This is a genomic window from Microbulbifer maximicatervae (SeqCode) (assembly GCF_052467065.1).
Genome location: NZ_CP174299.1, coordinates 1,642,844 through 1,699,719 on the forward strand (window position 1 = coordinate 1,642,844; position 56,876 = coordinate 1,699,719).

At 52.1% G+C, this 56,876-nt stretch carries 57 protein-coding genes (1 of these 57 cut by a window edge); 25 read left to right on the forward strand and 32 right to left on the reverse strand.

The window, feature by feature from the left end:
• A protein-coding gene (locus ACJJI1_RS07275; RefSeq protein ID WP_413663807.1) for a TIGR02444 family protein crosses the window boundary here: on the reverse strand, positions 1-383 show its 5' portion. The gene continues 112 nt to the left of window position 1, outside the view; 383 of the gene's 495 nt are visible here — the first part of the coding sequence; the start codon lies at positions 381-383; the stop codon falls past the left edge of the window.
• Between the two features lie 108 nt (positions 384-491).
• On the opposite strand from ACJJI1_RS07275, the gene ACJJI1_RS07280 reads away from it, so the two are divergent.
• Entirely contained in the window at positions 492-2,411 is a 1,920-nt protein-coding gene (locus ACJJI1_RS07280) for an ABC-F family ATP-binding cassette domain-containing protein (RefSeq protein WP_444958966.1), read from the forward strand.
• 86 nt (positions 2,412-2,497) lie between these two features.
• Here the strand turns inward: ACJJI1_RS07280 and ACJJI1_RS07285 are convergent, their stop codons facing one another.
• Positions 2,498-3,436: an outer membrane beta-barrel protein gene (locus ACJJI1_RS07285; RefSeq protein ID WP_282930654.1), complete on the reverse strand. Its 939-nt coding sequence runs from the start codon at positions 3,434-3,436 to the stop codon at positions 2,498-2,500.
• Between the two features lie 203 nt (positions 3,437-3,639).
• On the opposite strand from ACJJI1_RS07285, the gene ACJJI1_RS07290 reads away from it, so the two are divergent.
• Positions 3,640-4,650: a hypothetical protein gene (locus tag ACJJI1_RS07290; RefSeq protein ID WP_413663809.1), complete on the forward strand. Its 1,011-nt coding sequence runs from the start codon at positions 3,640-3,642 to the stop codon at positions 4,648-4,650.
• Positions 4,651-4,723: 73 nt separating this feature from the next.
• Here ACJJI1_RS07290 and trmB read toward each other — a convergent pair whose 3' ends face one another.
• The 6 genes from trmB to ftsY all read right to left on the reverse strand — a co-directional run bounded on the left by trmB (position 4,724) and on the right by ftsY (position 9,869).
• Complete coding sequence (trmB, locus tag ACJJI1_RS07295) at positions 4,724-5,509, reverse strand: tRNA (guanosine(46)-N7)-methyltransferase TrmB (protein WP_444958967.1); 786 nt, start codon at positions 5,507-5,509, stop codon at positions 4,724-4,726.
• A gap of 84 nt (positions 5,510-5,593) precedes the next feature.
• Entirely contained in the window at positions 5,594-5,971 is a 378-nt protein-coding gene (locus ACJJI1_RS07300) for a DUF423 domain-containing protein (protein ID WP_444958968.1), read from the reverse strand.
• Between the two features lie 108 nt (positions 5,972-6,079).
• The gene (gene rpoH / locus ACJJI1_RS07305; RefSeq protein WP_282930650.1) at positions 6,080-6,934 is read right to left on the reverse strand and encodes an RNA polymerase sigma factor RpoH; all 855 of its coding nucleotides are present in this window, start codon (positions 6,932-6,934) and stop codon (positions 6,080-6,082) included.
• Between the two features lie 222 nt (positions 6,935-7,156).
• Positions 7,157-8,173 carry a permease-like cell division protein FtsX gene (gene ftsX / locus ACJJI1_RS07310; protein WP_444915170.1) on the reverse strand — a complete coding sequence of 339 codons (1,017 nt, stop codon included), beginning with the start codon at positions 8,171-8,173 and terminating at the stop codon, positions 7,157-7,159.
• Positions 8,154-8,840 carry a cell division ATP-binding protein FtsE gene (gene ftsE, locus ACJJI1_RS07315; protein ID WP_282930649.1) on the reverse strand — a complete coding sequence of 229 codons (687 nt, stop codon included), beginning with the start codon at positions 8,838-8,840 and terminating at the stop codon, positions 8,154-8,156. The genes ftsX and ftsE overlap by 20 nt, the downstream gene beginning before the upstream one ends.
• A 36-nt stretch (positions 8,841-8,876) precedes the next feature.
• The gene (gene ftsY, locus ACJJI1_RS07320) at positions 8,877-9,869 is read right to left on the reverse strand and encodes a signal recognition particle-docking protein FtsY (protein WP_507020346.1); all 993 of its coding nucleotides are present in this window, start codon (positions 9,867-9,869) and stop codon (positions 8,877-8,879) included.
• Positions 9,870-10,290: 421 nt separating this feature from the next.
• Between ftsY and rsmD the strand changes: the two genes are divergently transcribed.
• The 3 genes from rsmD (at position 10,291) to ggt (ending at position 13,231) form a co-directional block, all read left to right on the forward strand.
• Positions 10,291-10,881 carry a 16S rRNA (guanine(966)-N(2))-methyltransferase RsmD gene (rsmD, locus tag ACJJI1_RS07325; RefSeq protein ID WP_444895667.1) on the forward strand — a complete coding sequence of 197 codons (591 nt, stop codon included), beginning with the start codon at positions 10,291-10,293 and terminating at the stop codon, positions 10,879-10,881.
• 86 nt (positions 10,882-10,967) lie between these two features.
• Positions 10,968-11,444: a pantetheine-phosphate adenylyltransferase gene (coaD, locus tag ACJJI1_RS07330; protein ID WP_282930647.1), complete on the forward strand. Its 477-nt coding sequence runs from the start codon at positions 10,968-10,970 to the stop codon at positions 11,442-11,444.
• Positions 11,445-11,506: 62 nt separating this feature from the next.
• On the forward strand, positions 11,507-13,231 hold the full coding sequence (ggt, locus tag ACJJI1_RS07335) for a gamma-glutamyltransferase (RefSeq protein ID WP_413663814.1): 1,725 nt from the start codon (positions 11,507-11,509) through the stop codon (positions 13,229-13,231).
• Positions 13,232-13,277: 46 nt separating this feature from the next.
• Here ggt and ACJJI1_RS07340 read toward each other — a convergent pair whose 3' ends face one another.
• The 7 genes from ACJJI1_RS07340 to radC form a co-directional block, all read right to left on the reverse strand.
• Positions 13,278-14,870, reverse strand: a complete 1,593-nt coding sequence (locus ACJJI1_RS07340) for an amidohydrolase (RefSeq protein ID WP_444958969.1) — start codon at positions 14,868-14,870, stop codon at positions 13,278-13,280.
• An 83-nt stretch (positions 14,871-14,953) separates the two neighbouring features.
• On the reverse strand, positions 14,954-15,502 hold the full coding sequence (locus ACJJI1_RS07345) for a disulfide bond formation protein B (RefSeq protein ID WP_444958970.1): 549 nt from the start codon (positions 15,500-15,502) through the stop codon (positions 14,954-14,956).
• Between the two features lie 11 nt (positions 15,503-15,513).
• On the reverse strand, positions 15,514-15,666 hold the full coding sequence (locus ACJJI1_RS07350; RefSeq protein ID WP_282934619.1) for a DUF5993 family protein: 153 nt from the start codon (positions 15,664-15,666) through the stop codon (positions 15,514-15,516).
• Positions 15,667-15,737: 71 nt separating this feature from the next.
• Positions 15,738-16,553: a bifunctional DNA-formamidopyrimidine glycosylase/DNA-(apurinic or apyrimidinic site) lyase gene (gene mutM / locus ACJJI1_RS07355; protein WP_444958971.1), complete on the reverse strand. Its 816-nt coding sequence runs from the start codon at positions 16,551-16,553 to the stop codon at positions 15,738-15,740.
• A 97-nt stretch (positions 16,554-16,650) separates the two neighbouring features.
• On the reverse strand, positions 16,651-16,806 hold the full coding sequence (rpmG, locus tag ACJJI1_RS07360; protein WP_020413983.1) for a 50S ribosomal protein L33: 156 nt from the start codon (positions 16,804-16,806) through the stop codon (positions 16,651-16,653).
• 36 nt (positions 16,807-16,842) lie between these two features.
• Positions 16,843-17,079, reverse strand: coding sequence for a 50S ribosomal protein L28 (rpmB, locus tag ACJJI1_RS07365; RefSeq protein ID WP_020413982.1), 237 nt, complete (start codon positions 17,077-17,079; stop codon positions 16,843-16,845).
• A 215-nt stretch (positions 17,080-17,294) separates the two neighbouring features.
• Complete coding sequence (gene radC, locus ACJJI1_RS07370) at positions 17,295-17,969, reverse strand: RadC family protein (protein ID WP_444892377.1); 675 nt, start codon at positions 17,967-17,969, stop codon at positions 17,295-17,297.
• A gap of 148 nt (positions 17,970-18,117) precedes the next feature.
• Here radC and coaBC point away from each other — a divergent pair, with 148 nt between their 5' ends.
• From coaBC to slmA, 4 genes are all read left to right on the forward strand, one after another.
• Positions 18,118-19,323 (forward strand): bifunctional phosphopantothenoylcysteine decarboxylase/phosphopantothenate--cysteine ligase CoaBC, encoded by a 1,206-nt coding sequence (gene coaBC, locus ACJJI1_RS07375; protein ID WP_444958972.1) that lies wholly within the window; start codon positions 18,118-18,120, stop codon positions 19,321-19,323.
• A gap of 65 nt (positions 19,324-19,388) precedes the next feature.
• Positions 19,389-21,764, forward strand: a complete 2,376-nt coding sequence (locus ACJJI1_RS07380) for a phosphomannomutase/phosphoglucomutase (protein ID WP_444958973.1) — start codon at positions 19,389-19,391, stop codon at positions 21,762-21,764.
• A gap of 146 nt (positions 21,765-21,910) precedes the next feature.
• Positions 21,911-22,828 (forward strand): acetylglutamate kinase, encoded by a 918-nt coding sequence (gene argB, locus ACJJI1_RS07385; protein ID WP_444958974.1) that lies wholly within the window; start codon positions 21,911-21,913, stop codon positions 22,826-22,828.
• Between the two features lie 111 nt (positions 22,829-22,939).
• Positions 22,940-23,548, forward strand: coding sequence for a nucleoid occlusion factor SlmA (gene slmA, locus ACJJI1_RS07390; RefSeq protein WP_108735025.1), 609 nt, complete (start codon positions 22,940-22,942; stop codon positions 23,546-23,548).
• 64 nt (positions 23,549-23,612) lie between these two features.
• Here slmA and ACJJI1_RS07395 read toward each other — a convergent pair whose 3' ends face one another.
• Positions 23,613-24,209 carry a hypothetical protein gene (locus ACJJI1_RS07395; RefSeq protein ID WP_444915164.1) on the reverse strand — a complete coding sequence of 199 codons (597 nt, stop codon included), beginning with the start codon at positions 24,207-24,209 and terminating at the stop codon, positions 23,613-23,615.
• Positions 24,210-24,256: 47 nt separating this feature from the next.
• The gene (pyrE, locus tag ACJJI1_RS07400) at positions 24,257-24,910 is read right to left on the reverse strand and encodes an orotate phosphoribosyltransferase (protein ID WP_413663822.1); all 654 of its coding nucleotides are present in this window, start codon (positions 24,908-24,910) and stop codon (positions 24,257-24,259) included.
• A 114-nt stretch (positions 24,911-25,024) separates the two neighbouring features.
• Between pyrE and ACJJI1_RS07405 the strand changes: the two genes are divergently transcribed.
• A complete protein-coding gene (locus ACJJI1_RS07405; protein WP_413663823.1) occupies positions 25,025-25,792 on the forward strand; it encodes an exodeoxyribonuclease III in 768 nt (255 codons plus the stop codon).
• 66 nt (positions 25,793-25,858) lie between these two features.
• Here ACJJI1_RS07405 and rph read toward each other — a convergent pair whose 3' ends face one another.
• Complete coding sequence (gene rph / locus ACJJI1_RS07410; protein WP_413663824.1) at positions 25,859-26,578, reverse strand: ribonuclease PH; 720 nt, start codon at positions 26,576-26,578, stop codon at positions 25,859-25,861.
• Between the two features lie 109 nt (positions 26,579-26,687).
• On the opposite strand from rph, the gene ACJJI1_RS07415 reads away from it, so the two are divergent.
• The 8 genes from ACJJI1_RS07415 (at position 26,688) to ACJJI1_RS07450 (ending at position 35,992) form a co-directional block, all read left to right on the forward strand.
• Complete coding sequence (locus tag ACJJI1_RS07415) at positions 26,688-27,575, forward strand: YicC/YloC family endoribonuclease (protein ID WP_444906848.1); 888 nt, start codon at positions 26,688-26,690, stop codon at positions 27,573-27,575.
• 88 nt (positions 27,576-27,663) lie between these two features.
• Positions 27,664-28,221, forward strand: a complete 558-nt coding sequence (locus tag ACJJI1_RS07420) for a rhomboid family intramembrane serine protease (RefSeq protein ID WP_444958975.1) — start codon at positions 27,664-27,666, stop codon at positions 28,219-28,221.
• Positions 28,222-28,750: 529 nt separating this feature from the next.
• A complete protein-coding gene (locus tag ACJJI1_RS07425) occupies positions 28,751-30,499 on the forward strand; it encodes a S8 family peptidase (RefSeq protein WP_413663827.1) in 1,749 nt (582 codons plus the stop codon).
• A 334-nt stretch (positions 30,500-30,833) separates the two neighbouring features.
• The gene (locus ACJJI1_RS07430; protein WP_444918600.1) at positions 30,834-32,078 is read left to right on the forward strand and encodes a sterol desaturase family protein; all 1,245 of its coding nucleotides are present in this window, start codon (positions 30,834-30,836) and stop codon (positions 32,076-32,078) included.
• Between the two features lie 223 nt (positions 32,079-32,301).
• Positions 32,302-32,922 (forward strand): guanylate kinase, encoded by a 621-nt coding sequence (gmk, locus tag ACJJI1_RS07435; protein WP_413663829.1) that lies wholly within the window; start codon positions 32,302-32,304, stop codon positions 32,920-32,922.
• A gap of 98 nt (positions 32,923-33,020) precedes the next feature.
• Entirely contained in the window at positions 33,021-33,284 is a 264-nt protein-coding gene (rpoZ, locus tag ACJJI1_RS07440) for a DNA-directed RNA polymerase subunit omega (RefSeq protein ID WP_413663830.1), read from the forward strand.
• Between the two features lie 51 nt (positions 33,285-33,335).
• The gene (spoT, locus tag ACJJI1_RS07445) at positions 33,336-35,453 is read left to right on the forward strand and encodes a bifunctional GTP diphosphokinase/guanosine-3',5'-bis pyrophosphate 3'-pyrophosphohydrolase (RefSeq protein ID WP_282930627.1); all 2,118 of its coding nucleotides are present in this window, start codon (positions 33,336-33,338) and stop codon (positions 35,451-35,453) included.
• A 155-nt stretch (positions 35,454-35,608) separates the two neighbouring features.
• On the forward strand, positions 35,609-35,992 hold the full coding sequence (locus ACJJI1_RS07450; protein WP_282930626.1) for a Rid family detoxifying hydrolase: 384 nt from the start codon (positions 35,609-35,611) through the stop codon (positions 35,990-35,992).
• Positions 35,993-36,039: 47 nt separating this feature from the next.
• On the opposite strand, the gene ACJJI1_RS07455 is transcribed toward ACJJI1_RS07450, so the two are convergent.
• A complete protein-coding gene (locus ACJJI1_RS07455; RefSeq protein WP_444958976.1) occupies positions 36,040-36,924 on the reverse strand; it encodes a sugar nucleotide-binding protein in 885 nt (294 codons plus the stop codon).
• Positions 36,925-37,067: 143 nt separating this feature from the next.
• Positions 37,068-37,328: a GlsB/YeaQ/YmgE family stress response membrane protein gene (locus tag ACJJI1_RS07460; RefSeq protein ID WP_108735039.1), complete on the reverse strand. Its 261-nt coding sequence runs from the start codon at positions 37,326-37,328 to the stop codon at positions 37,068-37,070.
• Between the two features lie 189 nt (positions 37,329-37,517).
• Between ACJJI1_RS07460 and ACJJI1_RS07465 the strand changes: the two genes are divergently transcribed.
• On the forward strand, positions 37,518-38,441 hold the full coding sequence (locus ACJJI1_RS07465; protein WP_282930624.1) for a hydrogen peroxide-inducible genes activator: 924 nt from the start codon (positions 37,518-37,520) through the stop codon (positions 38,439-38,441).
• Positions 38,420-40,525 (forward strand): ATP-dependent DNA helicase RecG, encoded by a 2,106-nt coding sequence (recG, locus tag ACJJI1_RS07470; protein WP_444958977.1) that lies wholly within the window; start codon positions 38,420-38,422, stop codon positions 40,523-40,525. Before ACJJI1_RS07465 ends, recG begins: the two co-directional genes overlap by 22 nt.
• 10 nt (positions 40,526-40,535) lie before the next feature.
• Here recG and ACJJI1_RS07475 read toward each other — a convergent pair whose 3' ends face one another.
• Positions 40,536-41,852, reverse strand: coding sequence for a dicarboxylate/amino acid:cation symporter (locus ACJJI1_RS07475; RefSeq protein ID WP_444959367.1), 1,317 nt, complete (start codon positions 41,850-41,852; stop codon positions 40,536-40,538).
• Between the two features lie 74 nt (positions 41,853-41,926).
• On the opposite strand from ACJJI1_RS07475, the gene ACJJI1_RS07480 reads away from it, so the two are divergent.
• From ACJJI1_RS07480 to phoR, 4 genes are all read left to right on the forward strand, one after another.
• Complete coding sequence (locus ACJJI1_RS07480; protein ID WP_444958978.1) at positions 41,927-42,604, forward strand: chorismate--pyruvate lyase family protein; 678 nt, start codon at positions 41,927-41,929, stop codon at positions 42,602-42,604.
• 59 nt (positions 42,605-42,663) lie between these two features.
• On the forward strand, positions 42,664-43,482 hold the full coding sequence (ubiA, locus tag ACJJI1_RS07485; protein WP_444959368.1) for a 4-hydroxybenzoate octaprenyltransferase: 819 nt from the start codon (positions 42,664-42,666) through the stop codon (positions 43,480-43,482).
• 110 nt (positions 43,483-43,592) lie between these two features.
• A complete protein-coding gene (gene phoB, locus ACJJI1_RS07490) occupies positions 43,593-44,297 on the forward strand; it encodes a phosphate regulon transcriptional regulator PhoB (protein ID WP_108735044.1) in 705 nt (234 codons plus the stop codon).
• Between the two features lie 84 nt (positions 44,298-44,381).
• Positions 44,382-45,758 (forward strand): phosphate regulon sensor histidine kinase PhoR, encoded by a 1,377-nt coding sequence (phoR, locus tag ACJJI1_RS07495; RefSeq protein WP_444958979.1) that lies wholly within the window; start codon positions 44,382-44,384, stop codon positions 45,756-45,758.
• 12 nt (positions 45,759-45,770) lie between these two features.
• Here phoR and ACJJI1_RS07500 read toward each other — a convergent pair whose 3' ends face one another.
• The 4 genes from ACJJI1_RS07500 to ACJJI1_RS07515 form a co-directional block, all read right to left on the reverse strand.
• Positions 45,771-46,130 (reverse strand): hypothetical protein, encoded by a 360-nt coding sequence (locus ACJJI1_RS07500; RefSeq protein ID WP_444958980.1) that lies wholly within the window; start codon positions 46,128-46,130, stop codon positions 45,771-45,773.
• Between the two features lie 2 nt (positions 46,131-46,132).
• Positions 46,133-46,744 carry a DUF938 domain-containing protein gene (locus tag ACJJI1_RS07505; protein WP_444958981.1) on the reverse strand — a complete coding sequence of 204 codons (612 nt, stop codon included), beginning with the start codon at positions 46,742-46,744 and terminating at the stop codon, positions 46,133-46,135.
• Positions 46,741-47,517: a peroxide stress protein YaaA gene (yaaA, locus tag ACJJI1_RS07510; protein WP_444958982.1), complete on the reverse strand. Its 777-nt coding sequence runs from the start codon at positions 47,515-47,517 to the stop codon at positions 46,741-46,743. Before yaaA ends, ACJJI1_RS07505 begins: the two co-directional genes overlap by 4 nt.
• Before the next feature lie 79 nt (positions 47,518-47,596).
• On the reverse strand, positions 47,597-48,076 hold the full coding sequence (locus ACJJI1_RS07515; protein WP_444906838.1) for a DUF4265 domain-containing protein: 480 nt from the start codon (positions 48,074-48,076) through the stop codon (positions 47,597-47,599).
• 72 nt (positions 48,077-48,148) lie between these two features.
• On the opposite strand from ACJJI1_RS07515, the gene ACJJI1_RS07520 reads away from it, so the two are divergent.
• Positions 48,149-49,435 carry a M48 family metalloprotease gene (locus tag ACJJI1_RS07520; protein WP_444958983.1) on the forward strand — a complete coding sequence of 429 codons (1,287 nt, stop codon included), beginning with the start codon at positions 48,149-48,151 and terminating at the stop codon, positions 49,433-49,435.
• 53 nt (positions 49,436-49,488) lie between these two features.
• Here the strand turns inward: ACJJI1_RS07520 and ACJJI1_RS07525 are convergent, their stop codons facing one another.
• The 7 genes from ACJJI1_RS07525 to pstC form a co-directional block, all read right to left on the reverse strand.
• Complete coding sequence (locus tag ACJJI1_RS07525) at positions 49,489-50,436, reverse strand: putative porin (protein WP_444958984.1); 948 nt, start codon at positions 50,434-50,436, stop codon at positions 49,489-49,491.
• A gap of 580 nt (positions 50,437-51,016) precedes the next feature.
• Positions 51,017-51,859, reverse strand: coding sequence for a putative porin (locus ACJJI1_RS07530; RefSeq protein ID WP_444958985.1), 843 nt, complete (start codon positions 51,857-51,859; stop codon positions 51,017-51,019).
• A 291-nt stretch (positions 51,860-52,150) separates the two neighbouring features.
• Entirely contained in the window at positions 52,151-52,465 is a 315-nt protein-coding gene (locus ACJJI1_RS07535) for an antibiotic biosynthesis monooxygenase family protein (RefSeq protein WP_444958986.1), read from the reverse strand.
• 85 nt (positions 52,466-52,550) lie between these two features.
• Positions 52,551-53,252 (reverse strand): phosphate signaling complex protein PhoU, encoded by a 702-nt coding sequence (phoU, locus tag ACJJI1_RS07540; protein ID WP_282930610.1) that lies wholly within the window; start codon positions 53,250-53,252, stop codon positions 52,551-52,553.
• Between the two features lie 23 nt (positions 53,253-53,275).
• The gene (pstB, locus tag ACJJI1_RS07545) at positions 53,276-54,085 is read right to left on the reverse strand and encodes a phosphate ABC transporter ATP-binding protein PstB (RefSeq protein WP_282934617.1); all 810 of its coding nucleotides are present in this window, start codon (positions 54,083-54,085) and stop codon (positions 53,276-53,278) included.
• A gap of 102 nt (positions 54,086-54,187) precedes the next feature.
• Positions 54,188-55,474, reverse strand: a complete 1,287-nt coding sequence (gene pstA / locus ACJJI1_RS07550; protein ID WP_282930609.1) for a phosphate ABC transporter permease PstA — start codon at positions 55,472-55,474, stop codon at positions 54,188-54,190.
• Positions 55,467-56,846, reverse strand: coding sequence for a phosphate ABC transporter permease subunit PstC (pstC, locus tag ACJJI1_RS07555; protein WP_444892394.1), 1,380 nt, complete (start codon positions 56,844-56,846; stop codon positions 55,467-55,469). The genes pstA and pstC overlap by 8 nt, the downstream gene beginning before the upstream one ends.
• Between the last annotated feature and the right edge of the window lie 30 nt (positions 56,847-56,876).

A 56,876-nucleotide genomic window follows, 5' to 3' on the forward strand; every position in this document is an offset into this window, starting at 1 on the left:
TCCCCCGGCCAGTCCTCAGCATAAATTTTCCACAGCGCAGCCAACTGCAACTGCTCCAGCTTCAATTCATAGCGTTTACACAGTGCGTAGGCCCGCTGGGTATGGGGGCGCAAACTCCCCAACCAACGACGCAGGTGTCGCACACTGCGAATCATTCGCCTGCGAGGCGCAACGCCTCGATCTGCGACTCTCCATCCCTCTTCACTGATTTCCTTGCCACAAACGGCTGTATAGCTCGCCCACAGCAGAAGACACACGTCAGCGCCATTTCTGTCCTGGCAGTCGAGTAGGAACTTCTCAACATCCTGGTAGGCATAAAAGTCCAAGCTGAACTGCCAGAGGGGGTTTTCCTTGGGGGAAGATGGAGGTGAAGTATTTGTCACGTTAGAATCCCGACCCTTTGCTGATCGGCATAGTGCCCCAGTCTCTGTGGAGTCCGGGTCTGTTCAATAGCCTAGCATTCATCGGCCTATTCATATGAGGTTTTTCCAGTGATCAATTTACAAGGGGTTTCTCTGCACCGAGGTGAGCGCGACTTGCTTGACAGCGCAGATTGCAGAATATTCCCCGGCCACAAAGTGGGAATTATCGGTGCCAACGGCTGTGGCAAGTCAACTCTGTTCAAACTGCTGCTTGGACAACTGGAAACCGATGCAGGGCGGGTAGACCTCCCCAGCACCTGGCGTATCTCCCATATGGCTCAAGAGGTAGAAGCTAGTGAGCAGTCAGCACTGGATTACGTTTTAGACGGCGATAGCGAGTTGCGGCTATTGCAAAAGCAACTGGCAGAGGCCGAAGCAAGCGGCGATACCGACGGTCACAAACTGGCAGAACTGCACGAGCGCATGGCCAGTATTGACGGCTACAGTGGCCCGGCGCGCGCCGCGCAACTCCTCGACGGGCTCGGCTTTTCCCACGAAGAGCAACAGCGCCCCATTCGCAGCTTCTCAGGTGGCTGGCGTATTCGCCTCAACTTGGGCCGCGCCCTGATGTGCCCCGCAGATCTTATGCTGTTGGACGAGCCCACCAACCACTTGGACCTGGATGCCACCCTTTGGCTGGAACAGTGGCTGCAACGCTTCCCCGGTACCCTGCTGATTATTTCCCACGACCGCGACTTTCTCGATGCAGTGGTCGACGGCATTGTCAGTTTTGAACAGCAAAAACTGGTCTTGTACAGCGGCAATTACAGTGCCTTCGAGCGCGCTCGCGCTGAGCGTCTGGCCCAGCAGCAAATACAGTTTGAAAAACAGCAGGCCGAACGCGCACATATGGAGGACTTTGTGCGGCGCTTTCGCGCCAAGGCGAGCAAGGCCAAGCAGGCACAAAGCCGCCTGAAAGCCCTGGACCGGATGGCTCTGATTGCCCCGGCCCATGTGGATTCCCCTTTTCATTTCACCTTGCCATCCTCAGAGAAAACCTCTAATCCGTTAATCGACCTGCGCGAGGCGGATATCGGCTATGCCGAAAAAATAGTGGTGAAGAACGTTCAGCTGGGCATTCAACCGGGACGCCGTATCGGCCTGCTCGGCCCCAATGGTGCGGGCAAGTCCTCTCTAATCAAAACCCTGGCTGGCACACTCGCCCCCCTCAGCGGCGAGCGCCAATGTGGCGAACACTTGGCCATCGGCTACTTCGCCCAGCATCAGCTGGAAGCACTGGATAGCAACGGTTCCCCACTGCTGCACCTGCAAAGGCTGAGCCCCGATGCCTCGGAGCAATCGCTGCGGGATTTTCTCGGCGGCTACGGTTTTATCGGCGACCGGGTTTTCGAAACGGTAGGGGGCTTTTCCGGCGGTGAAAAAGCCCGTTTAGCCCTGGCACTACTGGCCTGGCAAAAACCTAACCTGTTGCTTCTCGATGAACCGACAAACCACCTTGATTTGGAAATGCGCCACGCCCTGACCCTGGCGCTGGCGGAGTTTCCCGGTGCCGTCATATTGGTTTCCCACGATCGTCATCTACTGGCCAATACTGCCGACGAATTTATTCTGGTGGCCAATGGCCGCGCCGAACCCTATAGCGGTGACCTTGATGACTACAAACAGTGGCTGCTCGGCTTTAACCGGGAAAAGAAACGCAAAGAAGAGAGCGCCTCCACTGTTACAAGCACAGAGGAAAAAGCCCCTGAGGATAAGAAGGCCCAAAGGCGCGCCGCCGCCGCTCTACGCGAACAACTGAAACCCCTGACCAACAAACTCAAGAATATTGAGCGACAGATGGCTACGGCAGAAAAAGCATTGGCCGCAGTACAGGAAAAACTTGCCGATGAAGCCCTATATAGCGGCGGCCAGCAGGAGGAAATAGCTCGACTTAATAAAGAGCAGTCGGAGCAGCAGGAATTAATGGAAGAGCTGGAAATGGAATGGCTGGAAATTTCTGAGAAGCTCGAAGAAATTCGCGGCGAGTAATTTTATAGAAGATCATTTTAAACAATATCTTCAGCGGGCTTCAGAACCTTTCTGCCGCCCGCTGAAGAAGTCTATTTTAGTTGTCCTTAACGAATACAACCGTATTCATCCACTGCAATACCAATCGGTGTATTTGGGCATTGATCGATATAGCTGGGTACACCATCAAAATCTGTATCCAGCGGGCAGCCATCTAATTGCACATCGATTCCCACTGGGGTCTGCGGACATTGATCAGTGGCATCAATAACACCATCGGCATCTTCGTCATACCAAAAATCCGGATATTCAAGCCATTGATAGCCGACCGCCAAGCTGGCAAAACCATCGACACCACCTTCTTCAACCCCCTGGAAAAGCCGTATATCTGCGCGGGCCTGCCAGCGGGGCCCCAGGTGATATTTAATTCCCATTCCCACATTCACCATATTTTGCCGGTCATGCCAGTCACAATGGTAAGGCGGGTAGGGATAATGATGGCCGTCTGGCCGATCCTCAGGGACATAGAATTTCTTACGACAATCCCAAGGATAGGGATAGTATGGGTCGTAGGGATGATCCGGATCATAGACATACTTTGGGTCATCTGGATGCCAGTGTTTTTTACGGTAGCGCCGATCGTAATTAATACGCATTTCACCCAGGCCAAACGCGACATAAGGCTGCCAACAAAAATTACCGCAGAACTGCCCTCCAAATTGATATAGGAGATCTATGCGGTAGTTATACACATCTACTTTCTCGGGCGTATCCGCAACACTCACGACGAAATAGTCGACAACCCCTTCCATCGCCCAATGATTTGTCATGTTAAAGCCAAAACCGGCACCGACACCTGAGGTATCTCGCATTTCAAAACCGCGAAATGGCGTGCCTTGTAGGCGGTCACCATCAAACCAATGCTTACCCCCATTAACATAGAGGTTTAAAGTTCCAACAAAATCAGCGCGGACTTCAGAAACTGTAAAGAGTAAGATAAACGGCAGGCTATAGAGAAATGAAAGCAGAGGGTCACGCCTTCTCATTAGAAACACCAAGATTCCTTCCTTGATCAACCCCCCAAATTATTATTAACATCAATATCTATTAATAAAAATAATTCGGTTTTGTTTTCGCGATGCTTCCTGAATCCGGTTCTTATTGGAAATAAAATTCGATAATCACAGCACCACTAGAAGCATAGACGGCTAGTGGCGAAAAACAGTAATAAAGACAGGAGAGTTAACCCTTGCTGGCACCCAATATCGATAACTATGTTAGGAACTTGGTTCACCCACAAAACATACAAACCACCTGCTATGTCCCCAAAAGTATCCGTGAGTACGCACAGGACTTCCAAAATAATTCCAATAGCAACAGTAAGTGGTATCACAAACGCAGTAGTGATGGACTAACCCGGATCGACCAATTAGTAAGCCAGGCAGTACAAATTCAAACAAATGATTACGGAAGGATTACCCGTGTCGCCAAAGTACTAGTGGAAACCCTATATACCTGGCTTACTGGATTTGATCCCTCCACACCCACCAAGCTACTCGATAGCGATGGAATAACACGCCGTAAAGATGCCGTTTTAGCTTTACTCGGTGGAGCCTACTGCTGGTATCGACAAGCCAGTGAAGCTTTCAGCTCTGAGAGGAGAGCAATATCCAACATCGAAGCCCATTTGGACGTCCCTTTCTCACTATTTAATTACCGATTTAGCCGCAGTGGTTTTAATCTGCACACAGTGACAACGCTGTTATACCGTGGCGATACCCGCCCACCACAGAAGCTGTGGCAAGCCGGGGGATTCTTTCCCTGGATGAATCAAAATGGCCGCTTTGATCCGCACCTGGGTACCGGAGCATCTAACCAAGTCATCTCAACCACTACCAATGCAAATATTGTTGCGCGCTTTGCCTGGCACAACAAAACTTATTGCCCAAAAAGGTATTATTTTGTGCATGGAACAAATGAGGGTGACTTAGCCACTACCGGTTTTATCTATGAGCTCGATAAAAGAAACCACCAATGCGTAGAGGTTTCCACTGTCACCCAGGGACGTGAAGTTGCCTTTATGGCTATTCCCAACCAATTTATTCGCCGCTTTCGCATGCGTTATTTTGCGGGCACCCAAAATAATATTGAACTGTCGGACTGGATGTCCTATGACAGTAACACCATCCGCAACCTGAATGTTGTAGAAGACAAGCGCCGATGGGAAGCCGCCAAGAAAAACTGGAATGAGTTTTTCTAACAATAGAGGTGGGCTGTTGCATGCCACTGGTGCCATGTTAGCACCGGTGGCAAACATCGATCGTCAGTGCGAATTATTCGCCTTTGGACTCTTCAACAGTTGACGCATCTACGTCAGTGGTAGTTAGCGGCAGCGCTTCACCAGGTAACCTGCGGTATACCAGATCCCAAACACCGTGCCCCAGTCTCTGCCCTCGACGCTCAAACTTGGTCTCTGGGCGCCATTCTGGCCGGGCAACATAATCACCCTCACTGGCGGTATTTTCTAGCAGGTTTTCACCCTGCAATACTTCCAGCATATGCTCGGCATAATTCTCCCAGTCTGTCGCCATATGCATAAGACCGCCAGTTTTTAACTTGCTGCAAATCAGGCGAACAAATTCCGGCTGCACTATCCGGCGCTTGTGGTGCTTCTTCTTGTGCCAGGGGTCAGGGAAGTACAGCTGGAAACGATCCAGGCTCCCATCGGCAATACAATCGTTTAGGACATCGACCGCATCGGCCATGTAAACACGCAGGTTTTTGATACCTGCCTTGCCGGCATTATTGATCAACCGGCCAACGCCCGGCGGGTGTACTTCAATACCAATAAAATCCTTATCTGGCTCGGCTTCAGCCATGGCCAGCAGGGAATCCCCCATACCGAAACCGATCTCTAACGCCAGTGGCGCCTCGCGGCCAAAGACCTGTTGGCGATCCAGAGGTCCATCAAATAGGGAGAGTCCATACTGCCCCCAATAATTGTCAAAGGCATTGCGCTGCCCCTCTGTCATTCGCCCCGCGCGAATCACATAGCTGCGGATAGATTTCTTCTTAAATTCTGTGCGGTAGGGAAAATCTTCCGCAGATTCGTCTTGCATTGTTCGCGACCTCTTATGCGAAACGGTTTATATCTTGATGCTCTGTTCGGGCTCGGTATCTGAGTGTAAGCCCAGTAAAGCTGGCTACTTAGAGAAATTAAATGCGGCAAAAAACAGGACTACCCAGCCTGCTATCATCATCAGCCCGCCGAGAGGGGTGATTGGACCTAGCCATCGGGGGCCTCCCAGTGCCAGGGCATAGAGACTGCCGGAGAAGAAGATAATACCGAAAGCAAAAAGAGCGCCGCTCAGGGTCAGCGATAAACGGTTTCCCCAGTTTTGCATTAGTAGCACCACACCAAACAGCACCAAGGCGTGGATCATCTGGTACTGGACTCCGGTTTTATAGGCCTCTAGCAGGTTCTCTGCCACTTTACCGCGCAGGCCGTGAGCCCCAAACGCCCCCAGAGCCACACCACTAGCGCCAAAGAGTGCGCACAGCAGCAGATAGAGTTTGGCCATTACCTTCCCTTTTTGTTTTACCCAGTGGTGACAGGTATGCCTGTAACAGGCGGGACAAAAAAAACCGCGCTACTGCGCGGTTTTCTACCCGTGTACCAGAACGCCGATTTAGGCTTCCATAGCAGCACGCACTTTCTTCATGGCATTTTTTTCCAGCTGGCGAATTCGCTCAGCGGAAACACCATACTTATCAGCCAACTCATGCAATGTGGATTTCTCCTCACTGAGCCAGCGGGCCTGAATAATATCGCGGCTGCGATCATCCAGTTGTGCCATAGCACTGGCGAGGCTGGTCAAGTTGGTTTCCTGCCAGTTATCCCGCTCAAGCTGGGCGGCCGGATCAAAACTGCGGTCTTCCAGATAGTGAGCCGGTGCCTGCCAGGCGGTATCGTCATCGTCATCGACACCCGCATCAAAAGCCGCATCGTGTGCAGCCAGGCGGCCTTCCATTTCATGGACCTGGGTGACATCCACATTCAGGTCTTTGGCGACGGCCTTAGCTTCTGCATTGGTCAACCAGGCGAGTTTTTTCTTCTGACCGCGCAGGTTGAAGAATAATTTGCGCTGCGCCTTGGTGGTGGCAATTTTAACAATACGCCAGTTGCGCAGAATAAATTCGTGGATTTCAGCTTTAATCCAATGTACCGCAAAGGATACCAGGCGCACTCCCTTTTCGGGATTGAAGCGTTTGACGGCCTTCATCAAACCGACATTACCTTCCTGAATCAGGTCGGCTTCATTGAGCCCGTAGCCGGAATAAGATTTGGCGATATGCACTACAAAGCGCAGGTGTGACATGACCAGCTGGCGTGCAGCATCGAGATTTTCGCGGTAATAGAGGTCTTCTGCCAGGTGCTTTTCCTGTTCAGCGGTCAGTACGTCAAAACCACTGACGGTCTGGATATAAGCTCCCAGGTTGGCGCCCGGAGACAGCGTATGCACTGGCTGTAGGCTGGTTCCCATTCAGGTCTCTCCTGTCATTATTAGTCGGCCGATATTACCGGCCGCTGCCGGCGGATACTGTATCCGGCGACAAGCTGGACTCAGTGTAGCACTTGCACGGGCAGATAAGAAAGCCCGCCAACAACTACCGTATTCTGTTGTATTTCGCGGAATTAGAGGGGCTTTTTACGCCTCAGGTTCCCTTTGCCAGAACACTTTACCCTTCTTGATCGGACTGTTCGGTCAGCGGGGTTCTATCTTGCGAGTGTGTCGCGCTACCGCAAGCCAAGCCCCTAATAGGCCCAGCGAGGAGGCCCCCAAAGTTAATTGAAAGAAGTAACTGGCGCCCGGCCCTCTCAGTTCGAAGCTGCTGCCATAACTTGATGACAGACTCTCAACTGGCCCAGACAACATAGCCACACCACCTGTAAGCAACAGCCACGCCAACAACCCGCCAAATAGCCCATAACAAATGCCACTGTAAAGGAACGGCCGTCGCACAAACGCATTAGTGCCGCCAACGAGCTTTACTACCAGGATCTCCTCCCGACGACTTTCGATATGCAGTCGTATGGTATTGATCACCACCAATACCACTCCCAGCGCCAATAACAGGGCTAGACCTGCGGAGAGACGCTGTCCCAGTTCGGTGATCTGGGCGAGGCGCTGGACCCAGGCAAGATCCAAGACCACTGAATCCGTCAGTGCCTGGGCTCTCAGATTCTCCACCAAAGCCTGTAGTTTATCGCCGTCCTTCGCATCCCTTGGCCGCAGCAACAGCACTGCCGGCAGGGGGTTGGCATCCAGGCCAACCAATACATCCCCAAGCCCCGAGGCCTGTTCAAACTCTGCCAGGGCATCTTCCGGGGAGACATAAGTTACCTCCGCGATAGCGGGGTCACTGCGCAATTTGTCGGCCAGGGAATTAACCGCAGCCTGTCTCGCATCTTTGTGTAGAAAAACAGAAATTTGTGGCTGCCCATCCCAACCAGCCACCGCGCGCTGGAAATTCAACAGGCCCAATTGCAATGCCGCCGGCAGGGCCAGGGCAATAGCAATCACCAACGCCGTCATTGCACTGGCCATGGGTGCGCTAAAAAATCGACTGACAGAGTCGGCGGCCATCTCACGGTGATGCCCCAACCAGCTATTCCATCGATCGCCCAACCCTGTTTGTGCAACAACAGCGCCGGTGCTGCGCACACGTTTGTCTGCGGCAGGGTTGGCCTGCCGTTGCGCTTTAGCTTGGGTGTACTTCACGGCTCGGAACTCCGTCGTATATCAGTTGGCCAGCCTGTAGGGTCAATACCCGTCGGCGCATCCGTGCAATCAGTTCCAAGTCGTGGCTCGCCACCAGCACCGTAACTCCCACTGCGTTAAAGTCGGCGAATAACTGCATGATTTCCTGCGAGAGTGTTGGGTCCAGGTTGCCGGTGGGCTCATCGGCAACCAATATCGCGGGCTTGTTAACGACTGCGCGGGCAATCCCAACCCGCTGCTGCTCACCACCAGACAACATAATGGGATTTTGCTTTTCCTTGTGCAGCAAGCCGACCTTATCCAGGGCTGCGCGAACCCGACGCCCCACCTCGCGCTTATTGCAACCAGCAACAGACAAGGGCAGGGCAATATTGTCAAAAACGCTGCGGTCAAATAGCAGCTGGTGATTCTGGAAGACAATACCCAGATTGCGGCGGTAGTAGGGGATCTGGCCATTGCGCAGGCGGTTGAGATTCTGTCCGGCGACAAGAATACTGCCCTTAGTAGGGCGCTCAATCGCGGTCAGGAGTCTCAGTAAAGTACTTTTACCCGCACCGGAGTGACCGGTGAGAAACACCATATCGCCACGGGGGATTTCCAGGCTGACTCGCACCAGGGCATCCTGCCCCGATGCGTAACGCTTGTTCACATTATCGAAAGTGATCACGGCTTCTGTTGTTCTTGTTATTTCCTAGGCGAATTATCAGGCCTTATCGCGGCCAAACAGGGCGGATACGAACTCACGAGCGCGGAATGGCTGTAGATCTTCCGCCTGCTCACCCACACCGATAAAACGCACCGGGATGCCGAAACGACGAGCCAGGGCAAAGATAACGCCGCCTTTGGCAGTACCATCCAATTTGGTCAGCACCAAGCCAGTAACGCCGGCCGCCTCACGGAACTGAGAGGCCTGGTTAATCGCATTTTGGCCAGTGCCTGCATCCAGTACCAACAGCACTTCGTGGGGCGCGCTGGGATCCAGTTTGCCCATCACCCGGCGCACCTTGGTCAGCTCCTCCATCAAATTGGACTTAGTGTGGAGACGCCCGGCGGTATCGGCAATTACCACATCGACGCCGCGCGCCTGGGCAGACTGAACCGCATCGAAAATCACTGACGCACTATCGGCACCGGTATGCTGCGCAACAACCGGTACATCGTGGCGCTGCCCCCAAACCTGTAGCTGCTCAACTGCTGCGGCGCGGAATGTATCACCGGCAGCCAACATCACCAACTTGCCTTCACCGAGGAAGCGGTGGGCCAGCTTGCCGATTGTTGTGGTTTTACCCACACCGTTTACGCCCACTACCAGGATGACGTAAGGCTTTTTGCTGATATCGATTTCCAGGGGAGCATCAACACTATCGAGTAAGTCCGCCAGCTCCTGCTGCAATGCCTTGTAAAGTGCATCGCCATCGGCCAGTTCCCGACGGGATACACGTTCGGTCAGGCGTTCGACGATCTCGCTGGTAGCTTCAACCCCCACATCTGCCATTAACAGCTGTGTTTCAAGTTCTTCAAGCAGATCTTCATCAATCTCCTTGGCCCCGAGGAATAGGTTTCCCATCCCCTCGACAAACTGGTTGCTGGTACGGCTGAGGCCGCGACGAACACGCGCAAAGAAGCCCTCTTTCTTTTTGGCTTCCGGTTGCGGCTGCTCTTTGGCTCTGGGTTTTGCAGCTGGCTCGGGCTGAATCGGGGCTGTCTTCTCGGCCTCTTCTATTACAGGCTCTGCTGCAACAGCCACCTGGGGGGCTTCGACAACGGCCTCGGGCTCGCCCGCCGCATCGGTATGCTGCGCCCAGCCGGCACTCTCCTCTTGGGATTCAGAAGCTGGAGCTGTGGGTTCACCGATAGGGGCCTTTGTCTCCTCCAGAGCGGGAGCTTCTCCCTGGGCTGGCGACTTTTCCTCTATGCCTGAGGGCTCTGGGCTCTGCGCCGATGATTCCTCTTCAGACGCAGCAGTGACCTCCGCCTGGGATTGCTGGGGCTCACTTTGTTCGGGCTTGCGCTTCTTCTTTTTGCGCAGGAAGTCAAAAATCATTCGTATGTCCGGATGTACCGCTTGCAGAAAGACGCTAATCTTAGCATCGCTAAGCCCCCAGTAGAGAGTTACCTTGGCCAGAAGTTCATCCCGAAAGCAAAGCCCGCAAAACCTTTCACAGTTACGCATCATTGGCGGACAGTGGCGCGGGCGAAAATTACAGTTTGCCCCAGTTGAGGGCTTGAGACCTACCGGCGACCGACTGCGGGAGGTTCTGTTTAACTGGCTACAGTTCTACCTGCCCGACGCCCGCTGCCTGGACCTCTTTGCCGGTTCAGGAGCCCTGGGTCTGGAGGCGCTATCCCGAGGCGCTGGCTCGGTAGATTTTGTCGAGCTGAATACTCGCGCTGCGCGAACCCTGGCGGAACAGTTAAAACAGTTAAACGCCCGGGAAGCCAAAGTCCATAACTGTAGTGCAGAAGAGTTCCTCGGAAGTAATGGAAGTAAATACGACCTCGTATTTATCGATCCCCCTTTTGCTGACAATCTTTGGCAGGCAACTCTAGGCGCCCTGTCCGGCCATCTTTCGCAGGATGCATTAATCTATGTGGAAACACCGCGAGACACAGTGGTTGCATCAGTACCTGGCTGGGAACAGGAAAAAGAAAAACGTGCAGGACAGGTGTGTATGCGCTTGTTTCGCCGCGCCGGCCCATCGGTTTAGGGAAGAATAAAAAGATTCGGTTTTGACCTTAGCCGTAAATTGTTTACCATTCGCATCCCATTCGGCCCGCATTTAAGCCCTGGCGTATGAAAAAAGTCGTCTATCCCGGAACCTTCGATCCCATCACCAATGGTCACTTGGACTTGGTGGAGCGCGCATGCCGCTTGTTTGACCACGTTATCGTGGCTGTGGCTGCCAGCAACCGCAAAAACCCCCTGTTCACCTTAGAGGAGCGGGTAGAACTTTCACAAAAAGTTCTCGGCCACCTGCCCAATGTCGAAGTCATTGGGTTCGATATCCTGCTCGCCGACCTGGTGCGCCAGGTAGATGCGTATGGCGTACTGCGCGGTCTGCGCGCGGTGTCCGACTTTGAATACGAGTTCCAGCTGGCCAATATGAACCGTCAGTTAGCGCCCAATATGGAAAGTCTGTTTCTGACACCGGCAGAACATTTATCCTACATTTCATCCTCTTTAGTGCGTGAAATTGCCTCCCTGGGCGGCGATGTCACCAAGTTTGTTCCGGCTGCTGTACAAAGCGCGCTGGAAGAGAAATTTCGTTAAGCCGGAATCTGGCTATTTCTGATACACTCGAGCGGATTTATCCACAATCCGCGGAGTGTTACGTGCGCAACTTTCTCGCCGCCTTTGCACTGGTTCTGAGTCCCGCTTTCGCTTTTGCCGATGAACCACAACCGGAGTTTGATACCGGTCGCACTGCCGTTAAGTCCTCAACGGCCAACTTCTATATGGCAGTCACTGCCAACCCCCATGCCAGCCGGGCTGCCGAGCAGATTCTCGCCCGGGGCGGCAGCGCTGTGGACGCCGCCATTGCCGCTCAAATGGTATTGGGATTGGTAGAACCACAATCCTCCGGGATTGGTGGCGGGGCATTTATGCTCAGCTATGACGCTGCGGCAAAGAAGCTCAAGTACTACGACGGGCGCGAGACAGCCCCCTCTCAGGTAGATGAAAATTACTTTATCCGCGACAACAAGCCGCGTTCATTTTTTGAGTCTGTAATCGGCGGCTACTCGGTCGGCGTTCCCGGTGTTGTGCGAATGCTGGAAATGGCTCACGAGCGCGATGGCAAGTTACCCTGGGAGCAGTTATTTCAGCCGGCCATACACCTGGCCAAATCCGGCTTTCAGATATCACCGCGCCTTCACCAGCTGTTACTGCGCATGCCGAAGGTGGCTGCTCGACCGGAAATTGCCAGCTACTTCTTCAACAGTGATGGCAAGCCCCTGCCGGTGGGTCACAACTTGAAAAATCCAGCTTACGCGGAAACTCTGGAGGCAATTGCCCAGGGCGGTGCGGATGCCTTCTATCACGGCGACATTGCCAAGGCTATCGTCAAAGCTGTGCGCTATGACAGTGCCAACCCTGGGCTCCTGAGCCTCGAAGATATGGTTAGCTACCGGGCCAAGGAGCGCCAGCCCCTGTGTTCGGAGTTTCTCGAATATCGTGTGTGCGGTGCGGATGCCCCATCGTCCGGAGGTACCACAGTAGGCGGCATTCTGGGCATGCTGCAACAATTCCCACTGGAGCGCTTCGAGCCTGGCAGTGATCTGCTCACCCACTTATTTATCGAAGCTTCGGAACTGGCATTTGCCGATCGCAACACCTACTCCGGTGATTCCGACTTTGTCCAAGTACCCAGTAAATCACTGGTGTCCAGGGATTATTTGGCTCGCCGCGCGCAGTTAATCGACCCGGACTCCGCCACAGCTGCGACTCCGGGTACCCCAGCCGAACTCGGGGTGAAGCGGGTGATGGCCCAGTCGCCAGAGTTGCCCAACACCAGTCATTTAGTGATTGTCGACCGCTACGGTAATGGTGTCAGTATGACGACCAGTATTGAAACCGGCTTCGGGTCGCGCCTGATGGTGAAGGGCTTCCTGCTCAACAACCAGCTCACCGATTTTTCCTTCACTCCAAAAAACAGTAGTGGGGAGCGGGTGGCCAACCGCATTCAAGCGCGCAAGAGACCACGCTCTTCCATGTCCCCCACCATCGTTTTCAACAAAGATGGCAGCATGCGCCTTCTGGTGGGTTCCCCCGGCGGCTCACGAATTATTGACTACACCGCGCGCACCATTCTCTACCACCTGGGCTTGAATATGCCGATTGCCGAAGCGATTTCTGCGGGAAATATCGGTGCAATCGGTAAGAGAGTCGAATTGGAGCCCGGCTTTTTCAGCCCCGATACTATCGAGAAACTCGAAGCCCGTGGGCACGAGGTTGTCGAAAGGGGCCTCAACAGTGGTATCCATGCAATCGCTTTGCAAAATAACAAGCTGTACGGGGGAGCCGACCCCCGCCGCGAGGGCAGCGCCCAAGGGCGTTAACATTGATCAACCGAGGGGCGCACTGCCCCTCGGTTTCTTCCTCTCCTTAGCGCCTGCGGTCATAGACTTTCTGACCTTTGTAATAAGTCTGTATCACCCGGACACTACCAATATCTCGCTGCGAAATTAAAAACAGGTTTTTGTCCAAAACAATAAAGTCCGCCCACTTTCCCACCTCCAAACTACCGGTATCCTGCTCCAGGTGATTCGTAACAGCACCGGTAAAAGTGAACATTTCAATCATTGTCTCCAATGATATCTGGTTACTGACTCCAGCATGGATGTTCTGGATTGGTGACACCTCTCTCCCGGCAACATATCCCGAGTCCATAACCACGGCTATATGACGAGGCTCTGTATTAGATTTTCGACTTTCAGTTAAGTAACTTTTATCATCTGGAGAAACTTTTGAGCGCGCTGCTACTGACAGCAATAAAATCGGTTTTTCCTTATCAGCTGACAATACACTCCCAGCATTATCCGAACTGATATTAAGCAGGGTGTTACGCAATCCCAACTCCCTGCCACCATCCAGGGATATCTGTATAAGTTTTTGTAGAGCTGCCAACTCTTTATTACTCTTAGCATCCAGGTAAAACTGGAAATTATGTGAATTAGCACGAGCAATTATCTTGGAAATAAGTTCACTCGACAGGCCTGAATCACGTTGATCACCTAAACCTACCTTGTCAGCTTTCAAACTGACCGAATTGATCTTGAAATCATCGTCGGAATATTTTTCTGCAACCTTCTGCAATTCTCTAAGTTTTTTACCAGTGACATCCATCGCTATTTCAAAGGATGCTCGGATACGCAAACTTAATTTCTCTGACGATAGTGGGCGATCGAAAGCGCTGAGATATTTATTTAAATCATTGAGCGGCATTACAGCCTGAAAAAAAGTAGTTACGCCTCTCTTGGCCGCAATATTCTTAATCTCTGAAAAACTTCGAGTTGGTTTTTCACCCTCATTATTTACGGGTATCAGACGGGAAAAAACCTCCACCGCTTCACGACCATGAAAAATACCGATGGGAAGACCATCTTCACCTTTTTCGATTCTACCGCCCTCAGAAAAATTAGACTCCATATCAATCCCAGCTGCGGCAATACCTTCAGAGTTAGTCCATACACTGGCGCCATCTTCTGAGAAAAGAATAATGGGGATCAAATCATTTATTTGATCCAATATTGCTTTATGTGGTCTGTGTGGTGCAAAAATGACATGACGCCAGCCGCTGCCGACGACAAGCTGCTTCTCGGGGTTGGCCTGAATAAATTTACGAACACTATTCTCATACCCCTCTACAGTTTTATATGTGGATAAATCCAAACTGTCACTGATACCAACATCAGGTATTTGCTGAATAAAACCGGGCAATACCATTTTTCCACTGAGATCAGTAACCTTCGTTCCCTCTCCTACAAGGGCTTCTGCCCCCCGATCTGTACCCACATAAACAATGCGCCCATCACGGATAGCCATTGCCGAGGCAATACTGCGGGCCGGGTCGACGGTATAGATATACGCATTCCTTAAAACGTGCTGGGCGGGTTCTACACTGGCGGCCGGCGAGGGGGATTCAGCCCTTTCACAAGCAATTAACAATAGTGAAATGAGCAGGCAGGCCAGGCGCATAGGAACTCCTCACAGTTTTCTGCAATTCCCGATACTCGGGTCTTATCAGGAAAAGTGTAGAAAGCTCGGACACATTTGTGTGCCTAACCTCGAGACCACAACCAGTGATACCCAAATGACCCACTGGTACAGGGACCCAGGCCGCACTCGAGGAGAACCGCGACTAAATTGGCCAACACGACAGTGAAGAACGAGATGGCAATGCACTTTTCAATCAAAGTAAACTCTCTCGTGGCAAAACTTCGCCGCTTAAAGCCAAACATTAATGCAACGCCACAGTAGATCAGTAAGACAAAGAAAATCAGCGCAGACCAAGTGTATAAATGTAAGCCAAATACTGGGCTGCCAAACCCTGGATCGCCAGGGCTGATATGCAGCAATACCTGCCTGACAGCAGCAGCCAGACCGGCCAGACACGAAAGAATAACAACGCCGTAATGCTCTGCACGAATACTAAAGCGCAGGTTCAACATCAATCCCATGCCAATCATGGCAAAGGCGACACGTTGTAAGAGACAGAGAGGGCAGGGGTGTTGGTGAGATACCAACTCCATGATCAAGGCAATCCATAGGATTATGCTTACCGCTAACAGCGCCAGGCTATCCAGCCTTCTGACCATAAACACCATCATGGGCACGGTCCCTAGAAAGACAGCGACAGTGCTCGCGTCATATGATATCCACACCACATAATGAAGATCAGCAAGGTCAACAACCACCAGCCCATTGCGGAGCGGCGGCGACCATTCCAAACGGCCCAAATCGACAGGGTGACCGTTAGAAAAGGCAATATCATGACCACTAAGCAGCTCCTTATCGGCAATACGATGATATAAGTATTGCCTAAAGCTGCCAGAAGGATGCGATTTAACGTTGGCAGCTAGAGCAGAAAAAGGTATTTCTCTGCCCTAAAACCATATCTTTAACTGCTCGGCCACAAGAGGGACAGGGCTCACCCGCACGGCCATAAACATTTAGTTGTTGGGCGAAATAACCTGGTTTTCCATCGCCGCCGATAAAGTCCCGCAAGGTAGTCCCACCTTGGGCGATCGCCTGACTGAGAACCTGCTTTATGGACTCAGCCAAGCGCTGGTATCGGACTTTGGAAATAGAACCGGCCTGTCGATCTGGGCGAATGCCCGCCAGGAAAAGAGATTCACTGGCGTAAATATTGCCCACCCCCACAACGATACGGCCATCCATGATAAAGGTTTTGACCGATTGCTTGCGCTTGCGCGAAGTCTCGAACAGATAGTCACCACTAAATTCTTCCGAGAGAGGCTCTGGGCCCAGGTGGCTGAGTAAGTCGTGGGTCAGAGGGTCCGCTACCGTCCACAGTAGGGCACCAAAACGGCGCGGGTCGCGGTAACGCAGTGTGAGACCACTATCCAGGCGCCAGTCGATATGATCATGCTTTTCCGGTGCCAGTGCAGCCTCAACCATACGCAAGCTGCCAGACATCCCCAGGTGCCAGATAGCGCAGCCCTTGTCAGTATGCACCAGTAAGTATTTGGCCCGGCGCTCCAGCTTCAGTATCCGGGCATTGCGGATACGTCGCTCAAAGTCTGCTTCCACGGGCCAGCGCAACTGGTGCTGACGCACTTTTGCGGAGCGAATTTTGTGCCCCTCCAGGTGAGGTTGCAGGCCTCTGAGAGTGGTTTCTACTTCTGGGAGCTCTGGCATCGTCTGGAGTTACCCTGTGTAAACTGGCTGCTCAATTTCCAATACGCACAAAAAAGCCCGGTTAGAACCGGGCTTTCTGTACAGTAGCGGTAGGCAATTATTTAATTTTGCCTTCCTTGTACATTACATGCTTGCGTACAACGGGATCGTACTTTTTGATCTCCATTTTCTCAGGCATGTTGCGCTTGTTTTTGGTAGTGGTGTAGAAGTGGCCAGTACCGGCGCTGGAATTCAGACGAATCTTCTCACGCATTGCTCTATCTCCAATCTATTAGCTGGGCTACAGCCGTTACACTTTTTCGCCGCGGGCGCGCAGCTCAGTCAAGACAGCGTCGATACCTTTCTTATCGATAACGCGCATGCCTTTCGCGGAAACACGCAGCTTCACAAAACGCTTCTCGGATTCAACCCAGAAACGGTGGCTGTGCAGGTTCGGCACGAAGCGACGCTTGGTGCGGTTCTTAGCGTGGGATACATTGTTTCCGGTGACCGGACGCTTACCGGTTACCTGACATACCTTGGACATCTGTTGGCCTCTTCAAAACGCTTGTGCCCGCATGGCGCCAATCCTGAAGAGGAAAAGGTAGTGCGGGAACATAAAAATCGGGATTCTAATCCGGTTCCTGGATGGCGGCGGAACCTGTGCAGAATCTGGCCCGGCCGCAAAGAGCGGCGTTTTATACCAAAAGAGCCCGTAGGGAGCAAGTTTTGTACAACATTTCAACGCCGGGAACGACACCTTTACATCAATCCCTGCTCTGCAAAGGATAGCGCCTTGCCCTCACCGACGATCAAATGGTCCAGAACCTTAATATCCACCAGCTCTAGTGCCTGGGTCAAACGCTCGGTAATCCAGATATCTGCCTGGCTGGGCTCACTGACACCAGACGGGTGGTTATGCGCCAAAATAACCGCCGCAGCTCCCTTCAACAGCGCTTGCTGTACTACTTCGCGCGGGTAGACATTCGCTGCATTCAGAGTCCCCTCGAACAACTCCTCAAAAGCGATCACCCGATGTTGATTATCCAGGTAGAGGCAGCAGAACACTTCCCTGCGCCGGTGCCTGAGCTGGATTGCCAGGTAATCCCTGACCGCTCCGGGACTGCACAGTGCGCTGCCGTGCTGTATCGTCTCCGCCAAGTGCCGCTTGGCCATTTCCAGCGCCGCTTGCAACTGCGCAAACTTGGCGTCACCGAGCCCTCGCGCGCGACAAAAGTCATCCCGCTCGGCCTCTAATAGGGGGCGCAAGCCACCAAAATCATTGAGTAGTCCCCTGGCCAGATCCACTGCTGAGAGGCCGGGTAGCCCCACGCGCAGAAAAATTGCCAACAGCTCTGCATCCGACAGAGCCTCAGCCCCTCTCTCCAACAGCTTTTCCCGGGGCCTCTCACCTGCCGGCCAGTCCTTTATTTTCATTTGTAGCCCAGTTAGTCAGTGTCTTATCTATCGCACATCTACTGAACACCTCTTCCATGCTGCGCCTTTGAAGCACTACTGCAGTCTTATAAGAAACGACACAGAAATGCTAATCTTACCGGCTCGCACCAAATCGGAAACAGCATTTATGTCCTCTCTGGCCGACAAACGCATACTTTTAGGTATCAGCGGTGGAATTGCCGCCTATAAGAGTGCCGACCTGGTTCGCCGGCTCAAAGAGCGCGGTGCCGATGTCCGAGTGGTAATGAGCGCCGGAGCACAGAAGTTTGTACAGCCACTGACCTTTCAGGCGCTATCCGCTAACCCGGTGCATACAGACTTGTTGGATCCCTCGGCAGAAGCCGCTATGGGTCATATCGAACTGGCGAAATGGGCTGATCTTATCCTGATTGCTCCAGCCAGTGCCCAGGTAATGGCAAAGTTGGCTGCCGGTATGGCTGATGACCTCTTAACCACCCTTTGTTTGGCCAGCGAAGCCCCCCTGGCCCTGGCACCAGCCATGAACCAAGCCATGTGGCGCCACGCAGCTACCTCAGCCAATGCTCAGACCCTAAAAGAGCGCGGAGTCATATTCTGGGGCCCAGGCGCGGGTAGCCAGGCCTGTGGCGACGTGGGCCCCGGCCGTATGTTGGAACCAGAAAACCTGGCGGAACACACTGAATCCCTGTTTCATACAAGCCACTCACTGCAGGGCCGTAAAGTAGTAATCACTGCCGGCCCTACCAGGGAAGCCATTGACCCAGTGAGATTCCTCAGCAACCACAGCTCTGGAAAAATGGGCTTCGCCCTGGCCGCGGCGGCGCAGAGTGCCGGTGCCGAAGTGACATTGATTGCCGGCCCCGTAAATTTGGACACGCCGCCAAAGGTCAATCGTATCGATGTTATCAGCGCCCAGGATATGTATGAGGCCGCCAAAAGTGCCGCCGATCACTGCGATATCTTTATCAGTGCAGCAGCCGTTGCTGATTTCCGCCCGGCCCAAGTCGCTGAGCAGAAAATCAAAAAGAAAGACGGGCAAGATGATGATGCAATTGCCCTCATCAAAAATCCCGATATTGTTGCAGCCATAGCCACGCGTACTGAGCTACGGCCTTTCACTATCGGGTTCGCCGCAGAGACAGAACAGGTTCTCGCCCACGCCCAGAGCAAGCTGCAGCGAAAAAACCTCGATATGATCATTGCCAACGATGTGAGCCAATCGGATTCGGGATTTAACAGCGATCACAACGCTGTCACTGTGATAGATGCGGATGGTCAGAGCCGACTGGCTCCCGCATTAAAGACCGACCTAGCCCGACAGCTCATTGAACTCATCGCCTCCAAGGCTCAGTGACAACATTTACGCTCAAATCAGGGATATCTGTGGGCTCCAACAACAAAAAGAAACCAGGCGGTACCATGCAGAAAGGGTTATTTTTACCGTTATTATTAGTAGTTGTCGCTTGGCTGGGCGGTGCCTATCTGTTAATCCAGTATCTTGTAATACCCCACAATCATTCGCAGATTGAGCTAGCCGCCAAGCAAAAAACTGCCGAACTAGCTGAAGTCGTGCAGTCTTACGTCGCAGACTATTCGAAGCGCCTGCAGGCCCTTAGATCAAGGAAGCTCCCTGCAGCAACACTGATTGAATCTACCAAACTACCTGAGCAGGTATCCCTCCAGGCCTTTTCTTCCGAACAGGTTCGAGTGGGCTCAGGGCAAAATCCCTCCCTGAACTTTGCCTTGGTCGATCTGTTAAAGCGCAGTCAGGAAACACCTGAGCAACCGATGGAAGTACTGCGTACAGGTGTGGAAAATAGCTGGCAACTTCATAGTGTTATCACCCTGGAAAATGAACAACTACTGGCTACCCAACCCTTTTCCGTGCTGGAAAACATTTTAAAAAGTCTGGGCGGTAGTCATGGACAAGTTCAGTTAATGCAGAAGTTTCCCGATGCCCACCGACAAACACTGTGGCGCGCAGGCATAGGAAAAGGCTACAACACTGTAGAGCAACTTGAGGACAGCTATTTAAGCCTCCACTTCAGTCCCTCTCAAACCTTTGTCGAACAGCACAGTCTGCCCACGTCCTGGATTTACATCGGAGCCGGTATTGGAATATTGGTGAGCCTATTTGCCCTACTGAAATTCCTACCTCGCGATTCGAGAGCCCCATGGGAAAGAAGTAAGGATGCTAGTGGCAGCGAGCTTAATAAGGCGCACCCACAAGCCTCTGATGGAGGAACTACACAGGCTCCCAATACAGATTTTCTGCCGCAGAGCTTGGCCTCAGCACCCAGTATCTCGGACTCTGATTCGGAGAACTCAGAAAGCGAAGAAAAAGAAAATAGTTCAAAGGACTTGCCAGAAAGTGACGATGACAAGCCCGAGCTGCCTCTGACCTCTGAGTATCCCCAGCATGTTTTCCGCGCCTACGATATCCGTGGAATCGCCGGGCAGGAAATCAACGAACCTTTTGCCTATCAACTAGGTAGAGCGCTCGGCACCCTGGCACAGCACGCTGGAGAACATCTCTTACTAGTTGGCCGAGATGGACGCAATAGCAGTGAGACACTTAGCCAGTGCCTGATTGAGGGAATTCTAGATAGTGGCTGCAACTCTATTAATCTCGGCCTGATTCCATCACCACTTCTCTATTACGCTTGTGCGAAAGGAAAAAATACCAGTAGTGGGGTCATTGTTACCGCAAGCCACAACCCTGCGGAATACAACGGCTTTAAGATCGTACTGAAAGGTCGCGCCCTGGCGGAAGACAAACTGCAGGGGCTCTACCAGTTGATGAAAAAAGGCCCATTCAAAAGTGGGGAAGGCGCCAATCGGGAGCAAGAAATCACCGATAAATATATCGATGAAGTTTTCAATAATGTCGCCCTCGCCGGGCAACCGCACTTGGTTGTCGATGCTGGCAATGGCGCCACCTCCAACCTGGCTCCCCGCCTCTTTGAGCAGCTCGGCTGTGCAGTAACACCGATCTATTGTGAGGTGGATGGCAACTTCCCCAATCACGCACCGGACCCATCCAGACCGGAAAACCTCGGAGCCTTAACTGAAAAAGTGCTGGCTACAGGAGCAGATCTGGGCGTGGCCCTGGATGGTGATGGTGATCGTGTTACCCTGATTTCAAGCAGCGGCCGTATCGCTTGGGCAGATCAACTGGTTATGTTGCTGGCAAGGGATATCCTTGCGCGCAATCCGGGAGAAAATATTGTCTTCGACGTTAAGAGCAGTCGCAGTTTATCCCAGCTAATCAGCCAGTATGGGGGCCGCCCCATTATGTGGAAGACCGGACACTCTCCGATGAAAGCCAAGATGTTGGAGACCAAAGCCATTTTGGGCGGCGAGCTTTCCGGACATATCTTTATTAAGGACCGCTGGTTTGGTTTCGACGATGGTATCTACGCTGCTGCGCGGGTACTAGAAATTATGGCACTGCGCGAACAAAGTCTTGATGAACTCCTCGACACCTTGCCGAAAATGCACAGCACCCCTGAGATCCTGCTACCAGTAGAGGAAACTGAGAAGTTTTCACTGATAGACCAGCTGCGCGATAAGGGGAATTTTGGCAATGCCGATATCAATACTATCGACGGCCTGCGCATAGAGTTTCCCGATGGCTGGGGGCTTGTACGTGCCTCCAATACCACTAGCGCACTAACCCTGCGCTTTGAGGCTGAAAATGAACAGGCCCTGGAGCGCATCCGTACTGAGGTGATGGGACAGCTCAGAAAGATTGCTCCCGCAATTACTGTACCCGACTGGCAGCTGCTCGATTAAGATAAAACGGCGGAATAGACTGCGCCGCCATCGGGCCACTGCCCCTATTGCTTAGAAAACAATCCACCACATTTGCTTTAAATCGTTGGCGACTCAATTCAGGACCCCAAACCTGATTCCCTTTCGCCCTGTGTAAGGAACTGCCCATGTCCCTAGATCTAAACTCTGCGCTGAAAAGTGCCCAGGTCCTCAATGAAGCACTGCCCTATATCCAGCGCTTTACGGGTAAAACTATTGTGGTCAAGTTCGGTGGCAACGCCATGGTGGATGAGCAACTACAAAACAGTTTCGCGCGAGACATTATCCTGATGAAGCTGGTAGGTATGAACCCAGTGGTAGTGCACGGTGGCGGACCTCAAATCGGGCAGCTGCTAAACAAGCTCAGTATTGAGTCCCGCTTCGTAGACGGAATGAGAGTCACCGATAGCGAAACCATGGATGTTGTGGAGATGGTGTTAGGGGGCACCGTCAACAAACAGATCGTCAATTTGATTAACAAAAATGGGGGCCGCGCGGTAGGTATCACCGGTAAAGACGGATTGCTGGTTAAAGCGCGAAAGTTGACCCGAAAAAATGAGAGTGCGGGGCTACATGCCTCTGAAATCATTGATATCGGCCAGGTAGGAGAAGTCGAAAAAGTTAATATTGATGTGATCAATATGCTGGTTCACAGCGACTTTATCCCGGTTATTGCGCCCATCGGAGTCGACGGCAATGGGGTTTCATACAATATTAATGCCGATCTCGTCGCTGGAAAAATCGCTGAGGAATTGAAAGCAGAAAAGCTGATGTTACTCACCAACGTCGCCGGTCTGCAGGATAAGGAGGGGGAGGTTCTCACTGGACTGACTACCAATGAAGTAGAGGGCTTAATTCAGGATGGCACCATCTATGGCGGCATGCTGCCAAAAATCAGCTGCGCTCTGGACGCTGTACAGGATGGGGTAAATTCCGCTCACATCATCGACGGCCGTGTGCCCCACGCCATATTGCTCGAAATATTTACAGATCGAGGCGTGGGTACCCTGATTACCAACATCGAAGCGCAAACTGTGGACCACTAGGCCCTTGGCAATTGAAGACAGCCCGGCGAATCGGTAGGATTCCGCCGCCGTCAAAATAAGACGACAAGAGCAAAACTAAATTCCGCCCCCCAAGCGGACCAAAGGCAGTCAATGAGCAGCGAAAAAATCAATCGGCGTCAACAAATCCTGGAAGCTCTAGCACATATGCTGGAAGTCAGTCCCGGCGCACGTATTACAACAGCAGCACTGGCCAAGGAAGTTGGTTTCTCTGAAGCCGCGCTATATCGTCACTTCCCCAGTAAATCCAAGATGTTTGAAGGGCTGATCGAATTTATTGAGGAGACCATTTTCAGCCGTATCGCAATGATCCTGCAGGAGGAGCCCTCGGCTCTCAATCGCTGCCAGAAAATTCTGCAGCTTCTTCTGGCGTTCTGTGAACGCAATCCAGGAATCACTCGCCTGCTTACAGGCGACGCGCTTACCGGTGAAACTGAGAGGCTGCATGGACGAATCCTGCAGTTGTTTGATCGACTGGAAACCCAAATTAGACAGATCTTGCGCGAAGCCGAATTGCGCGAACACCTGCGCCCGACTCTTCCTCTCGGTGGTGCTGCCAACCTGCTTTTGGCGAGCGCGGAGGGGCGCATCGTCCAATACGTGCGCAGCGGTTTTAAGCGTAAGCCTACAGAGTACTGGGCAGAACAGTGGCCCGTATTAACGGCTGGTTTCTTCCGTGAGACAGTGGCTGCAGCCAGATAACCATTTCCTCATGAGGGCTGTTTAGCGGTAGCCCTCCGAAATTATTCAGGCATTGAGAAATTAGCTAGCTCTCAGCATTAAGTTCGGTATAGCGGGCTACCGCCTTATCGAAATCAACCCCTATGGTATCCGCTTCAGCCGCACGCCGGCTGAGGCGCTCCTCAAGCACTTCCATTTCTTTTTGTAGATCAGCAATTCTCTGCAACAATTCGGGAGCCACCTCACGGCCGCCCCGCTGCGTGCGCGCAGCAGAGGCTTCTTCCTGGGCAATTTGCCGGCGTAGACTGCTGATATTTGAGCGCATGATAGCCATATCCTGCTCTACGACAGCCAACTTGCGCGACCGAGCACTCTCAATATCCGCAATACTGTTATAGCGCTTGAGCAACTTACGATCCGCTTCCCGCTGGGCCTCTAGCTGAAGTTCGGCTTGGTACTCTTCGGGACTGAGCTGCGGTGCAACTACTTCAACTACACGACCGGTAAGAGTGAGAATCTCATATCCATTTGGAACAAATTCCGGTGGAATAGCATCGTTGATCACCAGGACTCCCTGGTGATCAGTGTATCGATACAAAACCCGGCTATTGTTGCCATAAGCCTCTACAGCCAACATCAAAAGGGTGCTGACCAATAGAGGTACTAAAGGGGCGACTCGCATCGCTCTTCTCTCTAAATTAACCGGCCCACGGCTAGGGGGGACAAAATTTATTGACCCGCGACACCGTAGCGCTGCCGGTAGTCCACAATTTTCTGCAGAGTATCGCTATCATTCGACTCCTGCTCGAGAAAGCTAATCACATCGTCTAACTGCACGATGCCGACCACAGGAATATTGTACTGTCTCTCAACTTGCTGAATAGCGGAGAATTCACAATCTTCGCTAGCCTTTTCCTGGCGGTTGAGACCAATCACAACTCCCGCCGCCTCTGCGCCATGAGATTCGATAATTTGCATCACTTCGCGCACGGCTGTGCCCGCGGTAATAACATCATCGATAATCAAAACCTTGCCATTAAGTGGCGCACCCACTAAGGTTCCGCCTTCACCGTGATCCTTGGCTTCTTTTCGGTTGTAACAGAAAGGCTTATCGATCCCCTTTTGGGCTAGAGCCACAGCAGTCACCGCTCCCAGCGGGATACCTTTGTAGGCCGGCCCAAAAATGACATCGAACTCCACTCCCGAAGCGATTATCGCCTCGGCATAGGCCTGTCCCAGCGCTGCCAGTGCAGCACCGGTGTGGAAACGGCCGGCATTGAAAAAGTAGGGGCTTTGACGGCCCGACTTCAATGTGAAGTCGCCGAAACACAAAACCTGATGATCCAGGGCAAGTTGGATAAAATCGCGCTGATATTGCTGCATGGAAAATTGTTAACTATTGGCTAAGGTGAAGGGAGACCTCCCCGTAGCATTCCCGGGGGTAGGCATGCATATAATGTTTCTAATGATACACAGTCCGCTGGTAAGGGGCTAATAATGCGAATAGTAAGCTTGTCGGTAGACGGCGTTCATCAGGCCGCCCAACGCGGTCTCTACGATTGGTTGGCGGAGCAGGACGCAGATATTATCTGCCTTCAGGATCTGCGCTCTCTCGAGCCTGAATTGGACCACCCAATATTTCACCCCGACGGTTATTACAGTTACTTTTTCGACTCGGGAACCCCCCACGAAAATGGTGTGGCTATCTACACCCGAAGCCAGCCCAAAGCCATCATATTCGGCATGGGCTTCGCCAATGGTGAGGATATGTACGGCCGCTATCTACAGGCGGATTTCGAGCGACTGAGTGTTGGCTCCCTGCTCGCGCCAGTCGCCTCAGATGAGACGTCGTTAGAGAAAAAAGTCCAATTCTTTGAGGACATGCAGGCGCACTTGCTAAAAATAAGCCGCAAACGCCGCGACTTTATTTTCTGTGGTAACTGGGGCATGGCTCACCGTCGTGCAGACGTACAGAATTGGCAGGATCACCAGGATTCTCCCGGCTTTATGCGTCACGAACAGCGCTGGCTGGACCAACTGTTTAATGATGTTGGTTATGTCGATGCTTTTCGCCGTGTAGTAAAAGATACCGACGAATTTAGCTGGTGGCCCAGCGGTACTGTCGGAGAAGGAGATGGCTGGCGTACTGATATGCAGATCGTTTCTCACGGTCTGAAAAATCGCATTGAGTACGGTGCAATCAATAAGAATGTGAAATTCTCCAGCCACTTACCGGTCATCATGGACTACGAAATCGAAGTCTGAATCGCACGGAGTTCCGGCCCCTTCCCTTTTGGGAGAGGGCCGGATACAAACCAAGGGGCGGCAGCTTTACTCGTCCAGCGCCCGCTTTTGCAGTGCGATCAACTCATCAATACCCGCCTTGCCCAACCCCAGCATCTGAGCGAACTGCTTTTCGGTAAATGGCTCACCCTCTGCAGTGCCTTGAACCTCGATCATGCCGCCATCTTCGGCCATCACCAAATTCATATCGGTATCCGCTGAACTGTCTTCCGGGTAATCCAGGTCCAGTAACGGCTCCCCCTCATAAATTCCCACCGATACCGCCGCTACCATATTCTTAAGCGGATCTTCGGCAATGATTTTTTCCCTCTGCATATGACGCAGGGCGTCAACCAGTGCCACACAGGCACCTGTGATTGCTGCGGTTCGGGTACCGCCATCGGCCTGGATAACATCGCAATCGACGGTGATTTGATTCTCACCTAGCTTCTCCAGGTCTACCGCCGCTCGCAGTGAGCGCCCGATCAAGCGCTGAATTTCCACGGTGCGGCCACTCTGCTTGCCCTTGGCCGCTTCCCTGGGCATACGGGAGCCTGTGGAGCGTGGCAGCATGCCGTACTCTGCAGTAATCCAACCGCTGCCCTGGCCGCGTAAAAACCTTGGGACTTCACTGGAGAGAGAGGCATTACACAAAACCTTGGTATCACCAAACTCCACCAACACAGACCCCTCCGCATGACGGGTATAGTTGCGGGTAATTTTTACCGGGCGCAATTGCGCAGGGGCGCGGCCACTGGGACGCTGCATAGTCCACCTCAAATATTGAATGAAAGCCCCGCATTATATACCCCAGCATGGCGATCCAAACGCTGTGTTATTATGCCGGGCCGATTAATACGCCTGTAGGGGATCAGCTATGGCCAGTCAACGGGAACAGAACAAAGTGCGCAGCATGACAGCCTTTGGACGCGCCGAGGCCAATTACGCAAGCGGCACTGCTATCTGGGAACTGCGCTCGGTCAACCATCGCTACCTGGAACCACATTTCCGTTTACCCGAAGCGGCTCGCTCCCTGGAAACACAACTGCGCGATACGCTGCGTAAGACGCTGTCCCGCGGCAAAGTTGAATTAACCTTGAGCCTGAAGACCAATAGCGCCGAAGACACTGGGCTGGAAATCAACCAACCCCTCGCCCAGGCGCTGATTCATGCGGCAAAACAGGTAGCGGATGGCGAGGATATTCAACCACTCAATCCCTTGCAAATTCTCCAGTGGCCCGGTGTTATCAGTGAACCGGAAGCGGATACCGATCAACAGTCGGCAACGATATTGGTGGCTTTTCGCGAGGCACTGGGACAGCTGCGCGCAAACCGTGAACGCGAAGGCGCTGAGCTAGCCAAGTTTATTGAGGCCCGACTCAAGGGAATCGAAGAGCAGGTGGCCAAAGTTCGAGAACTGCTTCCCCAAATCCTTGAGGCACAGCGAGACAAGCTGCGCAGCCGCCTGGAAGAGTTGCAAGTGGAGCTGGACAAGGACCGGCTCGAGCAGGAGATCGTCCTGTTGGCCCAGAAGGCTGATGTGGATGAAGAGCTCGACCGCCTCAGTGCGCACACTTCTGAAACACGTCGGGTTTTAGCCGGCGGTGGATCAATCGGCCGGCGGCTGGATTTCCTGATGCAGGAGTTTAATCGCGAAGCCAACACCCTCTCCTCAAAGTCTGTGGTTACCGACACAACCCAGGCTGCGGTAGAGCTCAAAGTATTGATCGAGCAGATGCGCGAGCAAGTACAAAACATCGAATAACCCTCTGGGGCATTCTCACCGAGACTGCGGATGCCCCTCTGCCACCAGACAGGGGGATTTATGATAGCTCACCCTTTAAGGAGTATTTATGCAACAAAACCTGAAGTGGGTCGGCGCTATTTTTTTAGTGCTTGCTGCAATTGAGATTATTAATATTCTGAGCGGCCGATCGCTTAATTACTTTGGTATTGTTCCCCTCTCAATCAACCACCTCCCGCATATCTTTTCTGCACCATTACTGCATGGAAATAGCTGGCACTTCTTCTCGAATATATTCACCCTATGCATCTTCAGTTTCTTAGTGCTGCAGTACGGGGTAAAAACTTACCTGAAAGTGACCCTGTTCGTTGTGATCACCACCGGACTGGCCGTTTGGCTTTTTGGAGGCAGGGGTAGTAATCACTTAGGGGCTAGCTCAGTAATCTACGGCTACTTTGGCTTTTTGCTTCTTGCGGGATTTATCAGCAGGAAATTTAGCCGTTTATTAATATCTATTGGGGTAGCCGTTCTTTATGGAGGGCTTATTTTCGGTGTCTTGCCACGGGGTGGTTTTATCTCCTGGGAGTCCCACCTATTTGGATTTATCTTTGGGTTGCTGGCTGCAAAGCTGTGGGCCAAAGTTCCCAGTTATAGCAAGGCCAGATAAACACAAGTCCTAACACCAACCTTTCAACCTCAAGCCCCAGTAGTAGCCAGCAAAGGTTTTCATTACTGGGGTACCCTCAGGAAACAGGCCCCAAAGCCAAGCTACGTAAATGCTACGTGCACGTCACTAAGAAGCGTATAGCGATTCACCTTTTCTACGCACGATAATTCTTTTATCTGAAAATATTCGTTTATTATCCAATTTCCCCCCTGTGAACCCCTCCACATCTCTCCCGTAGATAAATTCTCACTATCAGATTTTTTTCCCAAAACTTATAAATTTGTCGCCAAAAGCCACACAAATTTAAAGGCTTAAGCTGAGGATAATAATTTCACGAACGTTATAAAGAAGTACCATTTTGAAACTTTGGTACCAATTTTGGTCAAACTGACTTACCGACTGTGAGAAAGACAGTTTCTAGGCCTATCCGTTAAGCAAATTTATTTTGTTAGTGCGGAGTTTTTCAGGAGTCTCCGGCCTATCGGGATACTGATAGCCGGATTTAAAATATCTCGGAGATATAACAATAATGAAATCATCATTGAAAAGTCTTTTGCAAAAGACGACTCTGGCGAGTGCGTTTTCGTTACTGTGTGCTACCCCTTTCGCTACTCACGCAGCGGACGCGGAAAAAACACTGCTAACCGACCGCATCATCGTAAAGTACAAGGAGAGCGCTAAAGTTGGGAAGGCGGCCACCATGGCCACAGAGACGGTCGAAAAAGCTTCCCGTCGCGCCGGCCACAAGATGCGCCACCTCCGCCGTATGGCCACCGGCGCCCAGGTAATGCGCCTGGAAGGCCGTAAAAGTAGAGCTGAAGTAAACGCGATCATCGATCGCCTGAAACAGGATCCGGATGTGGAATACGCAGAGCCGGACCTGATTATGAAAGCGATGGCCGAGCCCAATGACCCGAGCTATCTCAGCCAGTGGCATTACTACGAGTCCACCGGCGGCTTGAACCTGCCCTCAGCTTGGGACGTTACCCAGGGCGATGGCGTAGTGGTTGCCGTACTCGATACCGGTTATCTCCCCCACGCCGATCTGGTAGACAATATCCTGCCAGGCTACGATATGATTTCTGACACTTTCGTCTCCGTAGATGGAGATGGACGTGATGACGATCCCACTGACCCAGGGGATTGGTATACAGATAAAGCCTGCGGTGACGACCCGAGCATCCCCTCCGAGAGCGACAGCAGCTGGCACGGCACCCATGTAGCCGGCACCATTGCCGGGGTTACTAACAACAACATGGGTATCGCCGGTGTTGCCTATGATGCGAAGATAGTGCCCGTTCGTGTGCTTGGACGCTGTGGTGGCTATACCTCTGATATTGCCGACGGCATCATCTGGGGTGCCGGTGGTTCTGTCAGCGGATTGCCAAGCAACCAAAACCCAGCCCAAGTATTGAACCTGAGCCTCGGCGGTGGCGGTAGCTGTGACACTACCACGCAAAGCGCTATCGACACTGCGCGCAGCCTCGGCGCTACCGTGGTTGTCGCCGCTGGTAACAGTGGTGCCAACGCAAGCCAATACTCGCCTGCCAGCTGTGATGGGGTTATTACCGTTGCGGCAACTGACCGTACCGGCGGCCGCTCTTATTACTCCAACTATGGCAATGTGGTTGATGTCGCTGCACCCGGTGGCGCACAGAGCTTCGCAAACGATTCCGACGGTATCCTTTCCACCTACAACAACGGCTCTACCGATGCGGGCAGCGATAGCTACTATTACAGCCAGGGCACCAGTATGGCAGCCCCCCATGTCGCCGGCGCAGCAGCGCTGATTTATTCGGTTAACCCCGACGTTACTCCGGATGAAGTTGAGTCGATCCTCACCAGCACCGCTCGCAGCTTCCCCTCTTCTTGCAACAACTGCGGCTCCGGTATTGTGGACGCGGCAGCAGCTGTAGCTATGGCGAGCGGCGACGATAGTGGTAATGGCGACGACGATGACGACAGTGGCAGCAATGGTTCAGGTTGGACAGAAACTAACCTTTCTGGCAGCCAGGGCAGCTGGAATGACTTCACCATTGATGTTGAGTCGGGGACTTCCACCCTTACTATAGAGATGTCCGGTGGCTCCGGCGAAGTTGATCTCTACGTGCGCCACGGTAACTATCCTACCCTGCGTCGATATGACTGTCGTCCATACCTCTGGGGTAACGAGGAGAGCTGCACCATTAGTAACCCGGATTCCGGCACCTGGTACATCAGTGTCTATGGGTATGAATCCTACAGCGGTGTGACTTTGGAAGCGGAAGCTAGCGAGTAAATAGCGACCCGTTCAGAGTAAAAAAAGACCGGCATTTGCCGGTCTTTCTATTTATAAACTCCAAAGAAAATCCTTTCACGAAGAAAACCATGCCTAAACATCAAAAGTCGCACCTAGCCGTGGTACCAATTCGACGTATCGCATGCTCTTGCCAATCTTTTGATTAGTGCCAATCAGGCACCACTTTTGTAAACCTGAAAGTTAATTACGTCAAAACCCCTTCAGCGAATACTGACTGATTTCAGAATCCATGCTTCACTGGCATATGCGGCCCAGTAGCCGTGTGGCAGAGTTCGATAGATACGCTATCTAATAATAAAAATATGGGGTTTCTGTGGACCTGCTTACTTTCTCCATTCCATTTTTTCTGACCGCCATGCTTATGGAGTTCGCCCTGGATCGCTGGAAAGGCTGGGGGCTCTACCGGCTGAATGACACTATTGGCAATCTCAGCACGGGGATTCTCAATCGTATTATCGGGCTTACCTATAAAAGCTTATTCCTCGTTATCTATATCCCGCTGTTTACGTTGCTACAACCCTACTATCAATGGGTTGGTTTCAACTGGTCTATCGACAATGTCTGGCACTTGGCCCTGGCAGTTCTCGCATACGACTTCTGCTACTACTGGAAGCACCGTATCTGTCACGAAGTAAATATCTTTTGGGCAGAACACCTGGTGCACCACCAGAGTGAGGACTACAACCTGAGCACAGCATTGCGCCAGTCTTCGGGGGGGTTACAGCTGGATTGGATATTTTATCTACCGCTTCTATTGATTGGTTTGCCGGCAGAAATTGTTATTGTCGCCGGCGCAATTGATCTTATTTACCAGTTTTGGGTTCACACACAAAAAATACCCAAGATCCGCTGGTTGGAGTGGTTTGTCATTACCCCCTCGAATCACCGGGTACACCACGCCCAGAACGCTGTCTACGTAGATAAAAACTACGGCGGAATATTAATACTTTGGGATCGCTTATTTGGCACCTACCAGCAGGAACTCGAAACTGAGCCCTGTCTTTACGGTGTGCGTAAGCCCCTGAATACCTTTGATCCTGTAGCAGCCAATTTACAACACTTAAAGCGCATGGCAATTGATGCCTGGCACACGAAAAGCTGGTGGGACAAGTTCACTCTTTGGTTCCGCCCCACCGGCTACAGGCCCACAGATGTAGAAAAATCCATGCCAGTAGCCTCTACCGATCTGACAAACTTTAAACGTTTCAACCCTGAAATTAGCCCTGGTTTGCGCAACTACGCATTCGCACAACACCTCTGTTACACCGCCACAACCTTATCTCTCCTCTGGTTCACCAGCGTATTTAGTTTCTGGCAACTTATGGGCGCAGTTATTGCCTTGATTATTTGCCTGGCAATTAATGGAAGGATACTGGATGGTCATCCTATTTCAGGGCGCCTCGAAACTTTGAGACTCGCAGCACTCATCTGCGCTATTCCGCTACTAAACAATACATATGTACCACTCTTCATATCCTACTTGCTCGCAAGCTCTTTGGTATGGTGGTGGTTGGCAACCCGGCGCAAAGAGGATAGAGTCACTTTCGTTAGCGATTAACAACAGGGAGGTCCCCTTAATCACAGGTGGTTGGCGGTGATTGAGAAACTCCCGCGAGGCTATCCCGGCCGGGCCCAGGCGCGCAGGTGGTAACGCGCCCTGAATCTCCCAACAGATACCCCCACTCCGGTCGGGGGCTAGCCTTGTCCCTTCATGACACTCTTTCATCTCCAGACGCAAGCTTCGGTTATAATGGGCTCTTTGCTCGCGAACAGGATCAGTTGTGCAAACAGGAACCCTCTACACCGTCTCCGCTCCCTCCGGTGCAGGAAAAACCAGCTTGGTCAAAGCGCTGGTAGACAGCGACAGCCAGGTTACCGTATCGGTTTCCCATACCACTCGTGCCATGCGCCCAGGCGAAACTCACGGCGTTGACTATCACTTTGTCGAGCGAGAAGAATTTTTGGCAATGTTGGAGCGCGATGCTTTTTTTGAGCACGCCCAAGTTTATGGCGATAATTATTACGGCACCGCCAAAGCTGAGATCGAAGAGACTCTTGCCAGTGGTCGCGATGTTATCCTGGAAATCGATTGGCAGGGGGCCGAACAGGTTCGTCGCCTGCGCCCTGATGCAGTGGGTATTTTTATTTTGCCTCCGTCCCAGGAAGCCCTGCGCGAGCGCCTCACCGGACGCGGTCAGGACGATCAAGCGGTCATTGATCGCCGTATGGACCAGGCCATCGACGAAATGACCCATTATGTCGCCGCAGATTACCTGGTAATCAACGACAACTTCGACCAAGCGTTAACAGAGCTGCGTGCCATTATCGTTGCCCAGCGACAGCGCTTAGAGCTGCAGCAACTGCGCCACGGCGATCTACTTCAGGCACTGTTGCGCCACTGAACCAATTGATCGAATTGCATACATTTCCCGGTCCGGTAAAATAGCCGGTCCCCTGTACAGAATTTGCCTTCGGGCACAGCAAATGGAAACGAAAGTTTATGGCACGTATTACCGTTGAAGATTGCCTTGAGCATGTGGACAACCGCTTCGAGCTCGTTATCGTCGGCAGCAAACGCGCCCGTCAGATCGCTACAGGCGGCAGGGATCCATTGGTTCCCGAAGAAAACGATAAGCCCACGGTAATTGCCCTGCGCGAAATCGAAGAGGGCCTGGTGGATGCCGCCATCCTCGACGAGCCGGAACGCGAAGAGGCACCTGCTCCTATCGTTGCCCCCAACTACCTAACAGATCAGCAAGTCTGATCAGGTCTCTTACTGGGTACTTTTTGAGTTTTATGAGAGGCGCGCGCGGCATTGCACACCATAGATAGTTTGGCCCACCGCCTCTCCTCATACCTTCCCCCCGACCAGATCCAAATCGTCCGCCGCGCCTATTTTTACGCGGAGCAGGCTCACGATGGTCAGCAGCGCCGTTCCGGCGAGCCCTATGTCACCCACCCGCTGGCAGTTGCCACTATTCTCGCGGGCATGCATATGGATCACGAGAGCCTGGCGGCAGCCATGTTGCACGATGTGATCGAGGATACGGGTATCCCCAAGGCAGCTCTGGCTGAGCAGTTTGGTGGAGAGGTTGCCGACCTGGTCGATGGGGTCTCCAAACTAACCCAGTTCGAGACCGACAGCCCTGCAGAAAAGCAGGCGGAAAACTTCCAGAAGATGGCCCTGGCCATGGCCCGCGATATCCGCGTGATTCTGGTCAAACTGGCCGACCGCCTGCACAACATGCGCACTCTCGGCGCGCTGAAACCGCAGAAGCGTGCCCGTATTGCCCGCGAGACGCTGGAGATCTACGCACCCATCGCCCACCGACTGGGTATGAACGACGTTCGTATCGAGTTCGAGGATCGCGCTTTTTTTGCCATCTACCCACTGCGTGCCAGCCGCTTGCGCGCCGCCCTGGTCGCCGCCCGCGGCAATCGCAAAGAGCTGCTGGAACAAATTCAGAATGCTATAGAACTGCGCTTGCAGCGGGAGGGCATCAGCTCTCTGGTGATTGGCCGGGAAAAGCACCTATTTAGCATCTACCAAAAGATGCGCGCCAAGAAGAAGTCCTTCAAGGAGATAATGGATGTCTACGCTTTCCGCATCATTGTGGACAGTGTGGATACCTGTTACCGGGTTCTAGGTGTTATGCACAGCCTGTACAAACCGGTAATCTCCGAGTTTAAAGATTACGTCGCTATCCCCAAATCCAATGGCTACCAGTCACTGCACACAGTGCTGCTGGGTATGCACGGGGTGCCCATTGAAGTTCAGGTCCGCACCAAGGAAATGGATGAAATGGCCAACAGTGGCATTGCCGCCCACTGGCTGTACAAAGCCTCCGGCGATGAGGTGATCAATACCGGTGGCACCAGCCAAGTGCGCGCACGGCGCTGGGTCCAGGGACTGCTAGAGATGCAGCAGCGCGCCGGCGACTCGTTAGAGTTTATTGAAAACGTAAAAATTGACCTGTTCCCGGATGAAGTTTACGTCTTTACCCCTAAAGGGCAGATCGTCGACCTCCCCGCAGGAGCCACTGCCGTGGACTTCGCCTATTCCGTACACACGGATATCGGCAACTCCTGTGTTGCCGTGCGTATCAATCAGCGCCTGGCCCCTTTGTCCCAACCTCTGGAGAGCGGGCAAAAAGTCGAGATTCTCACGCGCAAAACTGCACAGCCAAACCCTAACTGGCTCAATTTTGTAGTAACCGCCAAAGCGCGCAGTGCTATCCGTCACTTCCTTAAGCACCAGCGTCACCACGATTCCATTACCCTGGGACGGCGCCTGCTGGAAAAAGCACTCAGTAAGTTCGACACGAGCCTAGACGCGCTATCACCAGAGCAATTAGAAGCGGGCCTCAAAGAAGCGAAATGCGCAACTTTGGACAAACTGCTGGAAGAGATAGGTATGGGCAGTAAAGTGGCCTTCTCTGCCGCTAAATTACTCGCGCCCGTCACCAGTGAAGAGACTGAAGCCAGCAATATCTCTTCACCCTTAACGATCGATGCCCAAGAGGGCATGATGATCAGTTTTGCCCGCTGTTGCCGTCCTATTCCCGGGGATGCCATTATCGGCCATATCAGCTCGGGCAAAGGCGTAGTAGTACACCGCGACACCTGCCGCAATACCGGTGATTTTCGCGAGCATCCGGAAAACATCATGCTGGTGAACTGGTCACCAGATGTGACAGGAGAGTTCCTCGGTGATGTGCGGGTAGAAGTCGAGTCAGAGAGAGGGATTATTGCCCGACTGGCTACTCGTATTACGGAAGAGGGCGCCAGCATCGAGCAGATCAATGTGGATGAAAAGGATGCTCACAACAGCGTGATCTCCCTGACCCTGGAAGTCAGTGGCCGTGTACATTTGGCGCGGGTTATGAAGCGCCTGCGCAACCTCCCTTCTGTCATACGCATCGCCCGCCCTTGAGGAACACAAGGGAATTCCATTGGGAACTGCCATTAAGCTTCAAAGCGCGATATATTTAACCGACTTCTGAAAGCCCCGCAAATAAGTAAGGGATTATTCGGAAGTTCCGTATAGGTCTTCCTTTTCAACAATATTGATAAGTAATGGAGTACCCCATGCCCAATCGAGCCGTTATTAAAACCGACCGGGCACCCGCCGCAGCTGGTACCTATTCCCAGGCAGTAAAAGTGGATAATACTGTTTACCTGTCGGGACAAATCGCTCTAGACCCAGAGACACAACAGATGATTAGCGGAGGTTTTAGCGATGAAGTCCACCAGGTCTTTCGCAACCTCAGCGCAGTCTGTGAGGCCTCTGACGGATCGCTTCAGCATATTGTGAAACTCAATCTCTACATTACCGACAGCAGCAACTTTGCCGCTGTAAATGAGATAATGGCAGAGTTTTTCGAAGAGCCTTATCCCGCCAGGGCAACCGTCGTCGTCAAGGAGTTGCCGCGGGGAGCCCTTTTTGAAGCCGAAGCAATTATGGTGACCTGAGGCAAGAAGTTCTCGCCGATGCTGTGGCAATAATTGAGGAGGGCAGCTCAGCCCTCCGATTCCAACAGAGCGCTGTAGCCCACCTTGTAATCTGGATACTTCAATTCGTAACCACTGGACAGCATCAACTGATTGCTGAGCTTTTTCGAGCGGCGCTCGCTCGTTTGCACAATCTCACGCAGGTGGGCACTGGTATATCCCATCGCTTTTACCAACCACTGTTGCAGCTCGTACATCGGCACAGGCTGGCTATCAGCGCCTATGTAAAGGGGCTCTGGGATCCACCCCTGTTTGTGCCTTTCAATAAGGTGCAATAAAAAACCAATACAATCATCGACATGGATGCGATTGCTGTATTGCGGTGGCTGGGGAGGAGCGCAGCGACCAGCGCGAACCTGCGACAACAAGCGATCTCGACCAGGCCCATAAATTCCCGCAAAGCGCACAATGCAACTGTTGGGAATTGCGTTGCGAATGATCTCTTCGGCTGCCAGCAAACTATCTCCCTGAAAACCACTGGGCAGGGGTAAGGTTTGCTCATCGATAAAGTCATCACCGCTTTGGCCATAAACACGAGTAGATGAAACCCAAATAACCAAGCGCGGTGGGGATGGAAGGTGCGGAACAACTTCAGCGACTGCCTTTGCCGTTTCCACATAGGCGCGGTGATAGCCGGTTGGCGTGTGCTCAGTGGGGGTAAATGTCGCGAGAATGACATCCGCCCCCGTAGACAACAAGCGTTCAATATCCTCTTTCTTAGTGGCATCCCCCCGGCGCCAATTCACCACATCTGCCCGGCGCTTACTCGCCAGAGCTACCAGGGGATTGCGCCGCATTCCATAAACCGCGTATTGCTTTCGGTCTATATGCAGTGCCAGTCTCGCCCCGAGGTCACCACACCCAAGGATCCAAAGCTTTTCTTGTTGTGTCATATAGTTCCCGGTGAACAATCTTTGCTGCTCACCTTATTCCCTTGATTCAGTGCTATTCAGTCCTAAGGTGCTGGGGTCATTTGGGCAAATATCAAATTCGGAATGCTTATAGTTTGCCGCCGAGGCTCTCCCCCAAAGGCGGACTAGTTGCCACGCCTTTTGAACATGCGATAGATCGCAAGAAAAATTATCGCACCAATCGTAGCCGTTATTATGTCGCCTATTCCGAAACCCGTCACTGGGCCACCGAACCCAATCAGGGCACCGAGCCAGCCTCCAATGAAGGCACCGACAATGCCGATGACCATAGTGACTATCCAACCACCAGGATCTCTCCCGGGCATAATCCACTTTGCCAAAGCACCGGCGATCAACCCGAGAATGACCCAGGACAGAACTCCCATGACGTATCTCCGTTCGGTGTGCCCCTTACAGATATAGCAAAATTTTGCGCCTCAATCCCACCTGAATTCCCAAAACTAGTAAATTTTCCCAATATTCGCTCTCAGCTTACAGATTGAGACAGGGTATTGGCCAGCGGCGATTATTTATGAATAATTACTATTACTAATGGCCATCTAATTGCCTCGACCATGACTCTCAATGAACTGCGCTATATCGTAACTCTCGCCCAGGAACAGCATTTTGGCCGTGCCGCCGAGCGCTGTTACGTCAGCCAACCGACACTCTCTATCGCAGTAAAGAAACTGGAGAAAGAGCTCGGTGTCGCCCTGTTTGAGCGCTCAAAAACTCGAGTGCAGGCCACACCATTGGGCGAGAGAATTGTCGCCCAGGCCCAGCTGGTTCTGGAACAATCAGCAGCCATCAAAGACATCGCCAGCGCCGGCAAGGACCAGCTGGCGAGCCCCCTGTCAGTTGGCGCCATCTTTACTATTGGGCCCTACCTGTTCCCACACTTTATTCCCCAACTACAGCATTTGGCACCAGAAATGCCACTCTATGTTGAGGAGGGATATACCGCCACGCTGAGACAGAGGCTACGCAAGGGCGAACTGGATGCCATCATTATCGCGCTCCCCTTTACCGAGCCCGACGTTGTCACCCAACCCCTGTACGACGAGCCATTTGTTGTATTGATGCCCGCGGGGCACCCACTTACAAAGCAGGAGGTTATCTCCCCGGATCAACTCACTGAAGACAATGTGCTTCTGCTGGGTGAGGGTCACTGCTTCCGTGATCAGGTACTGGAAGCTTGTCCGCACCTGCAACTAACCATGGAAAAAGAAGCGGGCGGCGGCAGCATACGCACAGCCGCAGATGGCAGCTCACTGGAAACACTCCGCCATATGGTGGCCTCAGGGCTTGGAATTACCGTATTGCCACTCTCAGCCGCCACCGCATCACAGTACGCCAGTGGCCTGCTGGAGACCCGCCCCTTTACCGCACCGGGCCCACGCCGCACCGTAGCACTGGCCTGGCGGGCAAGCTTCCCCCGACACCGCGCAATCGACATACTGCGAGAGGCCATCAGCCAGTGTCACCTGACCGTGGGATAGATAACAACCTGGCCGAGCTGCCCGTTACCACCCTCAAAGGCGTGGGGGATAAATTTGCCCAGGTGTTGGCCAAACTCCATATCAACTCCCTACAGGATTTGGCTTTCCACTTGCCCCTACGCTACCAGGACCGCACCCGGGTGGTGCCTATTGCCGGCCTCACCGCTGGTATGGATGTGGTAATCGAAGGGGAGGTCAGTGCCGTCGATGTAGTATTCGGCCGCCGTCGCAGCCTGGTGGTCAGATTACAGGATGGCAGCGGCACCTTAACCCTGCGCTTTTTTCATTTTTCCGCCGCACAGAAAAGCCGCTTTGCCCGAGGAACCCGAATACGCTGCTTTGGGGAGGCCCGTCGCGGTGCCAACGGCCTGGAGCTCTACCACCCGGAAACGGAAATCGTCGGTATCGAAAACGCGGAGACCGCAGATACCCTTACGCCGGTTTACCCGCTAACAGAAGGTGTGAGCCAGGCCCGTATGCGAGGATTGGTGGAACAGGCACTGGTTCTACTGAAAAACGGCGCTGTTACCGAGTTCTTGCCGGCAGAGCTGTTACCCAAATCTCTGCGCTACCCCCTCAGAGACGCCTTGCTTTATTTGCACGCCCCTCCGGCCGGCACCCAGCTAGATCAACTGGCAGCAGGTACTCACCCCGCCCAGCAGCGTCTGGCCCTGGAAGAGTTACTGGCACACCATCTGAGTCTGCTGGAGTTGAGGCGCAATAGCGCTAGGGTAGCGGCACCACCTCTGTCCGTTAACCGATCCCTGGAGCGAGACTTTTTATCGCGCCTGCCATTTTCCCTCACCGGCGCACAGCAGAGAGTTTGCGAGGAAATCGCTGAGGATCTGGCTCAGCAAACCCCGATGATGCGCCTATTGCAGGGAGATGTGGGCGCGGGAAAGACCCTGGTCGCCGCTATGGCTGCCCTCAAGGGCATCGGGGCCGGCGCTCAAGTAGCAGTCATGGCACCGACAGAAATCCTGGCAGAGCAGCACCGAATCAACTTTTGTAATTGGCTGGAACCTTTAGGTATTGAAGTTGCTCAGCTAACGGGCAGCTTAAAGGCTGCCGAGCGGCGTAAGCAGCTGGGCAAGATAGCCAGTGGCGATGCCCAGTTAGTGGTGGGCACCCACGCACTTTTTCAGGAAGAGGTGGCTTTCCACAACCTGGTGTTAGTGATTATCGACGAGCAACACCGCTTTGGCGTACAGCAACGTCTGGAGCTGCGTGAGAAAGGGGCGGCAAGTGGAGCTACCGTCAGGCTGCAACCCCACCAGCTGATTATGACCGCTACACCAATTCCCCGCACCTTGGCGATGTCCGCCTTCGCTGACCTGGATTGCTCAATCATTGATGAGCTGCCGCCGGGGCGCCAACCTATCAATACCGTCGCGATTGCCAATGATCGACGGGATCAGGTTATGGAGCGGGTGCAAAGCGCCATCGCCGAGGGCCGCCAGGCCTACTGGGTTTGCACCCTTATCGAGGAGTCGGAAAGCCTGCAGGCCCAGGCGGCAGAATCGACCGCCGAAGAGCTCGCCGAAATGCTCGAAGGCGTTCGCGTAGCCTTGGTACACGGCCGCCTGAAGCCAGAGCAAAAAGAGCAGGTGATGAGCGCCTTCAAGGCCGGGGAAGTGGATTTGCTGGTGGCCACCACGGTCATTGAAGTGGGCGTCGACGTGCCCAATGCCAGCCTGATGATTATCGAAAACCCCGAACGTCTGGGCCTGGCCCAATTGCACCAGTTGCGCGGCAGAGTCGGGCGCGGCTCTATTGCCAGCCACTGCGTGCTGCTGTACGGCACACCGCTATCGCAGAATGGCCGCGCCCGCCTGCAAGCGCTGCGTCAACACAGCGATGGTTTTGCTATTGCAGAGGAAGACCTGCGTCTGCGAGGTCCCGGGGAAATCCTCGGCACCCGCCAGACAGGGGAGATCCAGCACCGTATCGCAGACTTGCAGAGGGATGCTGAGCTGCTGCCGCAAGTGCAAAAAATTGCTATTTCCCCTCAATTGACAGAGGGCATGCGACAACAGTTGATTAAACGCTGGTTACAGAATAAGCCCCGATTTGCCGAGGCTTGAGGAAAGCGCCCTAGTGGGCGCCTACTGTGCTGTTGTCGTTAATGCTGACACTCTTGTAATTGGCATCGTAGTAAGTCTCTTCGTCCAAGGCACCTTCACTCTTCGCCACCACACTACTTACTACCGCATCACCGGTAATATTGACCGCCGTGCGTACCATATCCAGCAGGCGGTCTACGCCGATCACAATGGCAATCCCCTCGAGCGGCAGACCCACCTGCTGCAATACCATACCCAACATAATCAGGCCGACGCCGGGCACCCCAGCAGTACCGATAGACGCCAGGGTCGCAGTCAGGATCACTGTCAGAAAGCCAGTCAGGCCGATCTCAATTCCAAAGAACTGGGCAATAAAGACCGTAGCCACACCCTGCATAATCGCGGTGCCATCCATATTGATAGTCGCGCCTAAGGGAACTGTGAATGCAGCAATTTTATTATCCACACCCAGGCGCTTCTCTACCGTCGACAAAGTCACCGGGATAGTGGCAGCAGAGGAAGCGGTACTGAAGGCGAAAACCATGGTCGACCACATTTTCTTCAGTAGCTCTAAGGGGTTGAGCCCACTCAGCAGCTTCAGAATCACCGAGTAAGTCCCCAATGCATGCAGAAGCAGGGCACAGAGCACGACCAGGAAATACTTTCCGAGTTGTACCAAACCTCCAAACCCAAGGTCGGCAAAGGTTTTCGCCAACAGCGCAAAAACGCCATAGGGGGCAAATACCATCAATACACCAACCATGCGCAAAACAACGGTATTGAGGTCATTAAAGAAAGCGGCAATACGTTGACCCGATTCGCCACAGCGGGAAATCGCATAGCCCATCAACAGGGCAAATACGATAATCTGCAGCATATTTCCCTCAGCCATAGCGGCTACAGGATTGGTCGGGAATATATTGACCAGCACCTCGGAAAGCGGTGGGGACTCCTTCGGCACAAATGTTGAAGCAGCTTCAGCTGCAGTCTCATTAACACCAACTCCGGGCTGAAAGATCAATGCCAGACACAATGCCAGAGTAATGGCGATGGCCGTTGTCACCATATAGAGAAGGACAGTTTTACCCGCCAGCGGCCCAATTCGGCTGCCTTCCGACAGGGCACAGGCTCCGCTGATCAGAGAAACTAGCACCAAAGGCACCACCATCAACTTCAGCGACGCGATAAAGATACGGCCGATAACATCGAACAGGCCTTCAGTCAGATAGAGATTAATAGCACTGTTCACACCAGCACCGAACAGCTGGCTCATATTCAAATAATTAAATAAACACCCCACGGCAATGCCCGCAAGCATTCCCACTAAGATTTTGGTAGTAAGCCCCATAACAAGCTTCTCTTTATGAATCGTTGTTTTCATTGCAGTGAGCACTATATCCATTGCCGTGCTGGGGAGCAAAAATGCAACAGGGAGAGACCTGTTGCCACCGGCCGGGATACAATGGGGCCTTTATCCAGACTGCGGAGTTATCGTTGCACCAATCACCATTTGTGCCCTCTGGCGATTGGCAGAGTTTGCCCCTTGAAACCCAGCAGCAACCACCCAAAAATCTGGTGCCCTGGCTGACCTATTCCGGATCACTCACCGCCGCTCTCAAGCAGCAAAGTGACGGGGACTTTTATGTTTCCGTGCTGTATCAGGGTTGGCAGACACCTCGCCCTGAAGAATGCCTTGTACTGGGATTGCACAATAGTAACCGGGCCCTGATTCGGGAAGTTTTGCTCTACGGTTGCGGACAGCCCTGGGTGTATGCCCGCAGCGTTTTACCCGAGCGCAGCCTGCAAGGAAAATCTCGCAATCTGCGCAGCCTGGATACTCGCCCGCTGGGGGAGTTGCTGTTTAGTGAGCCGGGCATTCGCAGGGGGGAGATCGCCCTAAATTTGCTGCAGAAATCCCCTGGCTGCGCCGATCGTGAACTTGGGGAAAAGGATTCTGAAGTCTGGGGTCGCCGCTCGGTATTCTGGCTGCGGGACAAGCCTTTACTGGTGTCAGAGGCTTTTCTTCCCAACTTCACACCGACAGGTGACCCCATAGCGCAAGAAACTGCCAAAACTATCTCAACTGAGGATTCACTGTGATCAGCCAACAGATCGCACAACACTGGCCCACCGCGCTGCCCTACTGGCAATTGGCGAGGATGGACAAGCCCATAGGTTCACTGCTGTTACTCTGGCCCACTTGGTGCGCACTATGGCTAGCCGCTGAGGGATGGCCGGGCTTTCACTTGTTTATCGTATTTACACTTGGGGTGATCCTGATGCGAGCGGCTGGCTGTGCAGTCAATGACTTCGCCGATCGCAAAATTGACGCCCATGTAAAACGCACCGCAGAGCGCCCCCTGGCCACCGGCGCACTGACGCCAAAGTCTGCATTGGCGCTTTTCGCCGGGCTCAGCGCTGCCGCCTTCCTACTGGTACTCACCACCAACACACTCACGATTCTCCTCTCGTTTTTAGCTCTGGCTCTGGCATTCGGCTATCCCTTTGCGAAGCGCCACACACACCTACCTCAGATGGTCCTGGGCGCCGCCTTTAGTATGGGAATCCCCATGTCTTTCGCAGCGTTTACAGGAGAAGTACCAGCAGAGGCCTGGTTGCTCTATACCGCCAATCTGGTTTGGACCCTGTGCTATGACACTTTCTATGCGATGGTGGACCGCGATGACGATCTTCAGATCGGCGTTAAGTCCACCGCCATTTTGTTTGGGGAGATGGACAAGGTCATCACCGGAACCTTACAACTTTTAGTTCTAATAGCCCTGCTGCTTATTGGATCAAGGTTCTCACTCGGTATTTTTTACTACTTGGCGCTATTGCCGGTTTGCAGTTTATTCGTTTATCAGCAGTGGCTAATTCGGGATCGAGGGCGAGAGGGCTGTTTTCAGGCTTTTATCAACAATAATTGGGTAGGTTTTGCCATTTTCGCCGGCATATCGCTGCATTTTCTGCTGAATTGAAAGATGAGTGGGCCCCAGAAGTGGAGCGTCATATATTTGTCATATAAATCCCGTTTAATCCTCGGCCATAACTGGGGAAACCCTGACAACAGAGCGGGTATGGCAGGCAAATGCACAGTAAAACGATCCTGATTGTCGATGACGAATCCGCAGTGCGCGATATGCTGCGGGTCGCACTGGAAATGGCGGATTACCGCTGCCTTGAGGCGGAAAACGCCCAGGAAGCTCACGCCCTGATTATCGACGAGAAGCCAGACTTAGTGTTGCTCGACTGGATGCTGCCGGATGTTTCCGGGGTAGAGCTGGCAAGGCGCCTCAAGCGCGATGAACTTACCACCTCATTGCCGATCATCATGCTCACGGCAAAAGGTGAAGAAGACAATAAAATCAAAGGGTTAGAGACCGGGGCCGACGATTACATCACCAAGCCTTTCTCCCCCCGGGAGCTGGTTGCACGCTTAAAAGCCGTACTGCGCCGCGCTGGCCCGGCAACCCCGGAAGAACCGCTCAGTGCCGGCGCACTGATATTGGACCCACTGAGTCACCGAGTCACTATCAAAGGGCAGCCGGTGGATATGGGGCCAACAGAGTTTCGCCTGCTCACCTTCTTCCTCTCCCACCAGGAGCGCGCCTATACACGCACCCAACTCCTCGATCATGTATGGGGTGGGAATGTCTATGTAGAGGAGCGCACCGTGGATGTCCATATCCGCCGTCTGCGCAAAGCCCTGGCCATTGATGGCCACGACCGCTATATCCAGACAGTTCGCGGCACCGGGTATCGGTTTTCTGTGCAAACCGCAGAAAAAGTGTGACAATCCTCTCTGGATCGGTACCGATCCCTGCAGAATCAAACCTCCGTACTTAACGGGTGCGGGCCTGGTTCCATGAGGTATTGAATGCGGGCGGAAGAGGCTGTGCCACTGCCGCCATCTATCAGGCAACACGGCAACTCTATGTTGGATCGCAGTATTGGCGAGTTCTCGCGTTTCGTAATTATCGCCCTGGGGTGCACCATTCTCGGTGTCACCTCCGGCAGCTGGTCTCTCGCCCTGATTGCGGGATTGGCCAGCTACCTGATCTCAGTGCTGTGGCAACAGCAACGTTTCAACCGCTGGCTGGCAAATGGCAGACGCGGCCCAGCCCCAACCGCCTTTGGCATTTGGGGCGAAATATACGACGACTTTTACCGTATGCAGCGGCGCCACCGCCGCGAGAAGCAGAAATTGCACGTGATGTTGCGCCGAGTGCAAGACAGTACCAGCGCCCTGCGCGAAGGCATTGTAGCCCTGGAAGACGGCGATAACCTGGCTTGGTGGAACCCTGCAGCGGGTGAACTCCTTGGGTTGCAGGCCAGTGATTCCGGCCAGTCATTAGTCAACTTTGTCCGCGACCCTGGCTTTGTCAGCTATATGCACGGTGATAACAGCGGAGAACCCCTCACTCTGCCCGCACCTGGCAATGAGGCGCGCATGTTACAGCTGGAAGTCACCCGCTACGGTAAAGATGAGGCTTTGGTCATTGTTCGCGACATTACCCGTTTACACAATCTCGAGCAGATGCGCCGGGATTTTGTCGCCAATGTTTCCCATGAGCTGCGCACCCCCCTCACGGTAATTGCCGGCTACCTGGAAACACTGCAAAGCAGTGATATGGCACCACCTCCTTGGAGGAAACCCCTGGCTCAAATGGAGGAGCAGACTGGCCGCATGAGTACGCTGGTCAATGACCTGCTGCTATTGGCTCGCTTGGAGACCTCAGAGCGCAAAAGCGGGGATATGGCTGTAGCCTTACCAGAACTGATTGAGAGGGTGGCCCAGGAAGCGCGCAGCTTCAGTGGCGATCGGCATCATATCGAAGTTGATTGCGAAGGGGATTGCTACCTCAATGGAGACCCCGGCGAATTACACAGTGCTTTTGCCAACTTAGTTTTAAATGCCGTGAAATACACTCCCAAAGAAGGCGAGATTCAATTGCGCTGGTGGCAGGATGACAAAGGCGGGCACTTTTCCGTAGAGGACAACGGTATCGGTATCGATTCGATCCATATTCCCCGCCTGACTGAGCGCTTCTATCGAGTTGATCCAGGCCGCTCACGGGATAGTGGCGGCACAGGTCTCGGACTGGCAATCGTTAAGCATGTGTTGCTGCGACACAATGGAGAAATGAGTGTAGAAAGTACGCCCGGGCAGGGCAGTCTCTTCACACTTCACTTTCCGCCAGCAAAGCTGGCTCAAAAGCCAGCATCCAGGTTGAGTTCTGAAGCCGCTAATTAAAGCGGCTTTCGATTACTCCAGTTCCTTCAGTTCTAATTCTTTACCGTCTTTGACATAGCTGGCCGTGCCCTCTTTACCCAGAGCGTTTGCTTCCCGGCGCAAAACCAAATGGTGCAACTGCAAATCCCCATCGCGCAGCAGTAGGTGCTCATTGCCCTCATCATCGGTAGGCAGGGCCTTAACACCAATGAGGGCATCTCTCAGAGCGCGCAGCTTGGGCACATCGCGATAGCGATTCAAGTCATTCGACAAACGGGCTTTCATGCGCTCACTCTCATGCAGTGCCGCCGCTGTCTCTCGGTATTTGGCAAAAAAGAATACCGCTCCAATGGCAAAAGCCACAATTACCACTATTTCCAACCACTCGGGCATGGTTACTCCTTATTATCACTTTTGCGCCAGACCATTAATTGGTTATTGGCTGGCAGGTAATTTAGTTCTGCGCGACTGAACCCCGCACTCTCCGCCAGCTGATCGAGCCATTCTAGATCGCGAATTCCCCGCTTGGGATCACGCTCCTTCAACTGGATGTCAAAATCTGCATTAGTAGTGCCAATAAACTCTCCTGCAATTTTCACCGGACCATAAACGATCAATAAACCTTCCGGCTCCAGAACATCGGCACTGTGCAGAAAGAACTTTTGCACCAGCTCAGCCGACATAATATGCAAGGTGTTTGCAGTGAAAATAGCATCAGCCGAAATCTCGGGCCAAGAATCACCAACATCGAGCGCCAGCGGTTGCGGCAGGTTGCTACTGGGTACCTCCGCCAGCCAGGACTTTACTGCCTCCAGCTGTTGCGATCGCTCTGAAGTTTGCCACTCAAGGTGCGGTAATTGCGGAGCAAAATATACTGCGTGCTGACCAGTACCACTGCCAACCTCAAGCACTTTACGACTTGAAGCCAACAGGCGAGTCAGTTGTTGGAGAATTGGTTCGCGATTGCGCCCGCAGGAGGGCGCATTCGGCAATTCAGTACTACTCACTGCGGTTCATCCCGGGTAAATACCCAATCCCACTCAGTGGACAAACCTGGGTTATAACCATAACCAGCCACATCAAAACCTTTCAGTTCTTCCGCCTTCTTTACCCTCTGATCAATCGCCCAGCGACTCATCATGCCTCTAGCTTTCTTAGCGAAGAAGCTAATCATCTTATACTGACCATTTTTCAGGTCCTTAAAATGCGGGGTGATCACCTGAGCATCGAGCTGCTTGGTTTTGACTGACTTGAAATATTCATTGGAAGCCAGGTTTACCAACTCGCGACTCTTCACGCCCTGCAACTGCGTATTCAATGCTTCGGTAATCTTATCTCCCCAAAATTCATAGAGATTCTTACCCTTGGCATTTTCAAATTTAGTGCCCATCTCGAGGCGATAGGGTTGCATCAAGTCCAACGGGCGCAGCAAACCATAAAGGCCAGAGAGCATACGTAAGTGCTTTTGCGCATAGGCAAAGTCCCGCTTACCCATAGTCTCCGCCTCCAATCCGGTATAAACATCACCTTTAAAGGCGAGCAGGGCGGGGCGGGCGTTGTTATCGGTAAACGGGCGCTTCCAAGTGTGGAAGCGATCGTAATTTAAGACTCCCAACTTATCTGAAATCTTCATCAAGCTGGAAACCTGCTGCGGGCTCAGTTCGCGCAACTCTTTAATCAGGACTGCTGATTCTTTCAAAAAGTCCGGCTGGGTGGTTTCCAGTGAGGGAATATCACTTTCATAGTCCAGGGTTTTCGCCGGTGAAATAACTATTAACATCGGGTGCCTTCTCACTTCGCTATCGCCTCAACCACACACTACCAAGCTATTGTGGCTGGCCCAAATATATCGCGGATGTTTACTCCGGCTTTAGGACGTCCTGCCACCAATTGAGTGGTGTTTGCCCGTCTTTAGGGTCATAAACATTGCCGTAATACCAAACGCTGTTAGCCCCATCGCAGGCAGTGTTGAGGATCTCCTCAATCTTATCGAATCCACAGCTGACATGAATGCTGTAGACCAATACTCGCGGCGCCTCGAGATCCAACTCACCCCCGAGTTTTTCCAGCTGTGGGGTCAACTTATCAGACAGTTCCGTACTATCACCGCGACAAAAAATACGCACCGCCAAATTGCCCGAGCGCTTTACCAACTCAAATTGCTGGGTGTCTTTATCGACCTTAATGTAATCCCCACTGGCGATTCCTTTAATAAAGACAGGGGATCGCACCAGCTGGCAGCTATCATCCTCGCTCACACGAACCTGTAGCCGTTCCACCACGGGCTCACCTTCGGGGTTGTTGCCCGCAAATAACTCAATGACTTGAAGTGCCGTCATAAACCTCAGTTCCCGTACTGTGTACAATGAGTAACCATTCTAATGACTCAACATTATACAGGGAGGAAGGCAATGATCTCGCGTACCCAGGCGCTTACGGCATGTGTCGCATTTCTGACAACATCCATTCTCGGCGGGTGTGTTGTCAATCCAGTCACCGGTGAGAAACAGGTTTCGCTGATATCTCCGCAGCAGGAGGTTCAACTGGGGCAACAGCACTACGCTGCTAACCAACAACAGCAGGGCGGCCAATACACCATTGATCCGGCCCTGCAAAACTACGTCAGCCAGGTTGGCCAAAAGCTGGCGCGGGTCTCAGACCGTCCCCAGCTACCTTACGAGTTTGTGGTTCTGAACAACTCGGTTCCCAACGCCTGGGCCCTGCCCGGCGGCAAAATCGCTATCAATCGAGGCCTGCTGGTGTTACTCGATGACGAAGCTGAGCTCGCTGCCGTACTGAGCCATGAGATAGTTCACGCTGCTGCGCGACATTCCGCAACTGCAATGTCCCAACAACAATTACTGGGCGCAGGCCTGGCAATCGTGGGAGCTGCCACCCAGGACTCTGGCTACTCTGACTTGATTGCCACCGGGACTCAACTGGGGGGCTCCGCCTATATTGCCCGCTACAGTCGCGGCAATGAGTTAGAGTCAGATCAGTACGGCATGAAATATATGGCCGCTGCGGGATATGACCCCCAGGGGGCCGTACGCCTGCAAAGAAAATTTGTTGAACTGTCGGAGGGGCGGCAAACTGGTGGACTGGAAGCGCTCTTTGCCAGCCATCCCCCTTCCCAGTCTCGTGTCAGCGCTAATATCAAGCACAGTCAATCTCTACCCAAAGGGGGAATCACCAACCGGGCCTCTTACCAAAAAGCCATAGCGCAATTAAAGCGCGATGCCGATGCTTACAAGAATTACGACGATGCGGTTGCCGCAGCCAATAATAAAAAATTCAATTCTGCACTAACGCTGGTAAGAAAAGCTCAAAATCAGCAACCCAAAGAAGCTGCCTTTTTTGCGCTAGAAGGCGATTTACTCAGCCAAAAGAAACAATATAAAAATGCCCGAAAGGCATACGACAGTGCCATTCAAAAGAATCCGGCGCTATTTTCGCATTGGCTAAAGCGGGGAATCACTAATATCCAATTAAAAAATTATAGCTCTGCAGAGGGCGACCTAACCAGATCACTACGCTATCTGGATACCGCTTACGCACACTACTACCTCGGCCAGACCTATGAGAGACAGGGAAATAAGCAAAGTGCTTACAAGCACTATCAGGAAGCTGCCGGGGCTGGAGGGGAAATTGGCACCATGGCACAAAACCGAATAAAAGCCATCGCCAACAAGGGGTAAATAAATCCGATTAAAATAAAAAGGGCTATCTGAGATAGCCCTTTTAAACTTGCTTATAACTGAACTGTTAGGCTAAGTTCAAACTTTTCAACATCAAGTTCAATAAAGGGAGTCAGAAGGCTAAGCACGGTATCATTTTCAAGATCCGGTATAACATCAAGCGTTGAGGTAGATCCTGCACGATAGGTATCACTACCAAAGCTGCGAATATTAATATTATCATCTGCCTCCATAGTGCTATAAGCAGCCTCTAAGGCAATATTCCGACTAAAGAAGTGGGTGAAAGCCAGCTTCATATCGTCTTTCTCGTCCAGTTTCATACCAAACGAACTGCGTTGGGTAAAGAAATATTCTGCACCGATCTGCCAATAATCGTCATCACCTTCATAGTCGGCATAGGAAAGTTCAGTGGTCAAATACCTCCCACCTCCCAGGTTTGTGAAATATTTGGAGGAAAAGACAGCCACATCGAATCCATCGTCACTGACAAAATCAAAACCAATATAATCAGCACCGCTCAACGGATGATTGTATCGAAACTCAACATAAGTCTCTTCATCAGACTCAAAATCAGTATGGGAAAATTCTAATAAAAAGTTCGAGGTGAATAAATAGCCAAGAGCAACCGTATCAATATTGCGATCATTAACTTCGGTCAAATCAACACCGAAAATCAAACCATTTTTAGCGAAATACTCTCCGGTCACAGCGTAATTATCGGCATTATTACTATCTACCTCATTGTGGAAAAAGGCAGCCGATACATTGCTTACTTTGTTAATATATTCAAACTCTTTTAGGGGGCCTAGAGTTTCTTTTCCAGAAAAGTAATAAGTAGTTTCAGCCAAAAACTGATTACCATCTAAATCGAACTCACCACCCAAAATATCTAGATCATAATCCAAGCTAGAATAGCCAGCTGTAGTAATTGAATTATATTTCTCAGCGTCAGCTGTTACAGATAGAAGTAACAGGGGAAGAATAGCGAGACTGAATCTCATTTCCAAAACCTTTCGTTAACATAATGATCTAAATTGGGGTGCGAATTCTAGCAAGAATTTTTTACTGCGCAACAAACACTATTTGTATGAGATAGAATCAGAGCTCACATATAAAAGAATTATGCAATAAATTCACCATTGTCACCAAACCTTGATAATTCAATTCACACAAAAGATTCTTTATGCTTCCACTGCTCATATAGCTCTACTGAACTGACAAGCAATCTTTCGCCTGTAGATACCTATCGATGAAAGTTTTTCACCCACTGATTTTTACGAAAAATTCGAATCGACAAGCTTTCATTTAGTAAGCTCGCATAAGAATTAAGCTAAATTTCGAAAGGATTATCTCTCGATAGCAAGAGATCTAAAGAGATTCCAGATTTATTTAGAGGTCGTAAATAAAAAGGAAAATCAGTAAAGTACTCCAACCATTACATAAAAACAGCTGGATACAGAAGAAATCTGGCACCAATGTGCCAAACAGGATTGAAGCAGTATAACTAAGTTGCTTTGAGCTTACCCAAGCTATACATACAAAATAAAGGGCTATCAATGATAGCCCTTTATTTAATCTAGCTTACAATTGAACAGTTAAGCCCAACTGATAGATATCAAGGTCACCCTTAACATCATTATTAGAAAGATAAGCGGCTTCAACAGCAATATTGCGGTTAAAGAAGTGGGTCATACCCAGCTTATAATCTTCCTGTTCGTTATAGTCAAACTCAACAGAAGTGCGCTGACTGAAGAAAAACTCAGTACTCAGCGCCCAGAAATCATCGAATTCCTTGATGCTATTGTAAGTTAGCTCTGCAGTCAGGTACTGCTCTCCACTCAGGTGAACGAAGTACTTAGAAGACAGGATGCGATTATCAGATTCCTCATCCACAGAAAGGTTGAAACCAACATAATCAGTTGAATTCAGCTGATGGTTGTAACGAGCTTCCACCGAAAATTCATTATCACTATCGTTATCAACATGATTCAATTTAACCAGAAAATCTGGAGAAAAGAGATATCCGATAGATTGATAATCTACATTTGACTCCCAAAGATCGTATATACCGGCACCAACAATAATCCCATTGGAAGCAAAATATTCACCACCCACAGTGAAAGAGTCTATATCTTCACTACCGAAATTAGAATGAGAGAAACCGGCAGAAACATTGCTCACCTTGTTGATATATTCAAACTCTTTTAAAGGACCAAGAGTTTCCTTACCTCCAAAAAAGTAAGTAGTTCCAAGGTTAAAATAATCTGCATCAAAGCTTTCACGCTTAGCAACCCCAGCACTACCAGTGTTAGAGTATGTATGTTCGTAATTATAGTATGTGGAATTAGTAAAAGAATTATATTCTTCAGCGCCTGCAGTTGCGGCGACAAGCATCAAGGGAAGAGCAGCAAGCTTGAATCTCATTTGATAAATCCTTCGTTAACGTAGCGATCCAAATTGGGCTGCGGATTGTAACAAAAGTTTTTTGGCGCGCAACAACAGCAAATTACACGATAAGCAATTAGAGCCAAATTTGCGGTAAAGCGAATATTTTTTTTCGATAAAAAAACATATCAACCAGAAAAAACAAACGCTGTAATTGGCTGTAATGCACCAAACAAATAAATTCCAGCTAAAAATAATAAAATAAAAAGTTTTATTTTGTTATTCGAACACATATTTATTCAGGCTGTGTTCAGGTTCAATTGATTAACATCAATCGCTATTAATATTTACAACCCATTGCGGGTCATAAAACTCCCCTATTAGATTAATTTTTACAAAAGGGGCCACACTGGCAATGATTTCATCAATTTCTTTACTGTGCTCAGTTTGCATAGCATCCCGATCTTTTTTACATCGCCAGCTAGCAATGGCTATCAACACATTGGGGTCATCAATTTTTCGATGAAGCTCTGTGCCCATCGCTCCCGGAGAGCGCTGGATAATCTCAGAAGCGCGTATCCAGGCATCGGCATAATCCTCAGCTTTAACCCCATTTTGTAGATGAACTTCGAAGATAAATTTCATGCTCTGTATTACCTAACGACTAACAAATAGTTTTCCGTAAAAAAAAAGGCCGCACTAGGCGACCTTTTTGAATTAGCAAAGCCCTTTAGGACTTGCGCAGATTTTCCTGGTGCCCATGCCGAATATCAGCACCTTCCACCAAGTAAACAACCTGCTCACAAATATTCTTCGCATGGTCACCGATCCGCTCCAGTGAGCGCAGGGTCCACAACACATTAATAACCCGGGAAATACTGCGCGGGTCTTCCATCATGTAAGTTACCAGTTCACGTACGGCCGTACGGTAATCCATATCAACCTGCTGGTCCTCAGCAAGAGTTTGCAGAGCCGACTGCACATCGAAACGAGTATAGGCATCCAGGGCGTCATTGAGCATTTTGCGCACAGCATTGGCAATATGACGGATTTCGGTATACCCGCGCGGCGACGTACCTTCATCTGTCAGCGCTATGGCCATCTTGGCTATCTTGCTCGCCTCATCTCCAATTCGCTCCAGGTCGCGGGCAATTCGAATGACAGACAGCACCATACGGAGGTCAGATGCCGCAGGTTGGCGTTTGGCAATAATTAGCGTGGCGTGCTCATCCAGGGCCATCTCACTCTTATCGATGACTTCTTCAATACGCAGAACTTCCTCGGCCAACTCACTGTCAGCATTAGCCAGGGCATCAACTGCATCGGCAACCTGGCGGGCGACCATACCGCCCATTTCCAGCATCTCTGTCTTTAAGCTTTCCAGGTCTTCATTAAATTGGCGTGAGATATGTTGATCGAAATGCATTTCCATAGTTTTCCCTCCGAGCAGGAACCTTAGCCGAAGCGGCCGGTGATATAGGCTTCAGTGAGTTCGTGCTCGGGGTTGGTGAACACCGTTTCAGTATCGTTAACTTCCACCAAATGCCCCAAATGGAAGTAAGCCGTACGCTGACTCACCCGCGCAGCCTGCTGCATCGAGTGAGTAACGATTGCGATAGTGTAGTTCTGGCGCAGCTCATCGATCAGCTCTTCGATTCGCGCCGTCGCAATCGGGTCCAGGGCAGAGCAGGGCTCATCCATCAGGATCACTTCCGGGCTCACCGCAATAGCGCGGGCAATGCACAGGCGCTGCTGCTGACCACCGGACAGACCCGTACCCGGCTTGTCCAAACGATCTTTAACCTCATTCCACAGACCGGCGCGGCGCAGGCTATTTTCTACGATCTCATCCAGATCGGCGCGGCGGCTGGCAATGCCGTGAATTTTTGGGCCGTAGGCCACATTCTCGTAAATGGACTTGGGAAAAGGGTTTGGTTTCTGGAATACCATACCGACGCGGGCGCGCAGGGGTACCACGTCCACTTTGGGGCCGTAGATGGGGTCGCCATCCAGACTTAACTCGCCCTCAACACGACAACCTTCAATGGTGTCATTCATACGGTTGAGGCAACGCAAAAACGTCGACTTACCACAGCCGGAGGGACCGATCATGGCAACCACTTCATTTTTTCCAATATCCAGACCGACCGAGTGGATCGCCTGGGTTTCACCATAGAAAACATTCACATTGCGCATACGCAACTTGGCGGTGTCACAGAAGGGTTGGCCAACTGTTTCTCTAACATCAGCCCGATCATTCATCATTTGCCTACCCGCAACATCGGATTGCGCCGCATCAGTTTGGCTGGCGGCATCCAGGGTCATGGTACTCATATAATATCCCGCTTTCTGATAATCCGCGCTCTGTTACCAGCGGCGCTCAAGTTTCTTGCGCAGCAATACCGCGCTGGTATTCATCACAATCAGCACACTCAGCAACACCATAATGGCTGCGGAGGTGCGCTCGACAAAGGCGCGCTCCGGGCTGTCTGCCCACAGGAAAATCTGCACAGGCAGCACGGTGGCCGGGTCGGTTACCCCAGCAGGTACGTCGACAATAAAAGCGACCATACCAATCATCAATAGGGGCGCCGTCTCACCGAGGGCCTGGGCCATACCGATAATCGCGCCGGTCAACATACCCGGCATCGCCAGGGGCAGCACATGGTGGAAAACCACCTGCATACGTGAAGCTCCCATACCCATTGCCGCCTCGCGAATTGAGGGTGGCACCGCCTTCAAAGCCGCGCGGCTGGAAATAATAATCGTGGGCAAGGTCATCAGTGTCAGTACCAATCCCCCTACCAGAGGCGCCGAACGCGGCAACTCAAAGAAATTAATAAATATCGCCAGGCCCAGAAGGCCGAAAACAATAGAAGGCACTGCCGCGAGGTTATTGATATTCACCTCAATTAAATCGGTCCAACGGTTTTTAGGTGCATACTCTTCCAAGTAAATCGCCGCCGCCACACCGATAGGAAATGACAGTGCCAGAGTTACCAACAGGGTAAACAGGGAGCCCATCAAGGCTGCGCGGATGCCCGCCTGCTCAGGTTCACGGGAGTCGCCATTGGTAAAGAAGATGGTATTGAACCGCTTCTTCAGTTCACCGCTGTCCAACAGCTGCTCAATCCAACCAGCCTTCTGGTCCGAGGTACGACCACGGAATCCCTCTTTGGAGTCCTTCAGGCTTTTGACGAAAGTATCCACATCGTCATCGACTGACAGCCAGACTTTCTCGGATTTACCCAACAGTTCCGGATTCGCCGCCAAACGATCGCGCAAGGTAAAAGGTGCTCCCGAGGAAACCAGGCTGTAGAGCTCGCGCTTGTCACTGCGACCAGTCACAGTGGGAAAGCGTTCGCGCAGGGACTGGCGAATAACACCGGTGAAGTTTGCCCAAGTCAGACTTTCATCATCGACCTTATCGATGCCCAGAACCTGTTCGTCGTAGTGCACCTCCAGTTGGATAGCTGTCTGCACAAAGGCACCACTGCCTTTGCTGATAATGTCTGTGAACAAAATCAGTACAGCGAGTACACCAAAGGCAATACTGCCGATACCCAACCCACGAAACAGCTTTTCTTTGCGGTGACGGCTGGCGAGGCTTTTTTCTATGCGCTCGCGAACCTGCGCCTGAGTAAGATCAGTCATACTGCTCCCGGTATTTTTTCACTACGTGCAAGGCAATAAAGTTCAGCACCAAAGTGGAGATAAACAACATCAGGCCCAAAGCAAAAGCGGCGAGGGTCTTGGGACTGTCAAATTCCTGGTCGCCAACCAACAGAGTTACAATCTGCACCGTCACAGTCGTGACCGATTCGAGCGGGTTGGCGGTGAGGTTCGCCGCGAGCCCGGCGGCCATCACCACAATCATGGTTTCACCAATTGCGCGGGAAACCGCCAGCAATACACCGCCGACGATACCGGGCAGTGCCGCAGGAATCACAACCTTGCGCACCGTCTCAGACTGGGTGGAACCCAAGCCCAGGGCGCCATCGCGCAGGGACTGGGGCACCGCGTTGATCACGTCATCGGACAGAGAGGAAACAAAGGGAATGATCATAATTCCCATCACCAGGCCAGCGGCCAGCGCACTTTCACTGGAGGCCTGTAGGCCCATAGAGGTGGCCAACTCGCGAATAAATGGAGCAACGGTTAAGGCAGCAAAAAATCCGTATACCACGGTAGGTACACCGGCGAGAATTTCGAGTACCGGCTTGGCCAGAGAACGCACGCGCTTACTGGCGTACTCGGCCAGATAAATAGCCGCCATCAATCCCACAGGTACTGCCACAAACATGGCGATCGCGGACACCATCAGGGTTCCGGTAAACAGCGGGACAGCACCAAAAGCACCGCTCGATCCCACCTGGTCTGCGCGCAGGGCCATCTGTGGGCTCCAGTGCAAACCAAACAGGAATTCACTCACCGGCACGGACTGGAAGAAGCGCAGGGATTCAAACAATACCGATAACAAAATACCGACAGTGGTTAGAATCGCGGCGCTGGCACAGGCAATCAGCACCGTGCGCAGCACTTTTTCAACTTTTTCGCGAGCGCGCAGCTTGGGAGAAAAGCGCAGCAGTGCAAAAGCGGCAAGGCCGCTGGCCAACACCAAACTCAGGAAGGCCTGTAAATTATTGGAGCTGGAACGCAACTGACTGAGGTAGTCCGCAGCACTCTGCAATTGCGGGGACTTTTCACCTATCAGGTGGCCCGCCGCGAGATTCTGGATCTGCGCGTAGAGAAGGTTCTGCCCGGAGATGCTCTCCGGCTTATCGGCAATACTATTCATGACCATCGCACGGATGATCGAATCGTCAAACACCAACCAGCCACAGAGTAATATCAGTGCTGGTAAACCACACCAAAGGGCGGTGAGTAATCCGTAGTAACTGGGCAGGGCGGCCAGATTGCGAACGCCGCCAAGACTGCGAGCAGCGTTCACTGCACGGCGAAAGCCAGTGCCGTAGGCCACTAATATCAGGAGCAGCAAAAGTGCGAACAGTGTGGGGGTTTGCATTGAATTACCGTACTAAAAATATCGTCGCTG

What these genes read in the sequence shown, in the direction of transcription:
- ACJJI1_RS07380 (WP_444958973.1), top strand. Translation starts at nt 19,389, where the DNA reads ATGCAGAAAGGGTTATTTTTACCGTTATTATTAGTAGTTGTCGCTTGG.
- ACJJI1_RS07395 (WP_444915164.1), bottom strand. Translation starts at nt 24,209, where the DNA reads ATGCGAGTCGCCCCTTTAGTACCTCTATTGGTCAGCACCCTTTTGATG.
- radC (WP_444892377.1), bottom strand. Translation starts at nt 17,969, where the DNA reads ATGAAAATAAAGGACTGGCCGGCAGGTGAGAGGCCCCGGGAAAAGCTG.
- pstC (WP_444892394.1), bottom strand. Translation starts at nt 56,846, where the DNA reads ATGCAAACCCCCACACTGTTCGCACTTTTGCTGCTCCTGATATTAGTG.
- ACJJI1_RS07300 (WP_444958968.1), bottom strand. Translation starts at nt 5,971, where the DNA reads ATGGCCAAACTCTATCTGCTGCTGTGCGCACTCTTTGGCGCTAGTGGT.
- ACJJI1_RS07520 (WP_444958983.1), top strand. Translation starts at nt 48,149, where the DNA reads ATGATCTCGCGTACCCAGGCGCTTACGGCATGTGTCGCATTTCTGACA.
- ACJJI1_RS07515 (WP_444906838.1), bottom strand. Translation starts at nt 48,076, where the DNA reads ATGACGGCACTTCAAGTCATTGAGTTATTTGCGGGCAACAACCCCGAA.
- ACJJI1_RS07405 (WP_413663823.1), top strand. Translation starts at nt 25,025, where the DNA reads ATGCGAATAGTAAGCTTGTCGGTAGACGGCGTTCATCAGGCCGCCCAA.
- ACJJI1_RS07525 (WP_444958984.1), bottom strand. Translation starts at nt 50,436, where the DNA reads ATGAGATTCAGTCTCGCTATTCTTCCCCTGTTACTTCTATCTGTAACA.
- coaD (WP_282930647.1), top strand. Translation starts at nt 10,968, where the DNA reads ATGAAAAAAGTCGTCTATCCCGGAACCTTCGATCCCATCACCAATGGT.
- mutM (WP_444958971.1), bottom strand. Translation starts at nt 16,553, where the DNA reads ATGCCAGAGCTCCCAGAAGTAGAAACCACTCTCAGAGGCCTGCAACCT.
- pyrE (WP_413663822.1), bottom strand. Translation starts at nt 24,910, where the DNA reads ATGCAGCAATATCAGCGCGATTTTATCCAACTTGCCCTGGATCATCAG.
- ACJJI1_RS07425 (WP_413663827.1), top strand. Translation starts at nt 28,751, where the DNA reads ATGAAATCATCATTGAAAAGTCTTTTGCAAAAGACGACTCTGGCGAGT.
- ACJJI1_RS07450 (WP_282930626.1), top strand. Translation starts at nt 35,609, where the DNA reads ATGCCCAATCGAGCCGTTATTAAAACCGACCGGGCACCCGCCGCAGCT.
- rpoH (WP_282930650.1), bottom strand. Translation starts at nt 6,934, where the DNA reads ATGGGAACCAGCCTACAGCCAGTGCATACGCTGTCTCCGGGCGCCAAC.
- ACJJI1_RS07460 (WP_108735039.1), bottom strand. Translation starts at nt 37,328, where the DNA reads ATGGGAGTTCTGTCCTGGGTCATTCTCGGGTTGATCGCCGGTGCTTTG.
- pstA (WP_282930609.1), bottom strand. Translation starts at nt 55,474, where the DNA reads ATGACTGATCTTACTCAGGCGCAGGTTCGCGAGCGCATAGAAAAAAGC.
- slmA (WP_108735025.1), top strand. Translation starts at nt 22,940, where the DNA reads ATGAGCAGCGAAAAAATCAATCGGCGTCAACAAATCCTGGAAGCTCTA.
- ACJJI1_RS07475 (WP_444959367.1), bottom strand. Translation starts at nt 41,852, where the DNA reads ATGGGGCTTACTACCAAAATCTTAGTGGGAATGCTTGCGGGCATTGCC.
- rpoZ (WP_413663830.1), top strand. Translation starts at nt 33,021, where the DNA reads ATGGCACGTATTACCGTTGAAGATTGCCTTGAGCATGTGGACAACCGC.
- coaBC (WP_444958972.1), top strand. Translation starts at nt 18,118, where the DNA reads ATGTCCTCTCTGGCCGACAAACGCATACTTTTAGGTATCAGCGGTGGA.
- phoR (WP_444958979.1), top strand. Translation starts at nt 44,382, where the DNA reads ATGCGGGCGGAAGAGGCTGTGCCACTGCCGCCATCTATCAGGCAACAC.
- rpmB (WP_020413982.1), bottom strand. Translation starts at nt 17,079, where the DNA reads ATGTCCAAGGTATGTCAGGTAACCGGTAAGCGTCCGGTCACCGGAAAC.
- ACJJI1_RS07420 (WP_444958975.1), top strand. Translation starts at nt 27,664, where the DNA reads ATGCAACAAAACCTGAAGTGGGTCGGCGCTATTTTTTTAGTGCTTGCT.
- phoB (WP_108735044.1), top strand. Translation starts at nt 43,593, where the DNA reads ATGCACAGTAAAACGATCCTGATTGTCGATGACGAATCCGCAGTGCGC.
- ACJJI1_RS07345 (WP_444958970.1), bottom strand. Translation starts at nt 15,502, where the DNA reads ATGATGGTGTTTATGGTCAGAAGGCTGGATAGCCTGGCGCTGTTAGCG.
- ACJJI1_RS07500 (WP_444958980.1), bottom strand. Translation starts at nt 46,130, where the DNA reads ATGCCCGAGTGGTTGGAAATAGTGGTAATTGTGGCTTTTGCCATTGGA.
- argB (WP_444958974.1), top strand. Translation starts at nt 21,911, where the DNA reads ATGTCCCTAGATCTAAACTCTGCGCTGAAAAGTGCCCAGGTCCTCAAT.
- ACJJI1_RS07350 (WP_282934619.1), bottom strand. Translation starts at nt 15,666, where the DNA reads ATGATATTGCCTTTTCTAACGGTCACCCTGTCGATTTGGGCCGTTTGG.
- pstB (WP_282934617.1), bottom strand. Translation starts at nt 54,085, where the DNA reads ATGATGAATGATCGGGCTGATGTTAGAGAAACAGTTGGCCAACCCTTC.
- ACJJI1_RS07455 (WP_444958976.1), bottom strand. Translation starts at nt 36,924, where the DNA reads ATGACACAACAAGAAAAGCTTTGGATCCTTGGGTGTGGTGACCTCGGG.
- ACJJI1_RS07535 (WP_444958986.1), bottom strand. Translation starts at nt 52,465, where the DNA reads ATGAAATTTATCTTCGAAGTTCATCTACAAAATGGGGTTAAAGCTGAG.
- yaaA (WP_444958982.1), bottom strand. Translation starts at nt 47,517, where the DNA reads ATGTTAATAGTTATTTCACCGGCGAAAACCCTGGACTATGAAAGTGAT.
- ACJJI1_RS07340 (WP_444958969.1), bottom strand. Translation starts at nt 14,870, where the DNA reads ATGCGCCTGGCCTGCCTGCTCATTTCACTATTGTTAATTGCTTGTGAA.
- ACJJI1_RS07465 (WP_282930624.1), top strand. Translation starts at nt 37,518, where the DNA reads ATGACTCTCAATGAACTGCGCTATATCGTAACTCTCGCCCAGGAACAG.
- rph (WP_413663824.1), bottom strand. Translation starts at nt 26,578, where the DNA reads ATGCAGCGTCCCAGTGGCCGCGCCCCTGCGCAATTGCGCCCGGTAAAA.
- ACJJI1_RS07285 (WP_282930654.1), bottom strand. Translation starts at nt 3,436, where the DNA reads ATGAGAAGGCGTGACCCTCTGCTTTCATTTCTCTATAGCCTGCCGTTT.
- ACJJI1_RS07480 (WP_444958978.1), top strand. Translation starts at nt 41,927, where the DNA reads ATGCAACAGGGAGAGACCTGTTGCCACCGGCCGGGATACAATGGGGCC.
- ubiA (WP_444959368.1), top strand. Translation starts at nt 42,664, where the DNA reads ATGGACAAGCCCATAGGTTCACTGCTGTTACTCTGGCCCACTTGGTGC.
- phoU (WP_282930610.1), bottom strand. Translation starts at nt 53,252, where the DNA reads ATGGAAATGCATTTCGATCAACATATCTCACGCCAATTTAATGAAGAC.
- trmB (WP_444958967.1), bottom strand. Translation starts at nt 5,509, where the DNA reads ATGCAAGACGAATCTGCGGAAGATTTTCCCTACCGCACAGAATTTAAG.
- rpmG (WP_020413983.1), bottom strand. Translation starts at nt 16,806, where the DNA reads ATGCGTGAGAAGATTCGTCTGAATTCCAGCGCCGGTACTGGCCACTTC.
- ACJJI1_RS07415 (WP_444906848.1), top strand. Translation starts at nt 26,688, where the DNA reads ATGGCCAGTCAACGGGAACAGAACAAAGTGCGCAGCATGACAGCCTTT.
- ACJJI1_RS07530 (WP_444958985.1), bottom strand. Translation starts at nt 51,859, where the DNA reads ATGAGATTCAAGCTTGCTGCTCTTCCCTTGATGCTTGTCGCCGCAACT.